The sequence below is a fragment of the Musicola paradisiaca NCPPB 2511 genome (assembly GCF_000400505.1).
Classification (GTDB): domain Bacteria; phylum Pseudomonadota; class Gammaproteobacteria; order Enterobacterales; family Enterobacteriaceae; genus Musicola; species Musicola paradisiaca.
Genome location: NZ_CM001857.1, coordinates 4,043,740 through 4,088,273, shown reverse-complemented (window position 1 = coordinate 4,088,273; position 44,534 = coordinate 4,043,740). Strand labels below are relative to the sequence as shown.

45 protein-coding genes and 3 pseudogenes (1 of these 48 running past the window's edge) are annotated in these 44,534 nt (G+C 56.8%); 31 read left to right on the top strand and 17 right to left on the bottom strand.

Annotation, left to right across the window (positions count from 1 at the left end; all coding sequences use genetic code 11):
- The 4 genes from DPA2511_RS22105 to DPA2511_RS18190 all read right to left on the bottom strand — a co-directional run.
- The coding region (locus DPA2511_RS22105; protein ID WP_023638491.1) for a helix-turn-helix domain-containing protein at nucleotides 1–257 on the bottom strand (257 nt) is incomplete at its 3' end.
- Between the two features lie 163 nt (nucleotides 258–420).
- On the bottom strand, nucleotides 421–822 hold the full coding sequence (locus DPA2511_RS18200) for a hypothetical protein (RefSeq protein ID WP_015855200.1): 402 nt from the start codon (nucleotides 820–822) through the stop codon (nucleotides 421–423).
- Between the two features lie 28 nt (nucleotides 823–850).
- The gene (locus tag DPA2511_RS18195) at nucleotides 851–1,330 is read right to left on the bottom strand and encodes a GNAT family N-acetyltransferase (RefSeq protein ID WP_015855199.1); all 480 of its coding nucleotides are present in this window, start codon (nucleotides 1,328–1,330) and stop codon (nucleotides 851–853) included.
- Complete coding sequence (locus DPA2511_RS18190) at nucleotides 1,321–1,593, bottom strand: type II toxin-antitoxin system TacA family antitoxin (RefSeq protein ID WP_015855198.1); 273 nt, start codon at nucleotides 1,591–1,593, stop codon at nucleotides 1,321–1,323. Before DPA2511_RS18190 ends, DPA2511_RS18195 begins: the two co-directional genes overlap by 10 nt.
- Nucleotides 1,594–2,115: 522 nt before the next feature.
- Between DPA2511_RS18190 and DPA2511_RS18185 the strand changes: the two genes are divergently transcribed.
- Nucleotides 2,116–3,372: a tyrosine-type recombinase/integrase gene (locus DPA2511_RS18185; protein WP_015855197.1), complete on the top strand. Its 1,257-nt coding sequence runs from the start codon at nucleotides 2,116–2,118 to the stop codon at nucleotides 3,370–3,372.
- A 248-nt stretch (nucleotides 3,373–3,620) separates the two neighbouring features.
- Here DPA2511_RS18185 and DPA2511_RS18180 read toward each other — a convergent pair whose 3' ends face one another.
- The 3 genes from DPA2511_RS18180 to DPA2511_RS23580 form a co-directional block, all read right to left on the bottom strand.
- Nucleotides 3,621–3,905: a helix-turn-helix domain-containing protein gene (locus tag DPA2511_RS18180; protein ID WP_015855196.1), complete on the bottom strand. Its 285-nt coding sequence runs from the start codon at nucleotides 3,903–3,905 to the stop codon at nucleotides 3,621–3,623.
- Nucleotides 3,895–4,215 (bottom strand): type II toxin-antitoxin system RelE/ParE family toxin, encoded by a 321-nt coding sequence (locus DPA2511_RS18175; protein WP_015855195.1) that lies wholly within the window; start codon nucleotides 4,213–4,215, stop codon nucleotides 3,895–3,897. Before DPA2511_RS18175 ends, DPA2511_RS18180 begins: the two co-directional genes overlap by 11 nt.
- A 77-nt stretch (nucleotides 4,216–4,292) precedes the next feature.
- Nucleotides 4,293–4,448 (bottom strand): hypothetical protein, encoded by a 156-nt coding sequence (locus DPA2511_RS23580; protein WP_153247113.1) that lies wholly within the window; start codon nucleotides 4,446–4,448, stop codon nucleotides 4,293–4,295.
- Between the two features lie 101 nt (nucleotides 4,449–4,549).
- Between DPA2511_RS23580 and DPA2511_RS18170 the strand changes: the two genes are divergently transcribed.
- On the top strand, nucleotides 4,550–5,398 hold the full coding sequence (locus tag DPA2511_RS18170; RefSeq protein WP_015855194.1) for a pirin family protein: 849 nt from the start codon (nucleotides 4,550–4,552) through the stop codon (nucleotides 5,396–5,398).
- 261 nt (nucleotides 5,399–5,659) lie between these two features.
- Here DPA2511_RS18170 and DPA2511_RS24320 read toward each other — a convergent pair whose 3' ends face one another.
- Entirely contained in the window at nucleotides 5,660–5,770 is a 111-nt protein-coding gene (locus tag DPA2511_RS24320; RefSeq protein WP_404821634.1) for a type II toxin -antitoxin system TacA 1-like antitoxin, read from the bottom strand.
- Nucleotides 5,771–5,874: 104 nt separating this feature from the next.
- Complete coding sequence (locus DPA2511_RS18155) at nucleotides 5,875–6,501, bottom strand: LysE family translocator (RefSeq protein ID WP_015855193.1); 627 nt, start codon at nucleotides 6,499–6,501, stop codon at nucleotides 5,875–5,877.
- A gap of 421 nt (nucleotides 6,502–6,922) precedes the next feature.
- Between DPA2511_RS18155 and bhsA the strand changes: the two genes are divergently transcribed.
- The 3 genes from bhsA to DPA2511_RS18140 all read left to right on the top strand — a co-directional run bounded on the left by bhsA (nucleotide 6,923) and on the right by DPA2511_RS18140 (nucleotide 8,507).
- A complete protein-coding gene (gene bhsA, locus DPA2511_RS18150) occupies nucleotides 6,923–7,168 on the top strand; it encodes a multiple stress resistance protein BhsA (protein ID WP_026595247.1) in 246 nt (81 codons plus the stop codon).
- A gap of 462 nt (nucleotides 7,169–7,630) precedes the next feature.
- Nucleotides 7,631–7,957, top strand: a complete 327-nt coding sequence (locus DPA2511_RS18145) for a hypothetical protein (RefSeq protein ID WP_015855191.1) — start codon at nucleotides 7,631–7,633, stop codon at nucleotides 7,955–7,957.
- Between the two features lie 16 nt (nucleotides 7,958–7,973).
- Entirely contained in the window at nucleotides 7,974–8,507 is a 534-nt protein-coding gene (locus DPA2511_RS18140) for a YMGG-like glycine zipper-containing protein (RefSeq protein WP_015855190.1), read from the top strand.
- A 91-nt stretch (nucleotides 8,508–8,598) separates the two neighbouring features.
- Here DPA2511_RS18140 and DPA2511_RS23065 read toward each other — a convergent pair.
- A pseudogene (locus DPA2511_RS23065) lies at nucleotides 8,599–9,051 on the bottom strand (UbiD family decarboxylase); the annotation flags it as partial.
- Between the two features lie 151 nt (nucleotides 9,052–9,202).
- Here DPA2511_RS23065 and DPA2511_RS18125 point away from each other — a divergent pair.
- Nucleotides 9,203–10,597 carry an MFS transporter gene (locus DPA2511_RS18125; RefSeq protein WP_015855189.1) on the top strand — a complete coding sequence of 465 codons (1,395 nt, stop codon included), beginning with the start codon at nucleotides 9,203–9,205 and terminating at the stop codon, nucleotides 10,595–10,597.
- A 133-nt stretch (nucleotides 10,598–10,730) separates the two neighbouring features.
- Nucleotides 10,731–11,105 carry an HNH endonuclease signature motif containing protein gene (locus DPA2511_RS18120; protein WP_015855188.1) on the top strand — a complete coding sequence of 125 codons (375 nt, stop codon included), beginning with the start codon at nucleotides 10,731–10,733 and terminating at the stop codon, nucleotides 11,103–11,105.
- Nucleotides 11,106–11,220: 115 nt separating this feature from the next.
- Here DPA2511_RS18120 and DPA2511_RS18115 read toward each other — a convergent pair whose 3' ends face one another.
- Nucleotides 11,221–12,012 carry a DeoR/GlpR family DNA-binding transcription regulator gene (locus tag DPA2511_RS18115; RefSeq protein WP_015855187.1) on the bottom strand — a complete coding sequence of 264 codons (792 nt, stop codon included), beginning with the start codon at nucleotides 12,010–12,012 and terminating at the stop codon, nucleotides 11,221–11,223.
- Between the two features lie 346 nt (nucleotides 12,013–12,358).
- Here DPA2511_RS18115 and DPA2511_RS18110 point away from each other — a divergent pair, with 346 nt between their 5' ends.
- The 9 genes from DPA2511_RS18110 to DPA2511_RS18070 all read left to right on the top strand — a co-directional run bounded on the left by DPA2511_RS18110 (nucleotide 12,359) and on the right by DPA2511_RS18070 (nucleotide 21,577).
- Complete coding sequence (locus tag DPA2511_RS18110; RefSeq protein ID WP_015855186.1) at nucleotides 12,359–13,162, top strand: transketolase; 804 nt, start codon at nucleotides 12,359–12,361, stop codon at nucleotides 13,160–13,162.
- A 2-nt stretch (nucleotides 13,163–13,164) separates the two neighbouring features.
- The gene (locus DPA2511_RS18105) at nucleotides 13,165–14,085 is read left to right on the top strand and encodes a transketolase family protein (RefSeq protein WP_015855185.1); all 921 of its coding nucleotides are present in this window, start codon (nucleotides 13,165–13,167) and stop codon (nucleotides 14,083–14,085) included.
- A gap of 14 nt (nucleotides 14,086–14,099) precedes the next feature.
- Entirely contained in the window at nucleotides 14,100–14,903 is an 804-nt protein-coding gene (locus tag DPA2511_RS18100) for a GolD/DthD family dehydrogenase (RefSeq protein WP_015855184.1), read from the top strand.
- Between the two features lie 91 nt (nucleotides 14,904–14,994).
- Nucleotides 14,995–15,930, top strand: coding sequence for a D-ribose ABC transporter substrate-binding protein (locus DPA2511_RS18095; protein ID WP_015855183.1), 936 nt, complete (start codon nucleotides 14,995–14,997; stop codon nucleotides 15,928–15,930).
- Nucleotides 15,931–15,973: 43 nt separating this feature from the next.
- A complete protein-coding gene (locus tag DPA2511_RS18090) occupies nucleotides 15,974–16,597 on the top strand; it encodes a DUF2291 family protein (RefSeq protein ID WP_015855182.1) in 624 nt (207 codons plus the stop codon).
- The gene (locus DPA2511_RS18085) at nucleotides 16,597–18,141 is read left to right on the top strand and encodes a sugar ABC transporter ATP-binding protein (protein ID WP_015855181.1); all 1,545 of its coding nucleotides are present in this window, start codon (nucleotides 16,597–16,599) and stop codon (nucleotides 18,139–18,141) included. Before DPA2511_RS18090 ends, DPA2511_RS18085 begins: the two co-directional genes overlap by 1 nt.
- 17 nt (nucleotides 18,142–18,158) lie before the next feature.
- Complete coding sequence (locus DPA2511_RS18080) at nucleotides 18,159–19,226, top strand: ABC transporter permease (protein WP_015855180.1); 1,068 nt, start codon at nucleotides 18,159–18,161, stop codon at nucleotides 19,224–19,226.
- Nucleotides 19,219–20,733 carry an FGGY family carbohydrate kinase gene (locus tag DPA2511_RS18075; protein ID WP_015855179.1) on the top strand — a complete coding sequence of 505 codons (1,515 nt, stop codon included), beginning with the start codon at nucleotides 19,219–19,221 and terminating at the stop codon, nucleotides 20,731–20,733. The genes DPA2511_RS18080 and DPA2511_RS18075 overlap by 8 nt, the downstream gene beginning before the upstream one ends.
- Nucleotides 20,734–20,779: 46 nt before the next feature.
- The gene (locus DPA2511_RS18070) at nucleotides 20,780–21,577 is read left to right on the top strand and encodes an SDR family oxidoreductase (protein WP_015855178.1); all 798 of its coding nucleotides are present in this window, start codon (nucleotides 20,780–20,782) and stop codon (nucleotides 21,575–21,577) included.
- A gap of 176 nt (nucleotides 21,578–21,753) precedes the next feature.
- Here DPA2511_RS18070 and DPA2511_RS18065 read toward each other — a convergent pair whose 3' ends face one another.
- A complete protein-coding gene (locus DPA2511_RS18065) occupies nucleotides 21,754–22,524 on the bottom strand; it encodes an HNH endonuclease (protein ID WP_015855177.1) in 771 nt (256 codons plus the stop codon).
- A 201-nt stretch (nucleotides 22,525–22,725) separates the two neighbouring features.
- Nucleotides 22,726–23,673 (bottom strand): LysR family transcriptional regulator, encoded by a 948-nt coding sequence (locus DPA2511_RS18060; protein WP_015855176.1) that lies wholly within the window; start codon nucleotides 23,671–23,673, stop codon nucleotides 22,726–22,728.
- 167 nt (nucleotides 23,674–23,840) lie between these two features.
- Here DPA2511_RS18060 and argH point away from each other — a divergent pair, with 167 nt between their 5' ends.
- From argH to DPA2511_RS18025, 7 genes and pseudogenes are all read left to right on the top strand, one after another.
- Nucleotides 23,841–25,271, top strand: coding sequence for an argininosuccinate lyase (argH, locus tag DPA2511_RS18055; protein ID WP_023638487.1), 1,431 nt, complete (start codon nucleotides 23,841–23,843; stop codon nucleotides 25,269–25,271).
- 145 nt (nucleotides 25,272–25,416) lie between these two features.
- Nucleotides 25,417–26,294: pseudogene (locus DPA2511_RS22095) on the top strand (amino acid ABC transporter permease).
- A 22-nt stretch (nucleotides 26,295–26,316) separates the two neighbouring features.
- A complete protein-coding gene (locus DPA2511_RS18045) occupies nucleotides 26,317–27,081 on the top strand; it encodes an amino acid ABC transporter ATP-binding protein (protein ID WP_015855173.1) in 765 nt (254 codons plus the stop codon).
- A gap of 34 nt (nucleotides 27,082–27,115) precedes the next feature.
- Nucleotides 27,116–27,931 carry an ABC transporter substrate-binding protein gene (locus DPA2511_RS18040; protein WP_023638486.1) on the top strand — a complete coding sequence of 272 codons (816 nt, stop codon included), beginning with the start codon at nucleotides 27,116–27,118 and terminating at the stop codon, nucleotides 27,929–27,931.
- Nucleotides 27,932–27,956: 25 nt separating this feature from the next.
- A pseudogene (locus DPA2511_RS22090) lies at nucleotides 27,957–28,806 on the top strand (polysaccharide deacetylase family protein).
- Nucleotides 28,803–29,687, top strand: a complete 885-nt coding sequence (locus DPA2511_RS18030) for a polysaccharide deacetylase family protein (RefSeq protein WP_015855170.1) — start codon at nucleotides 28,803–28,805, stop codon at nucleotides 29,685–29,687. Before DPA2511_RS22090 ends, DPA2511_RS18030 begins: the two are co-directional and overlap by 4 nt.
- Nucleotides 29,684–31,045: an MmgE/PrpD family protein gene (locus DPA2511_RS18025; RefSeq protein ID WP_015855169.1), complete on the top strand. Its 1,362-nt coding sequence runs from the start codon at nucleotides 29,684–29,686 to the stop codon at nucleotides 31,043–31,045. The genes DPA2511_RS18030 and DPA2511_RS18025 overlap by 4 nt, the downstream gene beginning before the upstream one ends.
- A gap of 302 nt (nucleotides 31,046–31,347) precedes the next feature.
- Here DPA2511_RS18025 and DPA2511_RS18015 read toward each other — a convergent pair whose 3' ends face one another.
- The 4 genes from DPA2511_RS18015 to DPA2511_RS18000 all read right to left on the bottom strand — a co-directional run bounded on the left by DPA2511_RS18015 (nucleotide 31,348) and on the right by DPA2511_RS18000 (nucleotide 34,022).
- Complete coding sequence (locus tag DPA2511_RS18015; protein ID WP_015855168.1) at nucleotides 31,348–32,007, bottom strand: delta-endotoxin CytB; 660 nt, start codon at nucleotides 32,005–32,007, stop codon at nucleotides 31,348–31,350.
- A 64-nt stretch (nucleotides 32,008–32,071) separates the two neighbouring features.
- The gene (locus tag DPA2511_RS18010) at nucleotides 32,072–32,683 is read right to left on the bottom strand and encodes a type-1Ba cytolytic delta-endotoxin (protein ID WP_015855167.1); all 612 of its coding nucleotides are present in this window, start codon (nucleotides 32,681–32,683) and stop codon (nucleotides 32,072–32,074) included.
- A gap of 33 nt (nucleotides 32,684–32,716) precedes the next feature.
- On the bottom strand, nucleotides 32,717–33,316 hold the full coding sequence (locus tag DPA2511_RS18005) for a type-2Aa cytolytic delta-endotoxin (protein ID WP_015855166.1): 600 nt from the start codon (nucleotides 33,314–33,316) through the stop codon (nucleotides 32,717–32,719).
- Between the two features lie 70 nt (nucleotides 33,317–33,386).
- Nucleotides 33,387–34,022, bottom strand: coding sequence for a delta-endotoxin CytB (locus tag DPA2511_RS18000; protein WP_015855165.1), 636 nt, complete (start codon nucleotides 34,020–34,022; stop codon nucleotides 33,387–33,389).
- A 755-nt stretch (nucleotides 34,023–34,777) separates the two neighbouring features.
- On the opposite strand from DPA2511_RS18000, the gene DPA2511_RS17990 reads away from it, so the two are divergent.
- From DPA2511_RS17990 to DPA2511_RS17945, 8 genes are all read left to right on the top strand, one after another.
- Nucleotides 34,778–36,310: an ABC transporter substrate-binding protein gene (locus DPA2511_RS17990; RefSeq protein WP_015855164.1), complete on the top strand. Its 1,533-nt coding sequence runs from the start codon at nucleotides 34,778–34,780 to the stop codon at nucleotides 36,308–36,310.
- Between the two features lie 58 nt (nucleotides 36,311–36,368).
- The gene (locus tag DPA2511_RS17985; protein WP_015855163.1) at nucleotides 36,369–37,286 is read left to right on the top strand and encodes an ABC transporter permease; all 918 of its coding nucleotides are present in this window, start codon (nucleotides 36,369–36,371) and stop codon (nucleotides 37,284–37,286) included.
- A gap of 9 nt (nucleotides 37,287–37,295) precedes the next feature.
- Nucleotides 37,296–38,228 carry an ABC transporter permease gene (locus DPA2511_RS17980; RefSeq protein WP_015855162.1) on the top strand — a complete coding sequence of 311 codons (933 nt, stop codon included), beginning with the start codon at nucleotides 37,296–37,298 and terminating at the stop codon, nucleotides 38,226–38,228.
- A gap of 157 nt (nucleotides 38,229–38,385) precedes the next feature.
- The gene (locus DPA2511_RS17975) at nucleotides 38,386–39,405 is read left to right on the top strand and encodes an ABC transporter ATP-binding protein (RefSeq protein WP_015855161.1); all 1,020 of its coding nucleotides are present in this window, start codon (nucleotides 38,386–38,388) and stop codon (nucleotides 39,403–39,405) included.
- On the top strand, nucleotides 39,402–40,268 hold the full coding sequence (locus DPA2511_RS17970) for an ATP-binding cassette domain-containing protein (RefSeq protein ID WP_015855160.1): 867 nt from the start codon (nucleotides 39,402–39,404) through the stop codon (nucleotides 40,266–40,268). The genes DPA2511_RS17975 and DPA2511_RS17970 overlap by 4 nt, the downstream gene beginning before the upstream one ends.
- Nucleotides 40,269–40,403: 135 nt before the next feature.
- Entirely contained in the window at nucleotides 40,404–41,822 is a 1,419-nt protein-coding gene (locus tag DPA2511_RS17960) for a M20 family metallopeptidase (RefSeq protein ID WP_015855159.1), read from the top strand.
- Between the two features lie 447 nt (nucleotides 41,823–42,269).
- Entirely contained in the window at nucleotides 42,270–43,202 is a 933-nt protein-coding gene (locus tag DPA2511_RS17950) for a LysR family transcriptional regulator (protein WP_015855158.1), read from the top strand.
- Nucleotides 43,203–43,532: 330 nt separating this feature from the next.
- Nucleotides 43,533–44,534, top strand: partial view of a 1-aminocyclopropane-1-carboxylate deaminase gene (locus DPA2511_RS17945; protein WP_015855157.1) — the 5' portion only. 15 nt of this gene lie beyond the right edge of the window; 1,002 of the gene's 1,017 nt are visible here — the first part of the coding sequence; it begins with the start codon at nucleotides 43,533–43,535; its stop codon lies beyond the right edge, outside the window.

Below are 44,534 nucleotides of genomic sequence, written 5' to 3'. Positions count from 1 at the left end.
CGACCGGCCAGCAAGGCGCACGACCGGCCCTTGAGGCTCTTGAGTCCTTCAACACCCTGTAAAGTAAACCAGTTTATCCATCTTCCGACGGATGAACGCGCAGCACAAAGCAGTCTGGCGACGTCGGTGACGGTCATTCCCCGATGCAACATCAGTATGGCAATGAGTCGTCTGGCATAATTTTTATCGCGTGTTTGTTGGGCTTCTTTGCACATCAGTTGTCGTTCTTCATCAGGGATTGCTGCTATGATCGGCATCGCTCAGTCCGGTTGGTGATTTGTGATGTTTGGCGATTGATCAGATCGCACAATCCGGGCTGAGTTCCCTCCAAGTGATCTACTATTTGGCGAAGCTATTTAGTCGCGACTAATAACGTTAATTAATTGGCTTTCGACTAATACTGATGGGAAATGACGCCATTTATTTTAAATCAGCATGCTTAAATGTTTGTTCGCCAGCCTGGCTATTTGTCATTTTTAGCACGCCATTCTCTTCTGTATAAGTGATTAAGGCATCATTCGGGTTATCTCGCCAACGGCCTATGTAGTTAGGTTCCGAATCACTTCCAGCAGTTCGCCATAGCACTCGTGACCCTTCTATCATCTTGCACTGATATTTCCACAGGCTATTATCACTGGGCCTGTGATATTGCAAATTAACGAGATCTCCATTCATTTTTGTTTTCATTATTTTGGGTTCTTTTGCGAACTCCATTGATATGGCCGCTTTACAGATTTCAACATTCGAGAAAGGAGCTGAAAAAGCGGGAATAGCCATTAATGAGGTACTTAAAATCAGAGAGAACTTAATTAAATGCTTCATAAACCCTCTTTATTTTGATAAAAATTTATTACCATAACGATAATAATAAGGTGTGTTCCTGTATTTCTGACGCGACAAAACCCCAGTATTGGTAGAACGCTTTTGCCTCATCAGATAACGCATGTACCAATAACGCTTTGTTGCCTACCTGCTGCGCTACATTGCGGGAGCGGAGTACCGCATCTTTCAGAAGCCCGGCACCGATCCCCATGCGTTGATAACGTTCATCAACGGCTAATCGGCCAAGTACCAGAACAGGAATGGGGTCAGGCATATTGCGCCGGAATGCGCCCGGTGCAACCTGACGCTGGATGCTACCCGACGCGAGGGCATAGAACCCCACCACACGCTGTGTACCGGCTTCACACACCACGAAGGTGCGTGAAGCGCCCAGCGTCTGATTTTTTAACGCCTTGCGTTTCAGCCATTCATTCAATGACGGCTCTGAACAATGAAAATCCACAACCGCATGTTGAGGCAGCAATAATTCAGGTGCCGTTATTCCCACGGAGATTTCCTGTTCAGTAATGCATTCACACGCGGATTATCTGTGACAGGTGATTCCAGCACCTTAATGAAAGCATCATATTGTTCATCATTGACCAGAAACAGCCGTTGATCCAACAACACATCCTCAGCCTCACGGCAGGCAGCATCAAGGATAAACTCTGTTCTTGATTTCGACAGCAATTTAGCAGCGACATCAATCAGCTCCCGCTGTGATGCTTTAGCACGAATATTAATCGGCATTTCTTTTGTCTCTGTTCGCATCGTGACCTCTCTGTGTAGCGAATAGCTATACATCCAGTATAGTGAACGGTACAGAAAATAGCCATACGCCATTCATGAACAACATTTTCGTCATCGCGGGGTTGGGTTAGGATCTGTTGCACGGAATCGAACCAGAACGGATAAGAATTAATCTTATTGATAAAATGACGTGATATAGCTCATTGAAAACATGGGCTAAAAATGAAGTGGGGGCATAAAAGGGGGCACCTAAATTAGATTGGTGAGTATTAAATTTTATTATTCAATCAATTACATCATTTTGCGTGTCCGGCCTTCGCACCAAAATTCAAAAATCAAGCCACCTTCGGGTGGCTTTTTTTGTGTCCGCTATCGTCCACTGACTTCCATATATCATTGTTAAATAAAGATTTAATTTAATTTTATTGTCTGTGTGGATTGTGCGTTTTTTCCACAGTGGTCTTTTTGCATCCGTTGACATCCAGATTATTTGGGGGTCAAGATAAGGGTCAATTCGCTTCGATTATGAGTTGCCCCCCAATTATGGCTCTGACTGACGTTGTTGCTCGTACCGCTAAGCCCCGCGAGAAAGCCTACAAGCTTGCGGATGCACATGGCCTGTACCTTCTGGTGAGTCCTAACGGTTCTAAGCGTTGGTATCTCAAATACCGCTTTGAAGGTAAGGAAAGCCGGATTGCTTTCGGTGCCTACCCGCTGATCTCGCTGGCGAAGGCCAGAGAGAAACGCGACGAGGTGCGATTACTGCTGTCAGAAGGCATCCACCCAACGGAAAAGCGGGAAGAAGAGAAAGAACAGGCACAGGATGCGCTGAACACCTTTGAAAAGGTGGCAAGAGACTGGCACCGAAACATCAGCCAAAACCGATGGTCACAAACGCACGCCGGACGGGTATGGCGTGACATGGAGCGTAATATTCTGCCTGCCATCGGCCAGCGCCACATCGCCGACCTGAAAACCAAAGACCTGCTTGAACCGCTTAAAGCCGTGGAGCAAAACGGCCATCTTGACTTGGCGTCGCGGCTACGCCAGCGCGTTACCGACATCATGCGTTACGCGGTACAAAATGACCTGATCGAGCGCAACCCGGCGCAAGATCTCACCGGGGCGATAGCTGCGCCAAAGGCGACGCATCGGCCAGCCTTGAAGCTCGATAAACTGCCTGACTTTCTGGCACGGATTGAATGCTACAAAGGGAGAGCGTTAACCCGACTGGCCTTAAAACTTACCCTGTGCGTTTTCATCCGTTCCAGCGAGCTACGCTTTGCCCGTTGGCCGGAAATCGACTTTAAACGCGCGATGTGGACGATACCGCCCGAACGTGAAGCTATCCCCGGAGTGAAACACTCACAGCGTGGCGCAAAGATGCGCTCTGAACATTTGGTGCCGTTATCCCGACAGGCTTTAGCACTGCTGGAAGAGATTAAGGCTATCAGCGGCGCTCACGAACTGGTCTTCCCCGGCGACCACCGACCAATCAAACCGATGAGTGAAAACACCATCAACAGTGCATTGCGAACAATGGGCTATGACACTACCACCGAAGTATGCGGACACGGCTTCCGTACTATGGCCTGTAGCGCGTTAGTTGAGTCTGGTCAGTGGTCGCGGGATGCCGTAGCGCGGCAAATGAGCCATCAGGAGCACAATGGTGTCCGTGCTGCATATATCCACAAAGCCGAACATCTTGAGGAGCGCAAGCTGATGCTGCAATGGTGGGCTGATTATCTGGATGCCAACCGGGAAGAGTATGTGGTGCCGTATGAGTTTAAAAATATTTGATTCATTAGAGAGTTGGCGATGTTGATGCTAGGCGTATCCTGCATCGAAGGTGTGTCTATTAAGTTCCGCACCAGCCCCTTTTTGGGGAGGGGCTGGCGCTCATTTTTCTGATGTGATGATTTTTTCTGAGGATCACCATACTCAAGTATTATTTCTGCCAGCTAGTCAGAAATAATAAGCTTGGATGTGTAGTACCGATGCCAACCGACAAGCCAGTGCAAAATCCGGCTTATGATACCGCGCCAATCTTAACCCAGTGACAGCTTAAGTTGCATTCCGCAAGCAGCGGCATATCGTTGTAAGGTTGAGATACTGGCACTGGAAACATTTCTCTCAAGGCGGCTTACGGCGGGTTGGCTCACACCCATGCGAGCGGCGATCTCTGTACTTGTCAGACCTGACCTGGATTTCATTTCGATCAGAACAGCGCGAAGCGCTTCTTCTTGAGTTTCGTCCTCATACGCTTTTTTAACTTCAGGATGAGAAAGCGCTTTCGCTTTAACATCAGAAAATCGGATACCGTTAACTGCCATCTTTCAATTCCTCCCATCGTGACTTTGCCAGCGCTATTTCAGCTTTCGGGGTCTTAGGGGTTTTCTTGATGAATGTCCTTAAAATATAGATCTTACGTCCTTTGGCGTAAGCAAAAAACGTTCTGCTGATGTCTTTTCTACCAACCCGCAGCTCAAACAATCCATCTTCAATGATGTCCGTGTCTGGATATTTTAGCTCGGGCCCTTTAGCTTCAAGCTTTTCCAGCCCTTTAAGCGCCTTTGCCTGCATAACAGGTTCGAGGTCATAAATTTCGCTTGCAGCTTCGGGGTGAAAAATCAATTCATACATGTCAGTCCCCTTATCTGTGGGGATTATAATTTATAAGTTATAATAACTCAAATGTTATATTTTGAGTGGAGGAAAGATCAAAATATCCTCTGCCGGAGTAAGTAAAGATCCCCCACGTTACCGCGTTTTGATAATGGCACGATGTTTTCACCATCCAGCGCGATCAGGTCATCCTTGACGAGTTTATCCAGCCCGGTAATCGCCGGAGAAGAGCAAGGTGAAGTGATAGTCACATTTATGCATCGTGTGGTGCCGGCTGGTATTATCGGGACGTAAAGGGGAGATGATAAAATGTCTGTGCCCATCATTGAACGTTCAGTCTAGCGAGGGAATTATGCGTACAGTAGCAACCTGCCATGCCGCATATCGGGATGATATTGCTGATCTGATCACCCGTCGCCCGGTGCCTGGCCCGGGAGTGTCGCAAGTGGATCCTTTCTTATTTCTGAATCATCACGGGCCGCAGGTGTATGCACCGAACAATCAGGGATTACCTTTCGGGCCACACCCGCATCGGGGGTTTGAAACCGTCACTTTTATTCTGGAGGGAAGTCTTGCGCACCGTGATAGTGGTGGGCATGAAAGTATCATCAACGCCGGTGGCGTGCAGTGGATGACGGCAGGTTCTGGGCTGGTTCACTCTGAACTGTCGCCTGATGACTTTAAACGTCATGGCGGTGCGATGGAGATTCTGCAACTGTGGGTGAATTTGCCCGCTCGCCTGAAAATGACTCCGCCGCGTTATATCGGGCTACAACGAGACGCTATACCCTGTGTGCCGCTGGCATCGGGAATGGGCGATATGCAGTTGATCTCCGGGGAATATCAGGGAGCTATCGGCCCGATTCCGTCACTCACCGGCGTGTTTATGTCAGTCGTGCAGTTGCAACCGGGGGCGGAAACCGTGTTACCCGCGCCGCAGGGGTGCAATGTATTCCTTTATGTGGTGCGTGGAGCGGTAATTGTTGCGGACACTGCCGTGGTTCAGTGGAACCTGGTGGAAATGCGGGATGATGGTGATGCCATTGCTATCAGTGCGACGGATGAGGCGGTGTTGCTGTTTGGGTATGCGGAACCGATAGAGGAACCCGTGGTGTCTTACGGGCCGTTTGTCATGAACTCGCGTGAAGAGATCCAGCAAGCGATAGCGGATTATCACGCCGGAAAGTTTGATAAGGTTTGACCCAAATAATCGGCGCGCTGATCAAAAAACAGCGTGCTGCATTGAGCGATTTCAACCGTGGCATGTGGCAGAGCGTTGTGCTGATGTTGTTGTGCTGATGTTAAAGCGAAAGCGCTTTCACAATCTCAACCTGACAACGTTATGCCGCTGCTTGCGGGATGCAGCTTAAACCGTCACTGGATTAAGATTAGCGCGGCATTCACACGCGGATTATCTGCGACAGGCGATTCCAGTACCTGAATGAAAGCATCATATTGTTCATCATTGACCAGAAACAGCCTTTAGATCCAACAACACATCCTCAGCCTCATGGCAGGCAGCATCAAGGATAAACTCTGTTCTTGATTTCGACAGCAAGTGAGCGGCGACCATGAGCTTTTCTTTATTGGCGACCACGACCCGCGTAAACCGATGAGGGAGAACACGGTGAACAAAGCGCTGCGGGTGATGGGGTATGACACCCAGGTTTTTCTTCACTACCTGCTATTAAAAATCAGCTTCAGTCCCAACAGGCCCATAACGCATCCGGCGGTGCTATCGACGATTTTTTTGTATTTCAGATAGGCGTTACGTGGTGATTCGGCGGAAAGAACAAAGGCGACGATAACATACCATCCGGCATCTATCAGGAATGCCACGAGTGGGATGAGGGCATAAAAATACAAAGGAATCTGCTGGGGTAATAACGCGGAAAATACCCCGGCGAAGACAACCGCCGTTTTTGGGTTGCTCAATTGGGTGAACAGCCCAAACAGAAATGCGCGCCGCAATGATAGGTTCGTTGCTCCCGTCTCGGGGCCTTGAGCCAACGGTGTGTTGGCGGAACGCCAGATCTTGACGGCCAGGTAAACCAAATAAGCCCCGCCGAGTATTTTCAACAGCCAGAATATCATCGGGACCGCCAAGAACACCGCATGCACGCCCAACAAGGCGATGACGGAAAATATCAACGCGCCTGATCCCATCCCCAATGCGGTGGCGACACCATGATTTCGTGACAGCGCTATCGAATTCCTGGCCACAAACAGAAAGCTGGGGCCGGGGCTGATGGCACCGGCGGCGAGCGCGCCGGCGATAGCGAAGACGGACATGTAGGTGTGCATCATTGACCTCTCAGGAAATGGGAGCATTACATTTTTTGAGGTTAAGCCTGGCCGGGAGGATGTGCAATAACCAACTGAAAATAAAAGGAAGATCTTAGAGTGAAGCGCTGTTCAAGGGCGGCGGGAACGACGGGAGACCGTGCGCCAGGTTGATGATTTGTGCGGTGGCTTGCTGTCGTCAAAAATAGTGTGATGCTTGGCTAATAACGCGAGTCTGAAGATCTAATTAATTGAATAATGACTATTTATTTTCTTTTTGCTTGCGAATTGATCGGCTTTTGACGCGATAGCAAAGATAAGAATGTGATATGGATCGCATCTTTTGTAAAAACGAATATAGTAATCATGGTGATAATTGACTTGTCAGTTACAAGAAACGAATTGGTAACAGTGATTTAAAGATAAGGTAACGATTATGAACATGAATATTAAAACCACCCTAGCTGCTATCGCACTGAGTGCTCTGTCCTTCGCCTCTTTCGCTGCAACTGAAGTTCAGGCACCGAAAGGTCAGGAAATCGGCAGCGTGTCCGCCAACGCTTCCACGTTGGATGGCCTGTCGGCTCGACTGGCGGTAAAAGCTGAACAAGCTGGCGCCAAGTCGTTCCAGATTGTTTCCGTCAGCGGTGACGACACCCTTCACGGCAATGCCGTACTGTACAAATAATTAACCGCGGCGTGGCGGGAGACCGCGACGCCACTTGCTTTTCGCGATGCACGCCATATTCGCTGCACCGCCTAAATCCCTCCTGTGTGTGTCCATTTTTTGTGTTGGCCGGGCGTTAGCCCGGTTTTTTTATCGCCTCTTCCCCTTGTTGCCCTTGGGGCGGCGCGAAATATCGTTGAACGTGTTTTTGGCGTTTTCGATATCTGGCCCAAATGGGCTGCGTCTAGAGATCTTAATGGGATAGGCGTTTCGTTCCCGCCATATTCATTTCCAGCTTAAAACTCGCTGAATATTCTTGTCGTTTTCTTGATATCCCTCTGAAGGAATATCCATAACCGATCCATAGAATGGAATGTATTGCCGATGCATCTTGCTTGTCTCGATAGTATTGGCGGTCGCCGCCCCGGAGGACGGCTGGCGGGTGGGGCGCTGTTTGCGTAGAACGTGTTGTGGAGGGGAGTGATGACAAAGTTAACCCGACTTGCGGTGATGGCCGCGGGGGCTCTGCTGGCGGTGGGGTTTAGTTCGGCGGCGCTGGCCAGGCCGTACGGCCCTGGGCCCGGCCCGTGGCATGATTGGCGCTGGGGGCCGGTGTGGTATCCGGGCCCGGTGGTAGTGGTGACGCCCGATCCCGGCCCGCCGGTGATTTATACCCAGCCCGCGCCGGCGCCGGTATGGGTGGAGAAAACGCCGACGTATCGTTACTACTGCCCTGATCCGGCCGGGTACTACCCTAAAATCGGCCGTTGTCCCAAAGGTTGGATGAAAGTGGTGGCTGATAAGCCGTAACAGGAAGGAAGCGGGAATGAAACGAAATTATGCGCTAGGCGTCATGCTGCTTGCCGGCGTCGGGCTATCAGGGTGCGTCTCGACGCCCACCGCGCCATCGGTGATGTCGTTACCCGGCAGCGGTAAAAGTTATGAGCAGTTCCGCGCCGACGATGCCGTGTGTAAAAACACCGCGTATCGAGCGGTGAATGGCGAAGCCAGTACGGCCAACAATCAGAGTGTCACGACGGCCGTCGCCGGCGCGGCTATCGGTACTGCGACGGGGGCGCTGCTGGGTGCGGCCGGCGGTGGCCCGAGAGGATCGTCCAACGGCGCAGCGGTAGGTGCGGCGAGCGGTCTGCTGGTCGGGTCGGCCATCGCCAGCGGCAATGGCGCCCGTACACAGGGGGCATTGCAGGATCAGTTTGATGTGGTTTATATGCAGTGCATGTATGCGAAGGGCGAAAAAATCCCGCAGGCGTACTCTTGGGCGCAGCAGGCTGATGTTTCGGAAGTGCCGCCGGATTACTCTCCTGGCGCATCGGCGGTGCCGCCGGATTATCACCCCTGAGGAGCGCCGTGCCACCCATCTTTTTTCACTACCGGCACAGGCCGGGCTCCGTATAACGGCGGCGCCCGGTCTGAAAGGATGTTGGCGCCGGCTAGTGGAAATCCGGCAGGAAGCGGCTGACATCCACCTCTTTAAACGCCGAGCGCTCAACGTGGGCTTTGAGATGAAACGGCACGTTACAGTCGAAAATGGTTTGCACGACATGCCCGGCTGCAGAATGCTCGGGCTGTATTCCGGCGACTGGGTAGGATCCAACGGGTGCCAGCATACACCGGGAATAAACACCGTATCGACGTCGCCCTGATAGCGGGTCTGCATGGCCCACACCACGTCGTCGCTGTCAAAAATATCCACGTTTTCGCCCACCAAAATCACATGTTTTAGCTCTGGGAATGCCGAGAACGCCAGCAGGGCGGCCTTCGTCCACCGGCGCCGCCTTGCGAAATGGCATCACGGCCAGCAGTTTGCCGCCGCCGGCAGAATAGGCGAACACGTTAAGTAGCTTACCCGGCATGGCGCGGTTTACCATACCGAGAACGCCGGCCATGCCCTACCCGCCGGAGCTGATGACGATGGTGGCGCAAGGCTGCCCGTTGCCTCATTCTTAAGCCCAATCGCATCTGCGGGTATATTTAAAACATGATTTTGAACATAATGATTCGTCTGCTTTTATTCACTCATGGCTTATAGGTTGTATGGTGAAATCTCCTGTTTCCAACTTGTCATCCCCGCACATTGCCGACGGTTTACCCATGCCAGCCCGTATCGGGGCGGTGTTGACGATAGCATTCGGTATCGCCATGGCGGTACTGGACGGCGCGATTGTCAATGTGGCGCTGCCGACCATCGCGGCAGATTTCCAAATCACGCCGGCATCGTCTATCTGGATCGTCAACGCCTATCAATTGGCCATCACCATGACGTTGCTTTCCCTCTCGTCGCTGGGGGATATCCTCGGTTATCGCCGCGTTTATCTGGTGGGGCTGGTGCTATTCACGCTGATGTCGGTGGTGTGCGCGCTGTCCGATTCGCTACTGACGCTCACGATTGCGCGCATCTTGCAAGGGCTGGCGGCGGCGGCGCTGATGAGCGTCAATACCGCGCTCATCCGGCAGATCTATCCCAAAACCCTGCTAGGGCGCGGCATGAGCCTCAACTCGCTGGTGGTGGCGGTATCGATCGCCGCCGGGCCGAGTATCGCGGCGGCGATCCTGAGCATGGCCAGTTGGCAGTGGTTGTTCGCCGTCAATCTGCCATTCGGGGTGATAGCGCTGTTGCTGGGGCTGCGTTACCTGCCGCATAGCGGGGGGGAGAAAGGACACCGTTTCGATAAGCCGAGCGCGGTGCTGAACGCCTTAACCTTCGGGCTGTTTTTTACGGCGTTAGGCGGTGTCGCCCACCATCAGGCGCTGTGGTTAACGCTGATTGAACTGACGGCGACGTTATTGGTGGGAACCTATTTTGTCCGCCGCCAGCTTTCCCAGGCTTACCCGCTGTTACCGGTCGATTTGCTGCGCATCCCGGTGTTTGCCTTGTCGATGGGCACCTCGGTCAGTTCGTTCTGCGCCCAAATGCTGGCGATGGTATCGATGCCGTTCTATTTCCAGAGCACGCTCGGTCTGAATGAAATCGAAACCGGCCTGTTGCTGACGCCCTGGCCGCTGGCGACCATGGTGGCGGCGCCGATCGCCGGCCGTCTGCTGGAACGCATCAACGCCGGTATTCTGTGCACCGTGGGGCTGGCGATTTTCTCGGTCGGGCTCTATTCGCTGGCCTGGCTACCGGCATCGGCGGGGTATCTGGATATCAGCCTGCGCATGATGATCTGCGGCGCCGGGTTCGGCCTGTTCCAGACACCCAACAATCACACCATCGTCAGCGCCGCGCCGCGTCATCGCAGCGGCGGCGCCAGCGGCATACTGGGCACCGCCCGGCTGGTGGGGCAGACCACCGGCGCGGCGTTGGTGGCGTTGATGTTCAATTTCTTCGGGAGTTACGGCACCCACGCCGCGCTGCTGGCTGCGGGCAGTTTTGCCGCCGTAGCCGCGATGATCAGCGGGCCGCGTATTTCACGGTTGAAATCGACGTGAGCATGAGACAGCGATGGCCGGTTCAGCGCACAATCGCCACGTTTCCTCGCATAAAGACGACGTTATGCCGATGAAACCTGATGGTTTGAAGTAACAATCCTCATTGCCGATAGGGCGATGAGGAGACTGAAAAATGATTGGTAATGAGCAGATAAGATGGGATCAAAGCAATGCGACTAATAAGGGAAAGGTCATCAATCGGGCGATGAAAAATGGCCAGTATGTGGCCATTAACTTTCCTGGTGGTGGGCGGCGGGTTGTATTCCAGTGTTTTCATTGTAAAAACTGGATCACAGAAGAAGCCGTTGAAGCGGATCACTACCCAAATCCTTCCGATCCCAATCTTCCCAATAACGATGATATCAGCCGGCTGGTGCTGGCCTGCCGGCCCTGCAATGCTGCGAATATCCAGAATACCCAGCAGATGAAGACCAGAGGTCAACTCAAGTTGGCGGGAGATAACCGCAAATATACCGAGGTTCAGGTAGCAGGCCAGCGGGTAGGGTAATTCTCATTGGTCAGCGTCAACAGTTGAAACCTGTTGGCGTAAAAATGCAGAGGTGAGGCTCCCGAAGGGGCGCCTCACCTCTCGTTATGAACTCTCCGTCACGAGGCTATCCCTGTCACGACGCCACCATCACCGTCACCCCCAGCGCTTCGAAGGCGTTGACGGCCTCCTGGCTGATGCCTGCATCGGTGATCAGGTAGTGGATGTTGGCCCAGTCGCACGGCAGGGCGAACATGGAAACCTTATCGATTTTGCTGGAGTCCGCCACCACATAGACGGTTTTGGCCGAGCGGATCATGGCGCTTTTCACCTTGATATCCGTCTCGCTGGGGAAACTCAGCCCCAGACGCGGCGAGATGGCGGCGGTGGCGAGGAACAGCTTTTCGGCCAGCACATTTTCGAAGAAGCTGGCGGCCTTGTCGCCAGAGGTCGAGAGGGTGGGAAACTTGAAGGTGCCGCCGGTGAGCAGGATATTGATGCCGGGTTCGCCGCCCAGTTTAAGCGCGATATTGACCGCGGTGGTGATGACCGATAACCGGTGGATGTGCGCCATGTGTTCGACGATGGCGGTGGTGGTGGTGCCGGAATCGAAAATCACCGTGTCGCCGTTTTCGATCTGTGCGGCGGCCAGCCGGCCGATAGCGTCTTTTTCCTCCAGGTGGATCTGCCGTTCCAGCAGTAACGCGCCGGTATTCTGTTTACCCGTCACCAGTGTGGCGCCGCCGTAATAGCGTTGCACATGCCCCGCCTTCTGCAATTCACGCAGATCGGTACGGATGGTGGCTTCCGTCAGGCCAAAGGTTTCGGTCAGCGTTTTGACGGTAACGGTGCCGTCTTCGCGCACCATCTCCAGAATTTTTTCCCTGCGTTGCTGCATATCCGCCAGTTGTTCACTTTTGCTTTTCAATCGAAACTCTCCTGTCCCCAAACCGGTGACGATGTTCTGCCGTCAACCCGCTAATTGCCATGAAGTTTACCCTTCGTCTGTCCGGAATGCGAGGTGACGACGGCGAAAAAGCAGGGACGTTTTCGCTGATCTCCTGATGCGATCGCCCCGATATCCCGCTGTTTATCCCCGTCGCGCGCGCCTTATTGTCGAATCATGTCTGTCTGAATGCGGTTTTATTTTGATCCGCTTTTGTTTGATATTTGATCTCGTCCACAGAATAGGCTAAATAGAGGGTGTATGTTTTCGATCGAAAATGAAATGTGATCGATCGATAGCAATGTATCATGACGATCAGGAGGTAAGGGTGGACGTACAGGCAATCAGACAGACAGCGCGACAGGCCCGGCGCTATGTGTTGCAGATGAATCACCGGGCAGGCAAAGGCCATACCGGGGCCGATCTTTCCGAAGTGGATATTCTCTGCACGCTGTTCATGGCGGTGATGGATCGCACTCAGGCGCGGCCGGATCAGGATCGCTTCATCCTGTCGAAGGGGCACGGCGCCGGCGGGCTTTACTGCAGCGCTGCCGCCATGGGGCTTATCGATCCGGACATTCTGAGCCAATACATGGGGGATGACACCCTACTGGCCGGCCATCCCATTCATCAAAAATTGCCGGAACTGGTGGAAATCAACTCCGGCGCATTGGGGCACGGGCTGCCGATCGGTGTCGGGCTGGCGCTGGGCAACACGCTGGCTGGCCGTGCGCATCGCCGCGTCTTCGTACTGATGGGCGACGGCGAACTGGCGGAAGGCTCCAACTGGGAAGCGGCGATGGCCGCCAGCAAATTCCGGCTGGATAACTTGGTCGCCATTGTCGATCGAAACCGTCTGCAACTGGCAGGCAAAACCGAAGACATCATGCCGCTGGAGCCGCTGGCGGATAAATGGCGCGCCTTTGGTTTCGAGGTCGTCGAGTGCGACGGCCACGATCCCGCCGCCATTATTCATGCCGTGAATGCGCCGACGGTGGGTAAACCGCGGGTGCTTCTCGCCAATACCGAAAAAGGACACGGTATCTCGTTTATGGCGAACGTACCGGCCTGGCACCATTCGGTGCCGAATGATGAACAGCTGGCGCAGGGGCTGGCGGAGCTGGAGGAGTGACGATGCAAGACTTACGTGATGCGGTAGTGGCCACGTTGCTGGCAGAGCAAAACGCGGGCGCCAATCTGTGCGTGGTGGTAGCGGATTCCACGTCCACCTCGAAGATCTCGCCGTTTGAGAAGGCATACCCCGAGCGAGTGGTCAACGTTGGGATCGCCGAACAGAACATGGTCGGCATGGCGACAGGTTTGTCGCTGAGCGGGCCGACGGTGTTTACCGCCAATGCCGCGCCGTTTCTGCTGGCGCGCTCTAACGAACAAGTGAAGAACGACGTCTGTTACACCGACGCCAACGTCAAAATGCTGGGGCTCAATGCGGGGTTTGCCTACGGCCCGCTGGGGGCGACCCACCACTGCATGAACGATATCGCCATCGCCCGTTCGTTCGGCAATCTGCAAATCTTCGCGCCGGCGGATGCGGTGCAGGCCAGCGCGATAGCGCGTTACGCCATTCACCATCGCGGGCCGGTGTATATCCGTATGGACAGCGACAAAGTGCCGGTTTTGCACGATGCCGACTGGTCGCTGACGCCGGGCAAACCGGAGGTGGTGCAACAGGGGAGCGAGGTGGTGGTGTTCTGTCTCGGCACCCTTGTTCATGAGGCGCTGGCCGCTTCAACGGACGCCACCATTGTATCCCTGCCGTCGTTATGGCCGTTGGATGAAATGTCACTGTTGAAAATTATTAGCGAGCATCAGTATGTGATCTCGATGGAAGAACACGTACTCAGTGGTGGCCTCGGCAGCATCATTGGTGAATTGTTGCATAAACACCATTTGAGGCAGCGTTTCACCCCGCTGGGCGTCCCTCCCTACGAATTTACCCACAGCAGCAGTCGCGGCGCGTTGCGGCGTCAGTTCCATATCGATGCGGCCGGACTGCGCTTTACCCTGGAACAGCTTGCGTTACGCACCATTGCCTGAGGAGAAACAACCTGATGAGTCATGACAACGAGTATGACGTGAATTTGCGTTATGGCGTAGATACCGGGCTCAGCCTGACCGACAAGGTGGCGGTCGTCACCGGCGGTTTAGGCGGCATCGCCATGGCGAGCAATCAAATGCTGCTGGAGAAAGGCGCGCGCCTGGCGCTGCTTTATCCCGGTTTTGAGCGGGAAAAGGCGGCGCAGGTCGCCGAGCAGTTTGACCCGGCGCGGGTGTTGTTCGTGGAGTGCGATGTGACCGCACCCGACGACGTGGAAACAGCGTTTGCCACGGTCGAGGCGCATTACGGCCAGATCGACATCCTGATTAACTGCGCCGGCTACGTGATGTTGCAGCCGGTACTGGAAACCGAATTCGCCGAATGGCAGAAGCAGATTGCGGTCAACCTGAACGGCCCGTTCCTGTGCTCGCAGGCAGCGGCGCGCCGCATGGTCAAGGCCGGACGCGGCGGCAAGATCATCAACATCGCCTCGCAGGCGGCGTCCATCGCCATCGATAACCACGTTGCCTACACCTCGGCGAAAGCAGGATTACTGGGCATGACCAAAGTGATGGCAAAGGAGCTGGCGCCGCACGGCATCAACGTCAACACCCTGTCGCCCACCGTGGTGCTTACGCCGATGGGTGAAAAAGCCTGGCGCGGCGAGAAGGGCGAAGCCATGAAGAAATTGATCCCGCTGGGCCGCTTTGCCTACACCGACGAAATCGCCGCCGCGGTGCTGTTCTTCGCCAGCAACGGTAGCGACATGATTACCGGAGCGGATTTAATGATCGACGGCGGGTTCACCATCTGGTGATGGTCGAAAATCGTTAAAAACATGTTTTTAAACAATTGATTACGCTGTTTCGCTGTACCCCGACAATAACGAAAGATAGAGAGAGATCATCATGAAATTGCGTTCAATGCTGTTAACTGCTGCCATCACCAGTGCCTTATCGCTGACCGCCCATGCGGCGGAAAAAGGCACCATCATGATTCTGGTCAATTCACTGGATAACCCGTACTACGCCTCGGAAGCCAAAGGCGCGGACAAGAAAGCGCAGGAGCTGGGTTACAAAACCACGGTGCTTTCCCACGGTGAGGACGTGAAGAAACAGAGCGAGCTTATCGATGCGGCTATCGGTAAGAAAGTTCAGGGCATCGTATTGGATAACGCCGACTCCACCGCCAGCGTGGCGGCGATCAAAAAAGCGAAGGCGGCGGGGATCCCGGTGGTGTTGATCAACCGCGAAATTCCGGTGGATGACGTCGCGCTGGTACAGATCACCCACAACAACTTCCAGGCGGGCTCCGACGTCGCCAACGTGTTCGTCGAGAAAATGGGCGAAAAAGGCAAGTATGCCGAATTGACCTGTAGCCTGGCGGACAACAACTGCGTGACCCGTTCCAAATCCTTCCATCAGGTGTTGGATCAGTACCCCGGCATGGCGAGCATCGCCCGTCAGGACGCCAAAGGTACGCTGATCGACGGTAAACGCATCATGGACAGCATTCTGCAGGCGCACCCGGACGTGAAAGGGGTGATCTGCGGTAACGGCCCGGTGGCGCTGGGCGCCATCGCCGCGCTGAAAGCCGCCGGCCGTAACGATGTGGTGGTGGTCGGCATCGACGGCAGCAACGACGAGCGCGACGCGGTGAAAGAAGGATCGCTGAAAGCCACCGTGATGCTGCAGGCCCAGGCCATCGCCGCCCAAGGCGTGACCGATCTCGACAACTTCATCCAGAAAGGCGCGAAACCCGCCAAACAGCGCGTCATGTTCCGCGGCATCCTGATCCAACAGGATAACGCGAGCAAGGTGCAAGACTTCAACTTCAAATCCTGAGTCCATGCTGTCGCGCCCCTACGGGGGCGCAGAGGAGAAGAGTATGTCCAGACAAGTCTGGCTGGCGCTGGCCGTGCTTGGGTTGGGCGGATGCCGCATCGTCTCGCAGCAGGAGTTGGCTGACCTGCGTCATCCCCCCAATCCTCATATGGCGAATATCGGGCAAACCTGGCAACAAAAACTGGTGCCGCAACTGGTGAAAGAAGCGCGCCCGCTTGCCGCGCTGATGAAAGATCTGCGCAGCAACAACGATATGGACGCCGCTTGCAAACAGCTCGGCTACCGCACGCAGGATGAAAACGCCTGTGTGTTTACCGTGCGCGTCACCGGTACGGTGGAACAAATCGATACCGCATCGCGCAATGGCAAGATGCTGATCAAAGACGCCGACGGCGAGAGCGTCTCGGTGCAACTGGGGCCGACGCTGCGCGGCACCGAATTGCGCGATAGCTATAAAGGCGCGAGTTATCAGGACTTCAACGATCAGGTGCTGTTCGGCGATTACGGCCGCGCCATCAACCAGCAGGCGCTGGCGATGATCCAGGCGGCGCACCCGAAGGTCGGCGATCGGCTTGACGTGGTGGGCGTGTTCAGCGCCTGGGATATTCCACCGTCGGCGCCGGATATCACGCCGGCGCAGATCACACGCACGGATAAGGGGGGATGATGGCGGACATGACAACGCCCCTGTCGCCGCAGGCCGCGCCGGACGTGATTATCGAAACGCGCGACCTGTCGCGCGTCTACCCAGGCGTGACCGCGCTCGATCGGGTCAACTACCGGGTGTACCGCAACCAGGTCAACGTGCTGATCGGCGAAAACGGCGCGGGCAAATCCACCATGATGAAAATGCTGGCGGGGGTGGAGACGCCGTCGTCCGGGCAGATTCTGCTGGACGGCGAACCGGTGACGTTGGGCTCGACCCATCAGGCGGAGCGGCAAGGCATCAGCATTATTTTTCAGGAACTCAACCTGTTCCCCAACATGAACGTGATGGACAACATCTTCATCGCCAACGAATTTTTCCAGCGTGGGGTGATCAACGAAAAGTACCAATACGCACTGGCCAAGACGTTGCTGGAGCGGCTGGAACTGGACGTCGACCCTTATACGCCGCTCGGCGAACTGGGCATCGGCCATCAGCAGTTGGTGGAGATCGCTCGTGCGCTGTCCAAGGACACGCGCGTGCTGATCATGGATGAGCCGACCTCGGCGTTAAGCCAGTCGGAAGTCAAGGTGCTGTTCAGCGTGATCGAACAGCTCAAACGCCGGGGCGTCACCATCATCTACATCTCCCACCGGCTGGAAGAACTGATGGAAATCGGCGATCACATCACCATTTTCCGCGATGGTCGTTTTATCGCCGAACGTGAGGTGCGCGACGCCAGCGTGCCCTGGATTATCGAACAGATGGTCGGCGACAAGAAGAAACACTTCGATTATCAGCCTGCGCCGCAGGGCGAGACGGTGCTGGAGGTTCAGGGGCTGACGGCCTTGCACCAGAGCGGCGGCTACCGCCTTAACGACGTGTCATTCACGCTGCGCAGGGGCGAAGTGGTGGGCATTTACGGCCTGCTGGGGGCCGGGCGCACCGAGCTGTTCAAAGGCTTGATCGGCCTGATGCCGTGCCAACAGGGCAGCATTCGTCTCCACGACGACAGTGTTGAACGCCTGGGTTTTCAGCAACGGTTGAAAAAGGGCATCGCGCTGGTGCCGGAGGACAGGCAGGGCGAAGGCGTGGTGCAACTGATGTCCATCAAATCCAACATGACGCTGTCGTCGTTCAGCCTGCGCGGCTTTCGACGCGCCTGGTCGTGGCTGAAACCGCAGGAAGAAAGCCGGCAGGTAGACGAGATGGTGCAGCAGTTGTCGATCAAAGTCAGCGACGTCGAACTGCCGATTACCTCGCTGTCCGGCGGCAATCAGCAAAAGGTGGTGCTCGGCAAGGCGCTGATGACCCGCCCGCAGGTGGTGCTGCTGGATGAACCGACCCGCGGCATCGATGTGGGCGCCAAAACCGACGTTTATCACCTGATCGGCAACATGGCCCGGCAGGGGTTATCGGTGATGTTTTCCTCTTCCGAACTGGATGAGGTGATGGCGCTGGCCGACCGCATTCTGGTGATGGCGGACGGGCGCATTACCGCGGATTTGCCGCGCGAACAGGTGACGCGGGAAGCGCTTATCAGCGCATCCACCCCGCACGCATAAACAGGCCGGAGTTGATCATGAATCAAAAATATATGTTTTACATGTCCCTGCTGAAGGCCAGAACTTTTATCGCGTTGCTGATCGTGGTGGCCTTTTTCAGCCTGATGGTGCCGAACTTTCTCACTACTTCCAACCTGCTGATCATGACCCAGCATGTGGCGATCACCGGGTTGTTGGCGATCGGCATGACGTTGGTGATCCTGACCAGCGGTATTGACCTGTCCGTCGGCGCGGTGGCCGGTATCTGCGGCATGGTGGCCGGCGCGCTATTAACCAACGGCATCCCGTTGTGGGGCGGCAATGTGCTGTTTCTCAATGTGCCGGAAGTGATCCTGGTCGTCGCGTTGTTCGGCGTGCTGATCGGGTTGGTCAACGGCGTAGTGATCACCCGGCTTGGCGTGGCGCCGTTTATCTGCACGCTGGGCATGATGTATGTCGCCCGCGGCGCGGCGCTGCTGTTTAACGACGGCAGCACCTACGCCAACCTTAACGGCATGCCCGAACTGGGCAATACCGGGTTCGCCATTCTCGGTTCCGGCACGCTGCTCGGCATCTATCTGCCGATCTGGCTGATGGCGTTGTTCCTGCTGATCGGCCTGTACCTGACGCGCAAAACCCCGTTGGGCCGCTACATCTACGCCACCGGCGGTAACGAATCCGCCGCGCGCCTCGCCGGGGTGCCGATCGTCAACGTAAAAATCTTCGTCTACGCCTTTTCCGGCTTGTGCGCCGCGCTGGTGGGGCTGGTGGTGGCGTCGCAACTGCAAACCGCCCATCCGATGACCGGCAACATGTTCGAGATGGACGCCATCGGCGCCACCGTGTTGGGCGGCACCGCGCTGGCGGGCGGGCGCGGGCGGGTGTCCGGCTCCATCATCGGCGCGTTCGTGATCGTTTTTCTGGCCGACGGCATGGTGATGATGGGGGTCAGCGATTTCTGGCAGATGGTGATCAAAGGCGTGGTGATCGTCACCGCGGTGGTGATCGATCAGTTCCAACAGCGGTTGCAGAACAAGGTGGTGATGATGCGTCGTCACGAAAAAAAGCAGGCAGTTAACCCGCTGTCGGAGGTGAGCCATGTCTAGAGACATTATCGTCGCGCTGGACGAAGGCACCAGCAACGTCAAGGCGGTCGCCATTGATGCCGACGGCCGGGTAGTCGCCAACGCTTCACGTTCGCTGACGTTGCTCACGCCGCAGGCCGGCTGGGTAGAACAGGACGGCGCAGCGCTGCTGGCCGAGTCGTTCGCGGTGGTACGCGAGGTGATGGAGCAAGTGGGCGCGGCGCGGGTTGCGGCGTTGGCCGTCAGCAACCAGCGGGAAACCGCCATCGGCTGGCGGCGCGATACCGGCCAGCCGATTTCCCCGGCGCTGACCTGGCAGTGTTCCCGCTCGGCGCCGTTTTGCGAACAACTGCGGCGCGAGCAGCGGGAAGCGGCGATCCGCGCGGCGACCGGGTTGCCGGTGGCGCCGCTGTTCTCCGGCTCCAAGATGCGCTGGCTGCTGGATAACACGCCGGACGGCCATGCGCGCGCTGCCGCCGGCGAAATTTGCCTGGGCACCATCGACGCCTGGTTGTTGTGGCACCTGACCGGCGGGAGGCAGTTCCGTTGTGATCTCTCCAACGCCGCTCGCACCCAATTGCTTAATCTGCATCGTTTGCAGTGGGACGACGAAATGCTGGCGCTGTTCGGCGTGCCGCGTGCGGCGTTGCCGGAGCTGATGCCCTCGGCCGGCGAATTCGGCGTCACCCTGGGCGTGCCCGGCGTACCGGACGGTATGCCGATTCTGGCGATGGTGGGAGATTCCCACGCCGCGTTGTACGGCCACGGGCTGGGGCGTCCGGGCGGGGTGAAGGCCACCTACGGCACCGGTTCGTCGGTGATGGCGCCGCTGGGCGTGCCGGACACGCGCATTACCCAACTGGCCACCACCGTGGCCTGGCATGACGGCGAACGGCCGGTGTACGCGCTGGAAGGCAATATTCCCCACACCGGCGACGGCGTGGCCTGGATGCTACAAGCCACCGGGTTGAACCGGCTGCCGGCGGCGGAGCTGGCCGCGCAGTTGCAGACGTTACCCGCCAGCGTGGACTCCACCGACGGGGTGTATTTCGTCCCGGCGCTGACCGGCACCGGCGCGCCCTGGTGGAACGATCGCGCCCGCGGGGTGATGTGCGGACTAAGCCGTGGCAGCGGGCAGCCGCATCTGGTGCGGGCGGCGCTGGAAGCGATCGCGTATCAGATTGCCGATGTGGTCGACGCCATGCGTCAGCACCCGGATTTTCATCTGGCGCAGTTGATGGTGGACGGCGGGCCGACGCGCAATGCCTGGCTGATGCAGTTTCAGGCCGATCTGCTGGGTTGCCCGGTGGCGCGCAGCGCGACCGCCGAGCTGTCGGCGTTGGGCGCCGGGTTGCTGGCGCGACGCACGTTGGGGCGGCTGAGTGACGCACAACTGGAACCGCTGCTGCCGGCGCACGAGTGCTGGTACCCGGACGATGCGCGGCATCAGCGGTATCAGGAAAGCTGGCAGGGCTGGAAGGCGGCGGTGCAGCGCACCTTGTGGCAGGACGCGCCGGTGCTGGCTTGAACCATCCGGACAATGACGCATTGTCATGAAGAAGAGGAGAATCAGAGTGCAACGGGATTTTCAGGGTAAGACGGTTGTTATTACCGGCGCATGCCGGGGGATTGGCGCCGGTATCGCAGAACGTTTCGCGCGCGATGGCGCCGGTCTGGTGATGGTCTCCAACTCGGAGCGGGTGTTCGCCACCGCCGATCACATACAGGCGCGGTATGGCGCGGCGGTGCTGCCGCTGGTGGCGGATGTGACCGATGAAGAACAGGTGCAGAACCTGTATCGGCAGGCGATGGCGCGTTTCGGGCGGATTGATGTATCGGTGCAAAACGCCGGGGTGATCACCATTGATTACTATGACCGGATGCCGAAGGCCGATTTCGAAAACGTGCTGGCGGTGAATACCACCGGCGTCTGGCTGTGCTGCCGCGAAGCGGCGAAATACATGGTGAAACAGCAGTCCGGCTGCCTGATCAATACCTCGTCCGGCCAGGGCCGCAAGGGGTTTATCTATACGCCGCACTATGCCGCCAGCAAGATGGGCGTGATCGGCATTACCCAAAGTCTGGCGCAGGAACTGGCGCCTTGGAACATCACGGTTAACGCGTTTTGCCCCGGCATCATCGACAGTGAAATGTGGGACTACAACGACCGGGTATGGGGTGAAATCCTCAGCACAGAGGAAAAACACTACGGCAAAGGGGAACTGATGGCGGAGTGGGTGCAAGGCATCCCGCTCAAACGCGCCGGCAAACCGCAGGATGTCGCCGGGCTGGTGGCGTTTCTGGCTTCCGACGACGCCCGCTACATCACCGGCCAGACGATTAATGTGGATGGCGGGCTGATTATGTCGTAGGGGCGGTGCCACACTGGCGGATTACCGCTGAATATGCCGCGAACATCAACGCCCGCGCCGGAGAGATACCTGGCGCGGGCGTTTTTACTCCGATGAGGATGCGATTGTAGGGGGATGAGGATTGCGGCCCGCAGCGATAACGCCCAGATTACGCAACTGAACCAACGCGAGGCCGCCTACGGCTTCAGAAAAATATGCTGCCGGTGGTAAGCCAGATGGGCCGGATCCGGCGCGTAGCGTTCAACATCCGGCAACCTCAATTGTTGGCCTTCGTACTGTTCGAACAGCGTGGCGCTGGCAAGGCTGGCGAGTTTTTTGATCTGGCGGGACAGCACCAGTTCCAGATGATCGTTGAAGGCGATAAGCCCGGTATCGAACGCCTTGTCATGCAGGGCGGAAAGACACAGGCCATTGCGCGGGTCGAGCCGGTACTCGGCGGCGTCTTTCCACGGGCGGATATGGCTGGCGATCAGCAGTGTCGGCTCTTCCAGACCGGTTAGGCAACAACGCTCGCCATAGACGCCCAGCACCCGCTTGCGAAACAGTTGCTGACCGACGCGGGCGCGGATCGGCGTTAGGCGCTCGCGGCCGTAAAAATCGGGCGCCGGTTCCTGCGCCTGCAACGATGCCGTCACCGGGGTGAGACGGTTCATCGCCTGCTGGCATTGTTGCTCGAATTGTTGCGGATCCTGCTCCATCTCCTGCCAAAGCGCCCTGTCGGCCTTGGATACCTGGCTAAGGCCGGTGCGCCCGGAATTGAGGATCACCGGATCCAAGCTGGCGAGATTGACCAGTTTCATCGCCAGTGCAGAGGGCGTTCTGCCTATCAGCTCGGCGTAGCGGATGATATCGGGGTTGCGGGCATGCAGCTTGCCAAAGGGCAATTGGCTGTACAGGGTGAACGCAATCAGCAGTTGGTCGCGCGTCCAGGGGGAGGTGGCTGCCATGTAGTTGCCTGACTCGGTTAGACGATGCGTTAACTATGCCAGGCGATGCCGTGTAATGAAACACGCATTCCTTATCCGGCTGCACCTTAATGGTGCGCTTGGCCGCCATGCTGTTGCGTGGCGCGAGGGCGCGTTGGGGATACGCAGAAAGGTTTTCGGCGCTCGCCCGCCGGCGCTGAAGCATGAACGTGGCGCTGTCGTTTATAGCCCCAGCGCTTCCATGAACAGCTTGATGATGACGTTGATCTTGCGGCCTTTGCGGAGGACGAGACTGATGGGCACCGAGATGCGCAGGTCGTCGGCGCCGATGGCGCGCAGTTGTCCCTGCTCGACGTAGCGCTGCGCATAATGGCTGGGAAGGTAGCCGATAAAGCAGCCGGTCAGCAGTAACATGGCGACCGCTTCCACCTGCACCGCTTGCACGTGGCTGCTGTGAAAATTGAAGGGCTTGCGGGCATAATTCAAACTGGAATAAGCGTGATTGACAATAACGGCCTGTTTTAATCGCGGTAACGTCAGTAATTCATTTTCCATATGGAAGAACTCATGTTCTTGTCCGCAATATAATTGAGATTCTTCGATATATAGCGGGTAATAATCGAAATCCATTTTCTCCTGATAGACCGGTGCAATACCGCAGGTAAAACGGCCTTCATTTATTCCTCTTTCTAAATCATCCAAGGATGTGGTTTGTAATCGTATGCTGACTTTTGGTGCAGAACGGTGCAGTGTTTGCACCGCTTTGGTGATGGGGGAATTAGGGTCGGTAATTATATTGTCGATCAGCGAAATATTTATTTCCCCTAATATGTCATTACGGGTGCTGTGCAATTTATCGCGAAATTGATTGATGGCGCCAAAGAGTTCCAATGTGGCTTGATATACACTAATGCCATGTTCTGTAAGCGAAAATCCATCCCTCCCCCGGCTGCATAACGTCATGCCGAGCCGAATTTCCAGATCAGAAATCTGTTTGCTGATGGCGGCGAGTCCAATATTCAATTCAACGCTGGCCGAGGTGAATCCGCCGGCTTCGACCACGCATTTAAATACGCGCAGTAATTTCAAATCAACGTTGTTTATTGAAAGTTGAGTGGCGTCATTCTTGGCTGGTGATGGGTTTCCCAAATTGGAAAGTCTACTTTCCATAATGAATATTTACCTCCGCCTATTTTTATTATGAATATAACCACCGTCTGGCGGGCGCTGGTTTCTTAATTTATCGACAAATCTGCCAGATTTATTTTTGTTGTCCAACAGGAAATACCCTTTTTTTTATCAATGCATATGACGAATATGCCTGTATGAGGCTTGTTATGGCGAAGAGTTCCGATCTGCTGTGGGGCGCGCGTTTCAAAAATCCGCCCGCCGAATCCCTGACCACCCTGTCGCGTAGCCCGGATTATTATTTCTCGCTGGCGCCATACGACCTGGCGGGCTGTCGCGCCCACGCCCATGAATTGCAGCGGGCCGGATTGCTGACGGAAGCGGAAACCCGCCAGATCGTCGATGCGCTGGCCACGCTCAATGACGACTTCCGCGCCGGCAAAACGCAGCCGGTATGGGGCGATGAAGACGTGCATACCTTTATCGAGCGCGAGCTGACCGAACGGCTGGGCGCCGTCGGCGGCAAGCTGCGCGCCGGTCGTTCCCGCAACGATCAAACCGCCAACGATTTACGCCTCTATCTGCGTGACAGCGTGCGCCAGATTACTCGCCGGTTGCTGGCCTTGCAGGCGGCGCTGGTGAAACAGTCCGAACAGCATGTGGAGACGTTGGCGCCCGGCTTTACCCATTTGCAGCAGGCGCAGCCGATCGTCTTCGGCCACCAGTTGATGGCGCACGCCCAGTCGTTTTCGCGCGATATCCAGCGCCTGCAAGACTGGGATAAACGCTGTGCGCTGTCGCCGCTCGGCGCGGCGGCCATGGCCGGTTCGGCGATCGCCAAACACCCAGAGCTGTCCGCCGCCGAGTTGGGCTACGACGCGCCCTGTGAAAACTCGATTGATGCGGTCGCCAGCCGCGACCATGTGGCTGAATTCCAGTTTGCCGCCAGCATGCTGGGGGTGAACTTGTCCCGGCTGAGCGAAGAGGTGTGCCTGTGGGCCTCCCGCCAGTTCCGCTGGGTGGAGATCGACGACAGCTACGCTACCGGCAGTTCCATCATGCCGCAGAAGAAAAACCCGGATATCGCCGAACTGACGCGCGGCCGCAGCGGGCGGTTGATCGGCAATCTGGCCGGGATGCTGGCCACCATGAAGGCGCTGCCGCTCTCCTACAACCGCGACCTGAGCGAAGACAAGCGCCATGCGATGGATGCGGTCGAGACCCTGCTGGTGGTGCTGCCCGCGATGGCCGGCATGCCCGACACCCTGGTGGTGAACAAAGCACAGCTGCTGCGTCAGGCGCCGGACGGGTTCACGTTGGCGACGGAAGTGGCGGATTGGCTGGCGGTGCGCGGCGTGCCGTTCAAAGAGGCTCACGAGATCACTGGCAGACTGGTGCGTTTTTGCGAAGCGCACGCTCTGCAACTGTGGGAAGTGAGCGACGCGCAGCTGGCGGAAGTGGATGAACGTCTGACGCCGGATGTGCGCAATGCCTTGACCCTGACGGCGGCGATCGGCGCCCGTGATGGCTATGGCGGCACCGCACCGGCCCGCGTAGCGGAACAGATAATGCGTCTGAAGCAGGTCATGGCCGTACAGGCTGAATGGGCGTGCACGTATCAAGGGCCGACCTTGTCATAACGCCGTTCTCCGGCGGACGGGCGGCGCAGGAACGGGCCGGGGGGCCTCGCGGCTGCGTCGTCCCGTCCAACTCGGCGCCCAATGCCCGATATGACGTTTCGTCATGATTTTTCGGCCTCTGCGGCTTAACCAGATGGAGCTCGGAATGAATACTTCACCGCTTCCCGATGTGGAAAACGCGCCGGTGCGCAATAACAAATACGTCGATCTCAGTCACTACGAGTATGTGCCGCGCCGCTATTACGGCCGCATCACCGCCACCGTGGTGATTGTCGTGCTGCTGGCGGCGTTGGTGCACGCCTTCTCCCGCGGGAATATCGAATGGTCGTATGTCGGCCAGTTTTTTACCGCCAAAGCCATCCTTGACGGGGTGGTGAATACGCTGGTGATGGCGGTGCTGGCGATGGCGCTCGGCATTCTGTTCGGCGTTATCGCCGCCATCATGCATATGTCGCCCAACCCGGTGCTGCACTATGTCTCGGTGGGCTACGCCTGGATCTTCCGCGGTACGCCGCTGATCCTGCAACTGTTGCTGTGGTTCAACCTGGCGTTGGTGTTCCCGCGCATTACGCTGCCGGGGTGTTCAGCGTGGAAACCGTCACCGTGATGACCCCGTTTTTCGCCGCGCTGCTGGGGCTGAGTATCAACCAGGGGGCGTATACCTCCGAGGTGGTGCGCGCCGGGCTGCTGTCGGTCGATATCGGCCAGTATGAAGCCGCCAAGGCTATCGGCATGCCGCGCCTGCAAGCGCTGCGGCGCATCATTCTGCCGCAGGCGATGCGGGTGATCATCCCGCCGGTGGGCAACGAATTCATCAGCATGATCAAGACCACCAGTCTCGCCAGCATGATTCAATACTCCGAACTGCTCTACAACACCCAGAACATTTACTACGCCAATGCGCGCGTGATGGAACTGCTGTTTGTGGCGGGTATCTGGTACCTGATGGTGGTGACGGTGCTGTCCTTTGGTCAAAACCGGCTGGAGAAATATTTCTCCCGCGGCAACCGGCGTCGCGCCTGATTCGGGCCGGGAGAACAGAACCATGAGAACCATCGTAAAAGCGGTCAACGTCAATAAATACTTTGACGATTTTCATGCGCTGAAAGACATCAATCTCGACGTCAGTTATGGCGAGGTGATGTGCATTCTCGGCCCGTCCGGCTCGGGGAAAAGTACCTTTCTGCGTTGTATCAATCAGCTGGAAAAAATCGACAACGGCGGCATCTGGATCGACGACGAACTGGTGGGCTACCGCATCGCCGGTAAAAAACTGCACCCCCTGAGCGACAAGCAGATTGCCCGCCAGCGGCTGCATACCGGCATGGTATTCCAGCGTTTCAATCTCTTTCCTCACAAGACCGCGTTGGAAAACGTGATCGAAGGGCCGATGCAGGTGCTGCTGCGCCCCAAACGGGAAGCCACCGAAGAGGCGATGGATCTGCTTAACCGGGTAGGGCTGGCCAACAAGGCCAACGCCTATCCGGAGTCGTTGTCCGGCGGGCAGCAGCAGCGCGTCGCCATTGCGCGCGCGCTGGCGATGAAGCCCAAGCTGATGCTGTTCGATGAACCGACTTCGGCGCTCGACCCGGAGATGGTCGGCGAAGTATTGGGCGTCATGAGGACGCTGGCGAAGGATGGCACCACCATGTTGGTGGTCACTCATGAGATGGGTTTTGCCCGGGAAGTGGCAAATCAGGTCGTGTTTATGGATGAAGGCCAGATTATTGAACGGGGCACCCCTGAGGATGTGTTGCTGAATCCGCAGAACCCCCGGCTGCAAAATTTTATTTCCGCAATTCTTCTCTAACGTCAACAACAGGGTAACTACAGATGAAAAAATAATGCTGTCCGCTTTAATCACCGGCGCTCTGCTGGGCTCCGCCGCGCATGCCGCCATCACGCTGCCCGACAGCATCAAAAGCAAGGGCGAGCTGACGGTCGCCATCATGCCGAACTATCCGCCGATGGAATTCAAGGATCCGGCCACCAACCAGTTGATGGGGGTGGATTACGATCTGGGTATGGAAATGGCGAAAAAGCTGGGCGTCAAAATCAACTGGCAGGAGATCGGTTTCGAACAGATGATCAACGCCGTCGCCACCAAACGTGTCGATATGATCATGTCCGGTATGACGGATACCCAGGAACGCCAGAAAGTGGTGAGCTTTGTTGACTACTTCTCCACCGGCCCGCAGTTTTACACCACCACCTCCCGCAGCGACATCAAAGAGCTGACTGACCTGTGCGGCAAGCGCGTTGGTTCCAGCCGTCGCACGACGTTCCCGGCGGAAATCGCCGCCTGGAGCAAGGCCAACTGTGAAGCGGCGGGCAAACCGGCAATCGACGTGGTCGGCGCCGAAGGTACCGCCGACGCGCGCGCCCAACTGCGTCAGCGTCGTCTGGACGGCGCGGTGCAGGGCAGCGAAACCCTGCCGTACATCATGAATCTGGAAAAAGACACCTACAAACCGCTGGGCAAAGCCTTCTCTTTCCAACTGACCGGCATCGGCATCGACAATAAGGATCCGGTACTGGTAGCCGCAGTGCAGGCGGCCTTCAACGCGATGATCGCCGACGGCAGCTATCAGGCCATCCTCAGCAAATGGGGCTTGCAGGACGGTGCGCTGAAACAGGCAACCATCAACCAGGGCCGTTAATCGGCCGGTGAGGAGAGTGACGACGATGGAGTCTCTGACGCAGCGTCCGCGCTGGCCGGACAATAAACGAGGTTGTATGGCGCTGGCTTTCGATCTCGACGGGCCGACCGGCGACGCCATGCTGAACGGGTCTATCTGGCAAAAGCCGGAGTATTTTACTTTTGGCGGTTACGGGCCGTTTCGCGCCTTGGGGCGGATCCTGGCGCTGTTGGAGCAGTTCTCGGTTCCGGCGACTTTTTTCGTGCCTGCCTGGGTGGTGGAGAACTGGCCGAAGCAGTGCGCCGCCATCGTCGAGCAAGGACATGAGGTGGCCTATCACGGCTACCGCCATGAGTCTTTCTATGCACTCTCTGCCGATGAGCAGCGCCGGGTGATGGACGTCTCTGCGGACATTTTCTGGCGCTATCTCGGGATCCGCGCCGAGGGGTTTCGCACGCCGTCGGGGGACTGGCACGCCGATACGCCGGCGGTGCTGGTGGACTGCGGCGTGACCTATTCCAGCAGTATGCGCGGCGACGATCGCCCATACCTGATCCCGGTGGCCGGCCGCGACCGCGCGCTGGTGGAGATCCCCCGGGCGTTGGGAGATGGACGACTATGCTTCGCTGGCCTATACCCGTTCGCCCAACTTTCCCGCCGGACTGGATCGCACCGCCAGCTATACGCTGACGCTGGATAACTGGTGCCGCGAGTACGACGGCGCAATGGACGAAGGATTGTGCCTGACCACGCTGTTTCATCCGAAAATTTCCGGCAAGCCGGGGCGCATCCTGCTGCTGGAACAATTTCTTGCCCATCTGCGCCAGCGTGACGACGTGTGGTTCGCCCGCTGCCGCGAGGTGGCCCACTGGCATCTCCGGGAGGATCGCCCATGAGCGGGTTTGCCCACTGGCCTGCGCCCTACCGCTGTGCGGTGGTCGTGACCATCGACTATCACGATGTCCACGGCATCCTCACCCAGACACCCGCGGTGGCCGGCCGTGAAAAGACGCTGTCGGTCTGGCGTTACGGCACTACGCGCGGTGTGGATCGTTTGCTGGCGCTGTTGGCGCGCAAACAGGTCTGCGCCAGCTGGTGTCTGCCGGCTATCGTCGCCGAGGAAAACCGCGACCTGTTCGCGCGCATCGTCGCCGGCGGCCATGAGATCGCCTGTTCGGGCTATCGCCATCAGGATTTTGACGCCATCACGTTGGCGGAGCAGGTCGCCAGCCTGCAACAAGGGTGCGACGCGCTGGAGACGCTGAGCGGTACGCGCCCGGTCGGCTTCCGGTTGCCTGCCGGGCAGTGGAAACCGGGGTTCGTCGAGGCGATGGCGCAGGCGGGGATCCGTTGGTCGTCCAGTTGGCGCGGCGACGATCTGCCCTATTTCCATCAGGAGGCGCCGCTGGTGGAGCTACCGCTGCACTACGAGTTGGAGGACGACCCCTATTTCGCCTTCAATCTCAGTCCGGCGGTGCCGCCGGGGCAATCCCGTATTGCGTCTTATGCCCATACGCTGGAAAACATGAAGCTCGATTTCAGCGGTTTTTACCGCTTCGGTGGTTGCTATGTGTTGCGGCTGCACCCGGAAATCATCGGCACGGCGGGCCGCATCGGGCTGTTGGATGCGCTGCTGGATTTCATTTGCGGCCATGACAACGTTTGGTTGGCGACGGCGGGCGAGGTGGCGGCATGGTGGCAAACGCAGCCGGCCAATGCACCGGAGCATCCGGCGGCGATTTATCATCAGCATGTGAATACGCAGGTACCGTCATGAACAATGCGCAGGCGCAACTGGCCGCATTTATCTGCCAGACCCGTTTCAGCGATTTCCCGGCCGAGCTGGTAGAACGCTGCAAACGCCATATTCTCGATACGCTCGGCGCGGCGTTGGCCGGGGTGGATAGCGACGTCTATCGTGCCGTCGATCGCGCTTTGTCCGAACCGGCGCCCGAAACGGGAGCGGTGCTGTGGGGGCGCAATAGCGTGGCCAGCATCCGTCAGGCGGCGTTGCTCAACGGCGTAGCGGCGCACATGTATGAACTGGACGATACCGGTGGCTGCGATCACTCCGGCGCGGTGGTGCTGCCGGCGGTGCTGGCGATGCTGCCGGCGTGCCCGCAGCCGGTATCCGGTCAGGATCTGATCCGGGCGGTGGTCATCGGCTATGAAGTGGGGCGTCGGGTGCTGGAAGCCTGCGGCGGCTATTCGCCTCATAACGGCGCCGGCTGGCATTCCACCGCCACCTGCGGTGTATTTGGCGCGGCGGCGGCGGCGGCCAGCCTACTGAGGCTACCGCAGGAGAAGATGGTGGCGGCGCTGGGGCTGGCCGGTAGTTTCAGCGGCGGGTTGTGGGCGTTTATCCACGACGGTTCCCAGAGCAAGAAATTGCATGCGGGGCGAGCGGCGGAAGGTGGTGTGTTGGCGGCGCTGCTGGCGAACGAGTCCGTCAGCGGGCCGACCCAGCTGTTCGAGCCGGTGTGGGGCGGTTTTCTGTCCACGCTGGCGGCGAACGGCGCTCAGCCGGAGGCGCTGACGCAGGATTTGGGGCAGGTGTGGAAGCTGCTGCGTTGTTCGATCAAACCCTACGCTTCCTGCCGCGGGGTGCATTCCGCCATTGACGCATTGAACGTGCTGTTGACGCGAATCGACGGCGACGCCGACGCCATCGAGCAGATTAGCGTGAGCCTGAGCCCGTTCCTGCATGGGATGTGCGGCAACTGCGATCTGGACAGCCTGGCGGCGGCGCAGATGAGCCTGCCCTATGCGCTGGCGGCGCGGTTGGTGCATGGTCACGCCGGGTTGAACGCTTACCTGGACGGGAACCGCCAACATCCGGGGATTGCACCGATGTTGGCGCGCATTGAACTGCGCCTCGACCCGCAGCAGGACAGCGACAGCGAACCGTTGCTGACCCTGACCACGCGCCGGGGCGAGCGCTTCAGCCATCGGGTGGAGATCGCGCTGGGCTCGCCGCATAACCCGCTCAGTGATGCGGCGCTGCTGGAAAAATTCACCGCGTTAGCGGTACGCGCGTTACCAGAGCCCCGCGTAAGGGCATTGGCCGATCTGTGCCTGGGGCTGGAAAAGGTCGCGGATGTACAACCGCTGGCGGAGACGTTGATGCTCGAATAGCTATTGCTGCGACGATACGGTACGAGAGCGATAAACCGACGGGGAGGCGGTGTTCCGATGCCTCCCCGTTATAGCGTTTAGTGTTTGATGAAATCCTTCCGGTGCCGGTATTGGTGCCGGGAGTTGTCCGCGCTCATCGACATTTTCCCGGCGCTGACCGGTACCGGCGTGCGCTGGTGGAGCGATCGCGCCCAAGGGCTGATGATGTCTTGACGGATGCGCTGCGGATAACTCGCTGCGCGTGGTGTGAATCCACGCTGGCTGCGTTAATCATGCCGGTGGAAGAAGGCCTGAGTCGGGCGTTATCCCGATAATGCCTGACTGACTTTCAAACCATCCAGATTGACGGCATAGCAGGCATGGGATGAGATGGTGATAAACAACACTTTTTCTTCGCTCACATCAACATGAACCAGCATGCCTAAAGGGATTGCGATTAATTTTTGATTTTGCTGAATAGCAAACAATAAATTGTAGCTATAACTGGTGCTGGAACTGCTCTCTTTCGACCAGAAAATCCATGCGCTTTCGCTATTACGGTTCAGGTTTAAAAAACCGGTTTTAATTGTGTCGATTATTTTGTTCCTGAGCGAATCAGAAATCGAACCGCCGACCACCGCGTTAATATGATCGGAAACCTGCGCAATGGTTTGTTCTGGCGAGCCGCTGGCAACATGAAAATTAATGACTTGCTCTATGGTTAAGCCGGCGTCATTGGCAACGGAAATCGCTTTATTGGTATCAAAACTCAGGGTCGACGTTAATGCATGTTGAAATACCCGGCTGATGGCCAACGACTGAGGGATATATTGAGCTTCAACACTGAACAGGGTTTTGAAATGCAGGGGCTGTTCCTGTTCTGCCTGTAAAGCATATCGATTAACCATAACGGGCGCAGAAATAACATTCAGTACGATCGGACTGTTATAAATAGTCGGATGTAAGTCGTCTGTAATATTCAAAATAAGCCCCTTGATTCAGGTTAATGACATAATGCTATCTTTGGGCAACCGGAAAAACAGGCGATTACTCCAGCGGTTTGACGATCTGGAATCCTTTTATGGATATTGTAATTTCTTCTTTTTTCAAGGTTAAACGCCAGTCTTTAGTGCTAAATATATCGGTGATGGCGGTACTCGGCGTGACCGTAATGATAAGCGGGCCTGCGGCCATCATGGCGCCGGTTTCATCCCCCTGGCTGACAAGAAATAAACTGTATGAATAACTGACGACCTGATGTTGGGTATCAGGTTGGGTAGTGATATGAAACCAGGGTTTATCTTTTTGCGTATCCAGATCGCAAAAAGCATGAGACAAAATATTTTGAATATAAGTGTCTTGACTTATACCCAATACGCCTTCGATTTTTAACTGTTCGGATAACGCGGTGGTTAAAGCGGACAGGGTGTCAAATGACTTTTTTATGGTCGTATTATTGGTGGCGACAATCGCCAGATCAGGTTGCGCCTGCGCTTTTTTTACCGCCTTAGCCAAATCCAGCTGACCGTTCTCATCGACTTCATGTGCAAACAGCTGAGCCAGAGAGAGGGCCTGGGCATAATAGTGCTCATTTTGAAGATTGAGAAACACCTGATACGGCAAGGTATTATCATCATCCGGGTAAATTTCTATACTCATATTATCACCATGTCTGAATCGTTCTATTTTCTGCTATTCGGCGGCGAGCGCCTCAACAATTACCATACTCTTGAAGTTCATGTGTTGGGTAATTGATGAGCCTGCTACTAGTGCCAGCACATTCGCATCTGATTGTGTGATGGTAATGTCAACGCTGGTTAACTGACCGACCATAACCGAACCTGTCGCCGTATTTTGCGTGACATCAAACATATTATATTGATACTTCAATGTGTTTGATTGTTCGTTGAAAATTGTAAAATAATTACCGTTTTTCTGAGCATTAAGGTCGATAAAGGCTTTGGCGGCAATACCGAATGCCATCCAGTTTTCTGTGGCCGCGCCTTGCACCATGCGGATGAGGTTTTGCAACTGGTCAATGGCGACCCAGACCTGAGAAATCGTGCTGTTCCCTTTTACGGTATGTGTACCGACAACCGCCAGCGTATCGTGGCTTTTTGCAATCGATAGCGCTTTCTCGAAATTAATCCCTTGCTGAGGAATGTAAGCCTCATTGAAAATATTGGCCATATTGATGGCCTGCGAAACGTATGTTAAATCGACATTTAATGTGACGCTAAAATTTTTATTTCCATCGACAGCATTCGTCGGATTTAAGGTAATGGCGTTCATCTCAGTGCCTTATTTCATATCCGGTAAAAATAATAGTAAAAATGCCATGACGAGCATGGCATTTTCAGAATTAGGATTTGAGTGCTTCAACAACAGTGATGGATTTCACATTAACAGAATAATTATGTTTGTCTTTGATGGTAATCCAGAGCACTTGTTCTTTATCGACATCAACGGTAATGGTCAGGCCGATAGGTGCGGCTGCCATAACGGAACCGGTATCCTGATTAGCAACAGCAAATAAGATATTGTAAGTATACGTTGTTTTCGATTCGCTCTCTTTATTCCAGAAAATCCACTTACTTTCTTTTTGTGCATCAAGGTTGGTAAAACCCTGTTCAATCGTGTTGGCAAATTTCTTATATGTTGGGCTGTCTTTATCGAGCACCACGCCGACAACGGTATCCAGCAATTTCATGACGTCGTCCACCATGGCGGATACCTGATTGTTTTGCTTGGTAATAGATTGATTTATCGTACCTATAATCGCCATTTCAGGGTGGTTTTTTACCAGATCAATGGCTTTGTCAAAGTTAAATTCAAGGTTGTCTCCATTAATAGCGCTCTGAAATACTCTTGACATTTCAATCGCCTGGCCGACATATTTTTGTGGTAATTGAAATAACGTATTGAAATTAAGATCTAAGTTTGAATTATTTGCCATCAGTTCATTGCTATTCAATACAATAATATTATCGAATTTCATCTCGATACTCTCCAGGAATAAAATGTGTAGGGGCAGCGTTTTCTATTTTAACCTAGGAGTCGTTATTGCAAAGATCAAGCCGCATGGCCGGTATATTTTATTTCCGATTGATGATTGGTTTGCGGCTAATGATTTGTTGGTTATATTTTGGATGTTAAATGAATTTATTTTCATGCTGTGATGATATGTCTGTTGCCTACATATTTAATCATATATTTCATTGTATACCCGACATATTTCACATTGCCGGTGTGTTGGCTGCGGTTTTTCACTTGCCTCATGTCGCGGCGTCATCTCATCAGGATGCTCTGGCTTAATTGCCTTACTGCAACGTCAAGTCAGTGATTGGGGGAAACGAGAAAAACCAACCTCGCTGCAACGTGACGTATGACGAGAAGATATGCCCGCTAAAATGATCAGAACGGTAATACCGCTTTCGCAAAACAAGAAATAACCTTCTCTTATCGATAATCACGCAAATGGTGCAGGCGGGTTGATTTGTGCACTGGAATAGCACCCGATTCCCGCTAATAGGCATGGGCTGCGGTTTTTCACTCAGGGATTGTCATCCATTTTTATTATTGCCGATGTGAATAAATCCAGAATGAATCGGTGCTTTCTCATTTTGAGAAAACCTGGATCGAAAATCTGTAACGGTAATTGGCCGTGATTGGCGTTGGTCTTGCAATGCTGTTAACGAATGTTTTTGTTAGTGACCATTTTTTTATTCGTCCTTTATTGTGGTGGAGAACAGCATGGCTCGTAATCTGGCAAGACATATTCGTAAATATGCATTAACCGCTTTATTGGCTGGCTGCGCGTCTGCCAGTTATGCGGGAAAACAAAACGATACTCTGGTCTACGCCTCCGACAGTGAGGTGGAAAACGTCAGTCCTTACCACAATAACATGCGGGAGGGCGTCATCCTGGCGCATCTGGCGTGGGATACGCTGATTTATCGCGATCCGAAAAGCGGCGAGTACAAAGGCGAACTGGCGACCGACTGGAGCTGGGAAGCGCCCACCGTACTGCTGCTGCATCTGCGTAAAGGCGTGACCTTCCATAACGGCGACGCCTTTACCGCCGATGATGTGGTGTACACCTTCCAAAGCATCGGTGGGCCGAACACCGCCTCGGTGATCCCGCAGAGCGTGGACTGGATCGACCATGTGGAGAAGGTGGACGACTATACGGTGCGGCTGCACCTGAAAAAACCGTTCCCGGCCGCGCTGGAATACCTCTCCGGCCCGACCCCCATCTACCCCGCCAAATACTTCCAGCAGGTGAAGCTGGAAGGCTTTAGCAAAGCGCCGATCGGCACCGGCCCTTACAAGATTGTGAAGGTCACGCCGGGGCAGGGGGTCTTGATGGAGAAAAACCCGAACTACTTCAAGGACAGCCCTATCGGCCAGCCGAAAATCGGCAAACTGCAATTTGTGGTGATCCGCGATCCGGAAGCGCGCGTGGCGCAACTGATGACCGGCCAGGTGGATTGGATCTGGCGCGTGGCGTCGGATCAGGCGGCGTCTCTGGCCTCGGTGCCGAATATCACCGTGAAAAGCGGCGAAACCATGCGGGTGGGCTTTTTGGAGCTGAATACCAATGCCACCGGCCCTGAGGGCGCGCCGTTCAAGGATTTGCGCGTGAGGCAGGCGATCAGCTACGCCATCAACCGCCAGGCGATGGTGGACAACATGGTGCGTGGCGGCAGTAAGCCGGTGTTCTCCGCCTGTTTCCGTTCCCAGACCGCCTGTGACGACAGCCAGGTCACTCAATACCCGTATGATCCGGCCAAGTCTAAACAACTGTTGGCGGAAGCGGGCTTCCCCGACGGTTTTGAAACCGATTTGTGGGCCTATCGCGAACGTGACTACGCTGAGGCGATCATCGGCGACCTGCGCAAAGTGGGGATTCGCGCCCGTCTGCACTTCGTCCAGTACCCGGTGATGGCCAATGCGCTGGCATCCGGCCAGGCGCCGTTGGCGTTCAGCACCTGGGGATCGTTTTCCATCAACGACGCGACCGCGTTCGTGACGCCGTACTTCGGCGGCAAGGGCAACGATATCTGGAAAGATCCGGACATCATCGCCGAGCTGGCGAAAGCGGATGCCATCACGGTGCCGCCGCAGCGTAAGTCGGCCTACGCCAAGCTGCTGGCGAACATCTCGGCGAAAGCCTATATGGCGCCGTTGTTCTCCTATTCCACCAACTACGCCTTTACGTCAGACCTGAATTTCCAGGACTGGCCGGATGAATTGCCGCGCTTCGCCGAAGCGAGCTGGAAGTAATCCGCCATCGGGAAGGGGCGGCCCTTCCCGGAGCGTCCGTTTTGCGAGGAGCACTCTCATGGTGAAGTTCATTTTTCATCGGTTACTGGTTGCGTTGGCGGTGCTGTTCACCGTGGCGGTGGTCAGTTTTTCACTGCTGCACCTGTCCGGCGATCTGGCGGCGGCGATCGCCGGGCCGGACGCGACCGCAGACACCATCGCCCAGATTCGGGTACAGAACGGGCTGGATCAGCCGCTGCTGACCCAGTTCTCCCGCTGGATGTGGTCGGCGCTGCACCTGGATTTCGGCCGCTCGTTCTATTTTGAAAATACGGTGATGGAGCTGGTGGGGCAGCGTATGCCGGTCACGCTCCAACTGGGCGTGGCGTCGCTGTTGCTGGCGTTGACGGTGGCGATCCCGCTGGGCGTGCTGGCCGCGGTGTTCCGCGACACCTGGGTGGATCGCCTGGCCATGCTGGTGGCGGTGATCGGCCAGGCCATGCCGAACTTCTGGTTCGCGCTGGTGTTGATCCTGATTTTCGCCGTCGGCCTGAAATGGTTGCCGGTGGCGGGGAATACCACCTGGTTGAACTTCGTGCTGCCCGCTGTGGCGCTGGGCTACTACGCCATGCCGTCGCTGATGCGTTTAACCCGTTCCGGCATGCTGGATGTGCTGGGTTCCGACTATATCCGCACCGCCCGCGCCAAAGGGCTGAGCGCGTTCAAGGTGGTGTTCAAGCACGGCCTGCGCAACGCCATCATCCCGGTGGTGGCGCTGGCGACAGTGGAATTGGGGTTCATGCTGGGCGGTTCGGTGGTGATCGAATCGGTGTTCTCGCTGCAAGGGCTGGGGCAATTAGCCTGGGATTCTATCTCCCGTAACGATTTCCCGGTGGTGCAGGCCATCGTTTTGATTATCGCCGTGTTTTATATCGGACTGACCTTTCTGGCGGATGTTCTCAATGCGGCACTGGATCCGCGTCTGCGCAGCAAATAAGGAGCCGCGATGAAAAGTACGCTTGCACGTTTCGCCGTGATGATGAAAAGCGCGCCGGCCGTTGAGCCGGGGCTGTTGCCCGAGCCGGGGCCGTGGCAGCGCTGGAGGCGAAAAATACTGGGCCACCACGGCATGACGCTGGGGGTGATGATTTTGGGCAGCATCGTCCTGCTGGCGATCCTGGCGCCGCTGATAAGCCCGCACGATCCTTTCGCGCAGGACGTCAGCCGACGGCTGATTCCGCCGGTATGGCACGACAAAGGCAGCTGGGAGCACCTTCTCGGTACCGACAAACTGGGGCGCGATTATTTAAGCCGGTTGCTGTACGGCGCACGGGTGTCGCTGGCTATCGGTCTGATCTCGGTGATGATCTCCGGGTTTATCGGTATTTCGCTCGGCGTTCTGGCCGGGTACTTCGGCGGTCGCGTCGATGCGGCGGTCAGCTATCTGCTGACGGTGCGCCTGTCGATGCCGGTGATTCTGGTGGCGCTGGCGCTGGCCTCGCTGGTGGGCGGATCGGTGAAGGTGGTGATCATGCTGCTCGGTTTGCTGTTGTGGGATCGCTTTTTGATCGTCTCCCGTTCGGTGACGCGCCAACTGCGGGAGGCGGAATTTATCGCCGCCGCCCAGACGCTGGGCGCCTCGTCGCTGTTCATTATGCTGCGGGAGATCCTGCCCAATCTGCTGGGGCCGCTGACGGTGGTCGCCACGCTGGAGATCGCCCACGCCGTGTTGCTGGAGGCGACGCTGTCGTTCCTCGGGTTGGGGGTGCAGCCGCCGATGCCGTCGTGGGGGCTGATGGTGGCTGAAGGCAAAGCGTATATGTTCTTCCAGCCGTGGGTGATCGTGATCCCGGGCGTGGTGCTGGCGTTGCTGGTGCTGGGCATCAATCTGGTGGGCGACGGTTTGCGCGATATCACCGCGCTGGACGGTCGCAACTAAGAACCTAGCCGAATCAGCTATTTTACTGGCCATTTTGGCACTGGGCGGTGTTTGAAATCCTCTCGTACTGCGTGTACGTGCCGGTTTCTCCGCGCTGCCCTTGTCCAAACTGGCTGCGCCAATGACGCCTATTGCGATAGGCGCTAAGGAGGTCGGGATGCATTCTGCTGACAACAATCCACACGAATACCCGCACGAGATCGTGCTGGACGTGAAAAACCTGCGTGTTGATTTGCCGACGCCGCGCGGCACGCTGCATGCGGTGCGCGGCATCGATTTCTCGGTACGGCGCGGCGAGATGCTGTGTCTGGTGGGCGAGTCCGGCTGCGGCAAGTCGATGACGTCGCTGGCGCTGATGGACTTGCTGCCGCGCCGGGCGGTACGCACGGCGGACTATATCCGTTTCAAAGGGCAGGACTTGCAGTCATTACGTCCGAAACAGATGTCGATGCTGCGCGGCAACCAGATAGCGATGATTTTTCAGGAGCCGATGACCTCGCTCAACCCGTCGTTCACGCTGGGAGACCAACTGTGCGAAACCCTGATGGCGCACCGGCGTGTGTCCTACGCCGAGGCGCGGGAGCGGGCGGTGTACCTGATGGAGCGCGTCGGCATTCCGCTGGCGACGGAGCGTTTGAGGCAGTATCCGCACCAGCTGTCCGGCGGCCTGCGCCAGCGCATCATCATCGCCATGGCGCTGATGTGCGGCCCGGAGCTGATTATCGCCGATGAACCCACCACCGCGCTGGATGTCACTATTCAGGCGCAGATTTTACGCATGCTGCGTGAGTTGCAGCAGGAACTGGGCACGGCGGTGATTTTCATTACCCACGATCTGGGCGTGGTGGCGCGTATCGCCGACCGCGTGGCGGTGATGTACGCCGGCCAGGTGGTGGAAAACGCGCCGGTACGGGAACTGTTTCACCAGCCGCAGCACCCTTATACCCGCGGCCTGCTGGCCTGCATCCCGGTGCAGGGCAAAACCGTGCCGGGCGAACCGTTGCAGGCAATCCCCGGCATGGTGCCGAGCCTGGTCGGGCCGCAGCAGGGCTGCGCGTTCCGTAATCGTTGCGGCGAATGTCATGAGCGTTGTCTGGTGGATGTCGACTGGCGGGCGGTGTCGCCACTGCATGCGGTGCGTTGTGTACAGGCCCAGGCTACGGAGGTGTTGGTATGACGATGCAGGCAACCCAGGATATGACGGCGCTGCCGACGTACATTCCCGGCAACGACGACATCGCGCTGGAGCTGTGCGCGCTGAGCCGGACGTTTCGTCTCAACCGCGGTCTGTTCTCCCGGCCCGGCGAGATTACCGCGGTGGATAATGTGTCGCTGCGTATCCGGCGCGGTGAAACGCTGGGGCTGGTGGGGGAATCCGGCTGCGGCAAAAGCACGCTGGCGAAAATGCTGTTGGGGCTGCTGCCGCCGACTTCCGGCAACGTGCTGATTGAAGGGCGGGAGATTGACGCGGGCAACCGACGCGCGATGGCTACCCGTATCCAGCCGATTTTTCAGGATCCTTATTCCTCCCTGAACCCGCGCCGCACGGTGGCGGATATCGTCGAGGTGGCGCTGCGGCTGCACGATATCGGTACGCCGGCGGAGCGTAAAACACGGGTACGGGAGATGCTGGATGTGGTGGGCATGCCGTCCCGCACCCACAGCCAGTATCCGGGGCAGCTTTCCGGCGGGCAGCGCCAGCGGGTGGCGATCGCACGGGCGTTGATTTTACAGCCCGATATTTTGATTTGCGATGAGCCGACGTCGGCACTGGATGTGTCGGTACAGGCGCAGATCCTCAATTTGTTGTTGTCGCTCAAAAAAGAGTTAGGTCTGACCTACCTGTTTATCAGCCATAACCTGTCGGTGGTGGAACATCTGGTGGATCACGTCGCGGTGATGCGCAAAGGCCGACTGGTGGAACAGGGCACCCGCGAGCAGGTATTCAACGCGCCGCAACACCCATATACCCGTGTGCTGCTGGCCTCGGTGCTGACGCCGGAGCCGGGGTTGGGTATTCCAGAAATAGACGCCTGCTGATTCGGCAGGCGAATGCCCGATGACCGTCGGCGATGAGGCGTGGTCATCGTGGACGATAAGAACCGGTGGAGCCCGAAGGGGGGCGAAGCCGGGCAACGGTGGGCAGCCGACGATTAACGATGAGAAGGATCAATGATGACACGCGAAGAGGTAATGCAGGCGGCGGCGGACTATTTTGATTCAGGCCGGTTGCGTGAGGTGCTGGCACGCCGGGTGGCGTACCCCACGGAGAGCCAGAATGCGCAACGGGCACCGATATTGATGGATTATTTGACGGACGAGATCGCTCCGTTGTTGCAGGAGATGGGCTTTGAAAGCCAGATCGTGCCCAACCCGGTGGCGGGCAAAGGGCCGTTCCTGCTGGCGCGGCGCATCGAGCCGGAAGCGGTACTGACGGTGCTGACCTACGGCCACGGCGATGTGGTGCTGGGGGACGACGCAAACTGGCGCGACGGATTGTCGCCCTGGGCGCTGACGCCGGACGGCAACCGCTGGTATGGGCGCGGCACTGCCGATAACAAAGGGCAGCACACCATCAATCTGGCGGCGCTGTCGCTGGTATTGAAAGCACGCGGCGGCCGCCTTGGCTATAACGTCAAACTGATATTGGAGATGGGGGAAGAGTACGGTTCCCCCGGTCTGGAGGCGGTGTGTCAACAGTACCGCGACTGGCTGGCGGCGGATCTGTTTATCGCCTCCGACGGGCCGCGGGTGTCGGCGCAGCGCCCGACGCTGTTTCTCGGCTCGCGCGGGGTGTTCAATTTCGGCCTGCGGCTGACGCTGCGCGACGGCGCGCACCATTCCGGCAACTGGGGCGGGCTGCTGAGCAACCCCGCCATCCGGCTGGCGCACGCCATTGGGTGTCTGGTGGACGCCAACGGACGTATCAAGCTGCCGGCGCTGCTGCCGCCGCCGCTGTCGGAGGCGATGCGCCGGGTGTTGTCCGATATCGAACTGGGCAGCGGCCCGGACGACCCGGCGATTGATCCGAACTGGGGCGAGCCGGGCTTGAGCGCGGCGGAGAAGGTGTATGGCTGGAATACGCTGGACGTGTTGGCTTGCATCACCGGCAATCCGGATAAACCGGAACACGCCATTCCCGCGACAGCACGCGCCCAGTGCCATATGCGTTATGTGCCGGGCAGCGACGTGGAACATTTTGCGGAGCATATTCGTCGCCATCTGGATGCCAACGGTTTTGAAGATGTGGAGATGGTCAGCCCGGATCACTGTTTTGAAGCGACCCGTATCGACCCGGACGACCCCTGGGTGCGCTGGGGGCTGGCGTCCATCGCCCGCTCGGTGAACAAACCGGCGGCGGTGCTGCCGAACTTCGGCGGCGGCCTGCCGAACGCCTGTTTCCTGCGTACTCTCGGCCTGCCGACATTGTGGGTACCGCACTCGTACCCCGGCTGTTCTCAGCACGCGCCGAATGAACACCTGCTGGCGGATGTGGCGCGTGAGGCGCTGCACATCATGAGCGGCCTGTTTTGGGATCTGGCGGAAGAGGGCGGCAGGGTGAAGACGTTAAGAGAACAACATGTGATTGTGTGAACAAATATGACTGTGTGCCCATCGATATCACTCACATCTTGATAGTGGCGTGTGTTGCCTTCTGGCATAAAAAATTTTGCTGAGGGATGGGAGGCCGTAGGGTGAGCCGCATGGATGCGGCGAAAACTCGTGCCGCGCCGGACAAAAACGCGAAAAGCGTTTTTGAACAGCGTTTACGCTGGCCCGCAGGGCGAGCCACATTCTGTGGCGAGTAACCGCGTCACGAGAGGCCCGTTAAGCGGCCACCTATCCCGAAGGCACCGCGTTAGCGGCAAAATTTAGCCAGCAAGCCCGGGTTCACAGGGAGGCGGCGTTTGAGCCTCCTTGTGTCGGGCGGAGCGAAAAATAGTAAAGATAAAATATGAGGTTAATACGCCCGAAACCTTCTCGGATTCTGAATGTGATGGCATGACGTTTCCGATAGATTCTGTCTCTCGGAGACCCTCTATGCATAATAGCGAAATTCGTTACTTTATGGCGGTAGTCGGCGCCGGTTCCATCAGCGCCGCCAGCCAGCAGTTATTCGTTGCCGTGTCTGCCATTAGCCGCCAGATCCAGCGGCTGGAGACCCGGTTGGGGGTGCCGCTGTTCGAGCGTAGCGCCCGTGGGATGGTGCTGAACGATGCCGGGCACATTCTGGCTAACCATGTGCGGCGCAGCATGGCCGATATGGAACTGGCGATGGCGGAAATCGAAGGGTTAAAGTCGGTGCGTCAGACCACCATCCGGGTGGTCTGTACCGACGGCGTGGCGTTCAACCTGCTGCCGACCATGTTGGCGCGTTTTCGTGAGATTCATCCGCGCGTCAGTTTTTATCTGACGGTCGGCACTGCCCGTCAGGTGCCGGAATTAGTGCGTAACGGCGAATGCGATGTGGCGTTGAAGTTCAGCTTGTCGCCGGAACATGGCGTGGAAGTGCTGGCGTCTTACCCGGCGCCGGTATTGGTGTTTATGCAGGCGGATCACCCGCTGGCCAACAAAGAGTTCCAGCTGGCGGATCTCAATGCCTGGCCGATGGTGTTGCCGGATCAATCCGCGACCATTCGCCAACTGTTCGACCTCTCCTGCCGCATGAACAATGTGTTTATCGACCCGGTGTTTACCAGCAATCACTTTTCCTCGCTGTACGATTTTGTGCGCAATACGCCGGATGCCATCGGTATTTGCAGCCATTTTTCTATTCTCTACAGCGCCCGGCGCGACAACCTGCGTATGAGAACCGTCAATATCGACCAACTGAGCCAGCGTACTTTCCAGATCCAGACAGAAATGGGGCGCCCGCGTACCGCGGTATTGAGCGCATTTTTCACGTTTCTCCGGCAGGAGTTGCAGATCCAGGATCAGCGCTGCCGTCAGGAATTCGATTTGCAATTGCACTGACGGGCGAGGGCGTCTTCATTTGTTTTTCTTATTTAATTTTATTTCTATTTGGTGTGATTTTTTGGAATTTAAAATACAAAAATAAAAAATTGAATTAATTTTTATGAAAAATAGATCTGATTTTGCAATTTAAATGAATTCGGTTTTAGGTAGTATAGCGCTAACAGGAGAACGCGCTTCCCGTGTCTTACCCTCTTGTGTCCCTGGTGGCGTCTGCCCGGTCGTCATCGGTGGGGGAAGCCGGGAAGCGCACCTCTCCACGGTGAGCCGGGAAAACCGGAGCCGTAACTCAACTGCCCTGTTTTTTCCTTTGTTTACCGGAGCCTGACTATGAATCTGGAAAAATTCCCCCGTCACCCGCTGACTTTTGGCCCATCGCCGATTACGCCAATGAAACGCCTGAGTGCTTATCTGGGCGGCGATGTTGAGATTTACGCCAAGCGCGAGGATTGCAACAGTGGCCTGGCGTTCGGCGGCAACAAGACCCGCAAACTGGAATATCTGATTCCGGAAGCGCTGGCGCAGGGCGCTGATACGCTGGTGTCCATCGGCGGCATTCAGTCTAACCAGACACGCCAGGTGGCGGCGGTGGCGGCGCATTTAGGCATGAAATGTGTGCTGGTACAGGAAAACTGGGTTAACTATGCCGATGCGGTGTATGACCGGGTGGGCAACATTGAACTGTCCCGCATTATGGGGGCGGATGTGCGCCTGGATGCGGCCGGTTTCGACATCGGCATCCGTGAAAGCTGGAAACAGGCGATGGACGATGTGGAGAAACGCGGCGGTAAACCTTTCCCGATCCCGGCCGGTTGTTCCGAACATCCGTATGGCGGCCTGGGTTTTGTCGGTTTCGCCGAAGAAGTACGCCAGCAGGAAAAAGAGCTGGGTTTCAAATTCGATTATATCGTGGTGTGTTCCGTGACCGGCAGCACCCAGGCGGGGATGGTGGTGGGCTTTGCCGCCGACGGTCGCGCCCGCAACGTGATCGGCATTGATGCTTCCGCCAAGCCGGAAAAAACCAAGGCGCAGATCCTGCGCATCGCGCAGAACACCGCCAATCTGGTGGAGTTGGGCCGTGAAATCACGGAAGAAGATGTAGTGCTGGATACCCGTTACGGCGGCCCGGAATACGGCTTGCCGAACGAAGGCACGCTGGAAGCCATTCGGTTGTGCGCCCGCCTGGAAGGCGTGCTGACCGATCCGGTTTACGAAGGCAAATCCATGCAGGGCATGATCGACATGGTGCGTAAGGGGGAGTTCCCGAAAGGTTCCAAAGTGTTGTACGCCCATCTGGGCGGTGCGCCGGCGCTCAGCGCGTACAGCTATATT

Bases quoted from the DNA above. Each gene is read 5' to 3' on its own strand.
- DPA2511_RS18200 (WP_015855200.1), bottom strand. From the start codon at position 822: ATGAAGCATTTAATTAAGTTCTCTCTGATTTTAAGTACCTCATTAATG.
- DPA2511_RS18190 (WP_015855198.1), bottom strand. From the start codon at position 1,593: ATGCGAACAGAGACAAAAGAAATGCCGATTAATATTCGTGCTAAAGCA.
- DPA2511_RS18185 (WP_015855197.1), top strand. From the start codon at position 2,116: ATGGCTCTGACTGACGTTGTTGCTCGTACCGCTAAGCCCCGCGAGAAA.
- DPA2511_RS18180 (WP_015855196.1), bottom strand. From the start codon at position 3,905: ATGGCAGTTAACGGTATCCGATTTTCTGATGTTAAAGCGAAAGCGCTT.
- DPA2511_RS18175 (WP_015855195.1), bottom strand. From the start codon at position 4,215: ATGTATGAATTGATTTTTCACCCCGAAGCTGCAAGCGAAATTTATGAC.
- DPA2511_RS18170 (WP_015855194.1), top strand. From the start codon at position 4,550: ATGCGTACAGTAGCAACCTGCCATGCCGCATATCGGGATGATATTGCT.
- DPA2511_RS24320 (WP_404821634.1), bottom strand. From the start codon at position 5,770: ATGGTCGCCGCTCACTTGCTGTCGAAATCAAGAACAGAGTTTATCCTT.
- DPA2511_RS18155 (WP_015855193.1), bottom strand. From the start codon at position 6,501: ATGCACACCTACATGTCCGTCTTCGCTATCGCCGGCGCGCTCGCCGCC.
- bhsA (WP_026595247.1), top strand. From the start codon at position 6,923: ATGAATATTAAAACCACCCTAGCTGCTATCGCACTGAGTGCTCTGTCC.
- DPA2511_RS18145 (WP_015855191.1), top strand. From the start codon at position 7,631: ATGACAAAGTTAACCCGACTTGCGGTGATGGCCGCGGGGGCTCTGCTG.
- DPA2511_RS18140 (WP_015855190.1), top strand. From the start codon at position 7,974: ATGAAACGAAATTATGCGCTAGGCGTCATGCTGCTTGCCGGCGTCGGG.
- DPA2511_RS18125 (WP_015855189.1), top strand. From the start codon at position 9,203: ATGGTGAAATCTCCTGTTTCCAACTTGTCATCCCCGCACATTGCCGAC.
- DPA2511_RS18120 (WP_015855188.1), top strand. From the start codon at position 10,731: ATGATTGGTAATGAGCAGATAAGATGGGATCAAAGCAATGCGACTAAT.
- DPA2511_RS18105 (WP_015855185.1), top strand. From the start codon at position 13,165: ATGCAAGACTTACGTGATGCGGTAGTGGCCACGTTGCTGGCAGAGCAA.
- DPA2511_RS18100 (WP_015855184.1), top strand. From the start codon at position 14,100: ATGAGTCATGACAACGAGTATGACGTGAATTTGCGTTATGGCGTAGAT.
- DPA2511_RS18095 (WP_015855183.1), top strand. From the start codon at position 14,995: ATGAAATTGCGTTCAATGCTGTTAACTGCTGCCATCACCAGTGCCTTA.
- DPA2511_RS18090 (WP_015855182.1), top strand. From the start codon at position 15,974: ATGTCCAGACAAGTCTGGCTGGCGCTGGCCGTGCTTGGGTTGGGCGGA.
- DPA2511_RS18085 (WP_015855181.1), top strand. From the start codon at position 16,597: ATGGCGGACATGACAACGCCCCTGTCGCCGCAGGCCGCGCCGGACGTG.
- DPA2511_RS18080 (WP_015855180.1), top strand. From the start codon at position 18,159: ATGAATCAAAAATATATGTTTTACATGTCCCTGCTGAAGGCCAGAACT.
- DPA2511_RS18075 (WP_015855179.1), top strand. From the start codon at position 19,219: ATGTCTAGAGACATTATCGTCGCGCTGGACGAAGGCACCAGCAACGTC.
- DPA2511_RS18065 (WP_015855177.1), bottom strand. From the start codon at position 22,524: ATGGCAGCCACCTCCCCCTGGACGCGCGACCAACTGCTGATTGCGTTC.
- DPA2511_RS18060 (WP_015855176.1), bottom strand. From the start codon at position 23,673: ATGGAAAGTAGACTTTCCAATTTGGGAAACCCATCACCAGCCAAGAAT.
- argH (WP_023638487.1), top strand. From the start codon at position 23,841: ATGGCGAAGAGTTCCGATCTGCTGTGGGGCGCGCGTTTCAAAAATCCG.
- DPA2511_RS18045 (WP_015855173.1), top strand. From the start codon at position 26,317: ATGAGAACCATCGTAAAAGCGGTCAACGTCAATAAATACTTTGACGAT.
- DPA2511_RS18040 (WP_023638486.1), top strand. From the start codon at position 27,116: ATGCTGTCCGCTTTAATCACCGGCGCTCTGCTGGGCTCCGCCGCGCAT.
- DPA2511_RS18030 (WP_015855170.1), top strand. From the start codon at position 28,803: ATGAGCGGGTTTGCCCACTGGCCTGCGCCCTACCGCTGTGCGGTGGTC.
- DPA2511_RS18025 (WP_015855169.1), top strand. From the start codon at position 29,684: ATGAACAATGCGCAGGCGCAACTGGCCGCATTTATCTGCCAGACCCGT.
- DPA2511_RS18010 (WP_015855167.1), bottom strand. From the start codon at position 32,683: ATGAGTATAGAAATTTACCCGGATGATGATAATACCTTGCCGTATCAG.
- DPA2511_RS18005 (WP_015855166.1), bottom strand. From the start codon at position 33,316: ATGAACGCCATTACCTTAAATCCGACGAATGCTGTCGATGGAAATAAA.
- DPA2511_RS18000 (WP_015855165.1), bottom strand. From the start codon at position 34,022: ATGAAATTCGATAATATTATTGTATTGAATAGCAATGAACTGATGGCA.
- DPA2511_RS17990 (WP_015855164.1), top strand. From the start codon at position 34,778: ATGGCTCGTAATCTGGCAAGACATATTCGTAAATATGCATTAACCGCT.
- DPA2511_RS17985 (WP_015855163.1), top strand. From the start codon at position 36,369: ATGGTGAAGTTCATTTTTCATCGGTTACTGGTTGCGTTGGCGGTGCTG.
- DPA2511_RS17980 (WP_015855162.1), top strand. From the start codon at position 37,296: ATGAAAAGTACGCTTGCACGTTTCGCCGTGATGATGAAAAGCGCGCCG.
- DPA2511_RS17975 (WP_015855161.1), top strand. From the start codon at position 38,386: ATGCATTCTGCTGACAACAATCCACACGAATACCCGCACGAGATCGTG.
- DPA2511_RS17970 (WP_015855160.1), top strand. From the start codon at position 39,402: ATGACGATGCAGGCAACCCAGGATATGACGGCGCTGCCGACGTACATT.
- DPA2511_RS17960 (WP_015855159.1), top strand. From the start codon at position 40,404: ATGACACGCGAAGAGGTAATGCAGGCGGCGGCGGACTATTTTGATTCA.
- DPA2511_RS17950 (WP_015855158.1), top strand. From the start codon at position 42,270: ATGCATAATAGCGAAATTCGTTACTTTATGGCGGTAGTCGGCGCCGGT.